Raw genomic sequence first — 56976 nt, forward strand, 5'->3', positions numbered from 1 at the left:
CGCCCGTCGAATACGAAGCCAACTACTACACCGAACTCACGAAACCCCAGGTCACAACCACAGTCTGAGATCTCCACCGAACCCGGGGCGGTTCATTCTTCGTGACCCCGGGGATCCTGTGCCTCGCAGCCGGACTCGCGACTGCCGTCGAGGAAGGCGACCACGCACACCTCGGGCTCGACCACGCTGCTGCAACTCCAGGGGCCGGCGTTGCGTGGCGGAGCACGGCAACCCGGTCGCCGCATTCATGATGGGGCGTCCTGGAGCGCGATGGAGGTGATGAGCATGCCGCAAACATGGCTGGAAGTAGTGGCCTGGTGCGCTCTGGCCAGTGGGTTCGTCAGCGCCGGGTGGCTTGCATGGGACATCTCGGTTCGGCGTTACCGGCCGGATATGGCGATCATGGGGGTGGTGTGGCCGGTTACGGCGTTGTACTTCGGTCCGCTCGCCGTCTGGGGCTATCTGCGGTTCGGCCGGCCATATACGGACCGTTGGCGTCAGCAGCACGGCCAAGCACCGCGGCGGGCACCGTGGGCTTCCGTGGCTGTTGGCGTGTCGCATTGCGGAGCCGGCTGCACCCTTGGCGACGTCATTGCGGAGTTCCTGGTCTTCGGCGCCGGGTGGACGATCGCCGGTAGGGCTCTTTGGGCTCAGTACATCTGCGACTTCCTTGCCGCTCTCGTACTCGGCATCTTCTTCCAGTACTTGGCCATTGCGGCAATGCGGGGGCCTGGCCTGAGAGCCGGGCTCAAAGCTGCCGCCAAAGCAGACGTGCTGTCCCTCTCAGCATTCGAAGTCGGTCTTTTCAGCTGGATGGCTGTCATGACGTTCGTCCTTTTTCCCGACCCTCACCTCACTCCCACGAGCCCTGTCTACTGGTTCCTGATGCAGATCGGCATGGTGATCGGATTCTTCACCGCCTGGCCGGCCAACGTATGGCTGATCAGACGGGGCATCAAACATGCGATGTAGCTTGCTCACCGTTCCTTTGGACTGAGCGGGAGTGAATCCGCTCGGCCGCACGCCCCGAACGGTCTTGGGCGCACTGCAGCTGCAACCCCCGTCGCCCCCGGGCCACGGACGGCCCGGAGCCCCCGGGAGATCGTGATGGACGGGCCTCGACCCCACGCCGGCCGGCGCATCCTCGAAGACCGCGGCCGGCCGCGCCCGGCTCGGCATCCAGCACGGCGTGCAGGTACGCCACCGAGCCGTCGTACGCCTCGACGGCCCTGTCGCGGATCAGGCGCAGCAGCCGCTCGTTCTTTGCGGCACCGGCGCCTTGCACCGTCTCCGCTGCCGCTGTGCCGTCAGGGCTGCCCTCGGACAGTTCGATGTCCCAGCATGCCGCCGGCACCAGGACGGTACTGCCGCTGCGGCGTGTCCGGGACGCCCTGCGTGCCCGGGGCGTAGTCCGTGAGGAGGACGGAGCAGCGGCAAACGGGCCAACAACGGGGCGGCGCGGCATCGCAAGGCGTATCGCCCGTGCTGGGGTTGTCGGACGGAGAGCGGCGGCGCCAGGAGGTCGGAACCATGAATGATCTGGCGGGGCTGTTCGGGTCGGACGGCTCTCCCTCGACCGCGGCCGGTCCAGTGCCGCGGAGACGTGGATGACCGCGGCCACGGAGCTGCTGGCCGAAGTACCGCCCCAGTTGCTGCCGGCCCGGCAGCTGATGGCGTTCAGCCTGGGGACGCACATCCTGCTGGTGCCCCTGGGGGTGGCGCTCCCGTTCATCACGCTGCTGATGCACTACCGGTACCTCCGCAGCGGTGACCCGGTGGCCGGTCTGCTGGCGCGCCGCTGGTCGGCCGTGATGGCCGTGCAGTTCGCGGTGGGCGTGGTCACAGGGACGGTTCTGTCGTTCGAGCTGGGCTTGTTGTGGCCCGGGCTGATGGGCCGGTGGGGCGATGTGTTCGGCCTCGGTTTCGGCGTGGAGGCGTGGGCGTTCTTCCTCGAAGCCATCCTGATTGCCGTGTACCTGCACGGCTGGCGCCGGCTGAAGCCGCGGACGCATTTCCTCATCGGTCTGCCGCTTCCCCTGGTCGCGCTGCTCGGAGCCTTCGGGATCCTCGCCGCGAACTCCTGGATGAACACCCCGCGGGGCTTCGTCCTCAACGACGACGGCCATGTGGTGGATGTGGACGTGCGGCGGGCCGTCTTCACGCCCATGTTCGGGCCCGAGTACTGGCACTTCGTCGTGGCGATGTTCATGACGGCGGCGTTCGTCGTCGCCGGCGTCTACGCGTGCGGGCTGCTGCGGGGCAGGCGGGACCGGTACCACCGGCTGGGGTTCCTCGTTCCGTTCACCGCCGCGGCCGTGCTGACCCCCGTTCAGATGGTGCTGGGCGATTTCATCGCCCGGTCGGTCTACCACCAGCAGCCGGTGAAGTTCGCGGCGATGGAACTGGTCTGGCGGACCGACACCCACGTGACGGAGTACATCTTCGGCCGGCTCAACAGCGACGGTTCGGTCTCGGGCGGCCTGGGGATTCCCTGGCTGGACTCGATTCTGGCCGGTTTCCGCCCGAGTACCGAGGTGACCGGCCTCACCGCGGTCCCCGCCACGGACCGGCCGACGCCGGAGCAGGCCACCATCGTGCACACCGCGTTCGACCTCATGGTGCTGGTCGGGAGTGGCCTGATGCTGCTGGTGCTGTGGTTCGCATGGTCCTGGTGGCGGCGCCGCGACTGGCCGAGGTCGCGTTGGTTCCTGCGCGCTGCGGCAGTGTCGGGCGTTGCGTCGGTCGTCGCGGTCGAGGCGGGCTGGGTAACCACCGAAGTCGGCAGGCAGCCGTGGATCGTCTACGGCCACATGCGGGTCTCGGAGGCCGTGACCGGCATGCCGGCCGAGACCCTGTGGGCCGTGTTCGCGATCACTGTCCTGGGATACGTGGCCGTCTTCGCGGCGTTCGTGACGGTCCTGTTGCGCATGCGCACCCGGTGGCGGCTCGAGGACGAGGCGTCCTCGGTGCGCCAAGGCACGGCCGGCACAGAAGCCCCCGGGGAGTCGCCCGAACGTCACGTGCCCTACGGCCCCCGGACCGAGCGCACACCGGAAGGACGGCCGTGACCGAGTACCTCGTGGCGTGGGTTCTGGTGCTCGCCGTCACCGCCTACGCCTGCGGTGGCGGCGCGGACTACGGCGCCGGCTTCTGGGACCTGCTGGCGGGCGGACCGGAACGCGGACGGCGTCCCCGTGCGCTGATCGACCAGGCGATGGCACCGGTGTGGGAAGTGAACAACGTCTGGTTGATCTTCGTCCTCGTGGTCATGTGGACCGGTTTCCCGGCCATGTTCCAGGCCGTGTTCTCGGCCCTTTGGATTCCGTTGCTCCTCGCGGTGGCCGGTCTGGTCCTGCGCGGTGCCGGATTCGCACTGCGCAAGCCGACCCGCCGGCTGGCCGAGCGGCGGCTGTACGGGGCGGTCTTCGCCGTGGCGTCGCTGTTGACGCCGTTCTTTCTCGGCGCGGCGGCGGGCGGGGTGGCGTCGGGCCGGGTCGCTGTCGGCGAAGCGTCGTCGTTGGAGGCGTGGACGAATCCGACGTCATTGCTGACGGGGCTGATGACGGTGGCCGCCGCCGCCTTCCTGGGCGCGGTGTTCCTGGCCGGCGACGCGCGGAGCTTCGGCGAGCCCGACCTCGTCGGCTATTTCCGGCGCCGTGCTCTGCTCAGCCTGGTCGCCCTGGCGGTGCTCGCGGTCATCGGTGTTCCGCTCACCCGGGACGACGCGGCCTACGTCCACCACGGTCTGACGCATGGCGCGGGACTCGCGCTCGTCTGTGTCGCCGCGGCGTGTGGGGCGGCAGCCGTGTGGTTGCTCATCCGGGAGGCAGCCGCCCAGATCACCAGGGCGGCTGCGGTCGGTTCGGTGGCGGCGGTGGTCCTCGCCTGGGGTCTGGCTCAGCGCCCCTATCTGCTTCCCACGACCATGACCGTGGCGGAGGGCGCCGGCGCGACGGCGACAATGCAGTGGCTGGTGATCGTCTCCGCCATCGCGGTGGTCCTGGTGGGGCCGGCTCTGGTGCTGCTGTACTGGCTGGATTCGCGCGGGGAACTCCAGTGAGGCCGCGTCACGGCGAAGTGGCCGGTTCTACGGGGCCAGGTCCGGCAGGCATCACCGGTGCGGTTCGGACAGCCCGTCGGTACCGTCCGTCCGGCCCCGGGCGTCCGGCGCGTACGGGCACACCGGCGGCGGGTCCGCCGGCAGCGGCGCCGACGCCTCCCAGAGCCGCTCGATCGCGTCGGAGCAAGGCCGGGGAACATTCGCAGCGCCGGTTCCTTGAAGCCGAGGGCGACGACGTGACGCCCCTGGCACACGCTTCAGGCGTGCGGGACCACTGCGACAGGACAGGGAGCATGGTGGATGGCGCCGTGCGTGACGGCGCCGATGTGTGCGCCCGCGCCTTCCCTCCGGCGGTTGCCGATGACCAGGAGCCCGGCCCCGGAGGCTGACGACACGAGATGGTCGGCCGCCCGGCCCGCGACGGCATCCAGCGAGACGTTCACCTGCGGAAAGCGATCTCGGAACGGCTCCACGGCAGCTGCCAGCGCCGCCTCGTGATCCTTGGCGGCCGACGTCTGCGCGTGGTGCATCGAGGGCAGGTGCCATGTGGTCACCAGGTGCAGCGAGACCCCTCGGCGCGCCGCGGCATCGAAGGCGAAACGCAACAACTCGCCGGCTTCGTGGCGTACGTCCACCCCCGCGACCACCCGCCGGCCGTCGGCAAGGCCGGCAGCGTAGCGCCTGCGCACCAGCACGACCGGGCCGGCCGTCCGGGACACCACTTCCTGGCCGACCGACCCGAGCACGAATCCCTCCCCCACGCTCAGCGCACGCGACCCGAGCACCAGGAGATCGGCATCGGACGCTGCAGCCAGCAGTACCCTGCTCGGCGCGTCCTCCACCTCTTGGAACGTGGTCCTCACACCGGCCTGCCGCTCCTTGACCCGCGCCTGAACCGCACCCAGCAGGCGCATGGCCTGCTCCTTACGCACATCGCGGGCCGGCACCACGGCCACCAGCGCGTGCTCCTGCCACAATGAGGCGTTGACCACAAGCAGGTCCGCGCCGGCGGACGCAGCCTCATCCGCGGCCCAGTCCGCCGCTGCCATGCTCTCGTCGGAATCGTCGACCCCCACCACGACTTGTCCCGGCATGCTGCGCCTCCTCCATTCGTAGGGACCCCTTGCGAGGGAAGCGTCGCGATCGTCTGCGCAAGTGGGCACTCACTCACAGACTCACTTCTCCGCGTTGGTTCCGCCACGACAGGCACCTCGAACGGAGCAAGGCGTACGGCTTGGACGATGCTGACTCTTCCGGCGGTCATCGCGGCAGGCGGGGTGCTCACGGACTCGACGGCCACCGTGATCGTGCGATGATCACCGCACTGCTGTTCCACTCCGATCACGGGCCTGTCCGGCCCGTGATGACGAAACCCTGCCCGCTTCCAGCGAGGCGGTGATCCGGTGGTCGATGCTCACGCGGACGGGCCGGAGGATGCCGTTTCCCGCCTCCGCCTCGGTCAGGGCAGGAGTCTCCGCCGCGGAGGCGGTCAACGCCTCGACCGGTTCCTCACGCGCGATCCCCCGCCGGTCCCACTCGGTCTTCGCAGCCTCCAACACCTCGGCCGGCCACGCGGCTTCCTCAGCCCGAAGGCGACGGGCAGCGTGTCCGCTGCGGTACGGCGTCACCCGCCACCGCCTGGCCGGCCTTCCGGATGGACGTGACGTGGTGTCACCCGGCCCGGCCCGTACCCGGGTCCGACACCTGCCGGTAGTCGTCGAGTCCCGGGTAGCGCTGTGGCATCTGCGTGGCCAGGAACCGGACGGGGACGTCGTGGAAGCTGCCGTGCCGGGCGGCGTAGGAGAAGAACGCCGCCCCGCGCCGGTCCGTGGACGGCAGCAGCGCGTCCGTCCTGCCGTCGAATGCGGTGGGTGCCACCCCCAGCCGCTCGCACAGCTGCCGGTGGAACATCGGCGTCGCTTTCACCCAGCGGCCGTCCAGCCACAGTTCGCTGTAGCCGTGCCAGGCGAACACGCCGGTGCCGGTGGCCGCGCGCAGCCGCCGCCCGGTGTGATGGTGGTTGACGACGTCGGCGAACGCCATCCGGGCCGGGATGTGCGACGCCCGCGCGAGCGCGGTGAGCAGCGACGCCTTGCTCACGCAGAAGCCGTGCCCCTCGGCCAGCACACTGCTGGCCCGGTAGGTCTCCACATCGCGCAGGTAGGCGCCCATGGAGATCGCCCGGCCCGGCGGGATGCTGCAGTAGCCGACCTGGTCGCGTACCTGCTCGTACAGGGCGCGGGCCTTGTCGATGCCGTGGGTGCCGGGGGCGATACGGGCCGCCGTCTCCCGTACGGCCGGGTGGGCGCTGTCCACGTAGCGGCCCGGCTCCAGATAGCGGCGTACATGCGCGGGCACGCACACTGCGGCCGGTGTCAGCGACATCGGTCCGCCCCGGGCGCCGATGTGAATTCCAGTACGGCGACGGTGCAGTTGTAGCCGCCGCCGAGGCCGGCGATCAGTACCCTGTCGCCGGCCTCGACGGCACCGGAGGTGATCAGGTCGTCGAGGGCGGCGAACTGGTCCGTGCAGCCGACGTGCCCGATCCGGCGGGCGAAGGGCCACGTCGAGCGGTCGATGCCGATGCCCAGCGGGTCCAGGCACTGCTCGTACAGGGCCTCGCGGCCCAGCGCCGGACCGGCGACCCAGCGCACATCGGCGGCGGTGATGCCGGCTTCGGCCAGGGCTGCGGCACCGGCGCGGTGCATCAGGTCCGCCATGCGCCGCTTGGCCTCGTCCAGCCCGCCGGCCAGGGTGTCGGAGAACTCCATCACCCGGTCGAAGAAGCCGATCGGATAGCCCTCAGCCGGGTCGGCGGAGAACGGCATCGCGCCGCGCTGCATGCCCTCCAGGCCGGTGTCGGCGACGGACACGGTCGCCACGACGTGGGCGAAGCCGCTCCCGCGCGCCACCACGGCGGCGCTCGCTCCGTCGCCGAAGACGAAGACGGGCGGCGCGGAGCGCCATCGGTCCCAGGCCCGGTCGCCGAACCGGTCCGCCGCGGTGATCATCGCGGCCCCGCCGGCCGGCCCCGCCGCCAGGTGCGTGCACGCCAACTCCAGTGCCCCGACAGCCGAGTTGGACAGCTGGTGGATCTCGAATGACACGCCGTGCCCGTCGAGGACATGGTGCTGAAGGTAGGAGGCGGCGTTCCAGCCGGGCAGCCCGTTGTGGGTGGCCACACCGTGCAGCAGCAGACCGAACCGGTCCGCGCCGATACCCGAGCGTTCGAGCGCGGTGCGGGCCGCCCGTATCGCCATGGCGGGCTGCGAGTCGGCGTCGTCGGCGACGGCTACCCGCTGCTGTCCGGTGGCGCGCTGGTACTCGCGGCTGTAGCGGCCGTCGGCGATCGCCTCGTCGACCGGCACCGTCTTGGGGTGCCAGGCACCGGTCGCGGCGAGATGGATGTCGTCGTGGCGCATGGAGCGGTCCTTTCGGAACGGCACGGAAACAAGGACTCAGGACACAGGGACGGGCGGTGCCGGGCAGGGGCGTCACGCGGGGGAGGGGGCCAGCTGGGTGACCAGGAACGCGGCGACGGCGGCGGCCGTGGGGTGCTTCCACACCAGCGTGGCGGGCAGCTTGAGACCCAGCCGCCGCTCCAGACCGCGCCGCAGGACCTGCGTCATCACCGAGTCGAGCCCCAGCTCGGTCAGCGGCCGGTGCACGTCCAGCCGCTCGGCGCTCAAGCCGAGTTCCGCCTCGATCTGCCGGCCGACCTCCGCCAGCAGCAGCGCGCCGAGCTCCTCCGGCGCGAGATCCTCGGGCAGCGCGGGCGCCTCACCGGGCCCGTCCGCGGGGCCCGCCTGGGGCGCGGCGATCTCGCCGAGGACGGGCAGGGCCGCGGTGCCGGTGACCGGCAGGACGGCCACATAGGGCTGGGTACCGCAGCCGGCGGCGTACTCCCAGGCGCGCAGGGCGTCGGCCGGGTCCACGCTGCCGCAGCCGCGGTCGGCGAGTTCGGCGTCCACGAAGTCGCTGACCGCCATTCCCGCCCCCCGCCACGACGTCCACGCGAAGCTGGTCGTGCCCGTGTCGCCGGCGGTCTGCCGGCGGCGGGCGAGGGCGTCGAGGCAGGCGTTGGCGGCCGCGTAGCTCGACTGCCCGGTCAGCCCCAGCTGGTAGCCGATGGAGGAGAACAGCACGAAGAAGTCGGTGCTGCCGGGCGGGAACAGCTCGTCCAGCACGAGAGCCCCGCCCGCCTTGGGCGCGAGCACCCGCTCCAGCGACGCCTCGTCGAGGTCGCCGAGCATCCGGTCGTCCAGCACACCGGCGGCGTGCACGACCCCCCGGACGGGCGGCAGACCGAGCGCGTCGGTGTCCAGCGCCGCCCGGGCGGCGGCCCCGTCGGCGATGTCGACGGCCACGCTCGTCACGCTCACGCCGAGCGCCTCCAGCCGCCGTACCGCCTCGATACGCCGCACGGTGGCAGGCTCGCTCTGCGCGGGCCACGTACGGCGCGGCGGCAGCGCGGTGCGGCCGGCGAGCAGGATGCGCCGTGCTCCTTGGCCCGCCAGCCAGGTGGCGACCTCGAGACCGAGCGCGCCGAGCCCGCCGGTGATCAGATAAGTGCCGTCCGCCCGGCAGATCGGCCCGCCCGCGCCGCCCTCGCCGGTGGCGGGCACGAGCGGGGTGAGGCGGCCGGCGCGTACCCCACCTGCGCCCACGCGGTAGACGTCCGCCTCCGGTGCGGCGCGCAGCAGCTCGGCCAGCGGACCGGACAGCACATCGGGCGGGGTGCCGGCATCGAGATCGACGGCGCGGGCGTGCAGTTCGGGGTGCTCGCCCGCGATGATGCGGACCAGGCCGAGCATCGCGCTCTGCGCGACGGCGTCGCCGTCGTCGGCCTGCCAGGCGCCTTCGGTCAGCGCCCACAGCCGGGGCGGAAGCGATCCGCAGCGGGCCAGCAGCAGTTGGGCGGTGGCGGCGAGCCGCCAGGCGGAGCGGCGGACCGCCGCACCGGCCGCAGAGCCGCTCACATCGGGCAGGACCAGCACCGCGTCCCCCTGGCCGAGGTCGTCGACCAAGAGGCCGAGCGCGTCGGTGTCCTTCGCGCGCAGACAGCGCAGGCCGGCCGCGCCGAGCGCGCGGGCCACGTCGTCGGCGAGGGCGCCGGGCGCGCTGTCACCGACCAGGGCGACGGTCCGCAGCCGCGCCCGCGGATCGGCGGCCGGTCGGGCCGCGGGCCAGGACATGGTGTGTGTCAGGCGCTGCGGGGGCAGGCCGGTACCGGTGGCGCCGTCGAGGGTGGCGAACGTGAGGCCCTCCAGGACGCCCAGGAGCCGACCGTCCCCGCCGCGGACCACCGCGTCGGTGGTGTCCGGGCCGCCGGCCGTCGACGCGGGGCGGATGTGCACGGTGACGACGTCGGGCAGCCCCAGCGGCAGCCGGACCCGGCGCACGGCGGACGGCATCCGCAGCCGGCCGTCGTCGTCGAAGGCGAGCGGGGCGACGGAGAACACGGCGTCCAGCAGCGAGGCGCGGGCGAGCCCGGGGGAGTGCGCGCCGCCGGGCACGGGCCGCACCCGGGCCCGCAACCGGCCGCCCGCAGCGCTCAGTTCGATGATCTGCCAGGGGAACCCGACATCGCCGACGCCGACCTTGCGCAGCCGCTCGCCGACCGCGTCGGGACTCAGCGTCTCCCGCGCCCCCACGGCCTCCTCCTGCTCCTCCTGCTCCTCGTCGGCGGGGATGCCGCCGCCGGGGACGAGCCGGGCCGTGGTGTGCGTGCTCCACGCCCCCGCCTGCGCCTCCTCGCCGGTGCCGGTTCCGGTTCCGGTTCCGGTGCCGGGGGCGCGGCACGAGGCGAGACTGATCCCACCCGCCTGCTCCACCACCTGCACCTCCAGCTCGCCGGCGACCGTGACCGGCACCTTGAGCGCCACGTCCTCGAGGCCGTTGGTGCGCCCGGCGGCGAGGAAGGTGTTGAGCAGCACGGCGGCGGGCACGACCTCGACGCCGTGGATGGGGTGCGCACCCGGATAGGGCCGGCAGTCCGCGTCGAGACGGGTGCGCCACAGCCGCGTCGAGGCGGCGCCCGCCAGGCTCACCTCCGCACCCAGCAGAGTGCCCGAGCCGGTGTCGTGCTCCTCGTCCACCCGCCCCTGGGGGGAGGGGCTGCGCCAGTACGGGACGTGCTGCCAGGCGCGGCGGGGAAGCGCGGTCAGCGGCCCGTCCGGTGCCTGGAGGCCCTCGGCGTCGCCGTGGCAGTGCAGCGCGCCGAGATGGGCGAGCAGAGTGGCACGCTCCGGCCGCTCACGGCGCAGCGTGGCGGTGACGAGCACGTCGTCGTGGCCGGCCGCCTCCAGCGTCTCGCCGATCGAGTGGGTGACGACGGGATGGCCGGACAGTTCGACGAAGACCCGGTGGCCGTCGTCGGCCGCCGCCCGCACCGCCGCCTCCAGCCGGACCGGGTTGCGCAGATTCGCCGCCCAGTACGCGCCGTCGCGCACGGCGGGGGAGCGCGGGTCGTCCAAGGCGGTCGAGTACAGAGGCACCCGGGGCGTACGGATCCGCAACGAACGGGCCGCAGCGGCCAGTTCAGCGAGCAGCGGATCCATCTGCGGACTGTGGAAGGCGACATCGGAGGCGACCCGCCGCACCATCACCTCCTCGGCCTCGAACGCGGCGCACAGCGCCTCCACGGCCTCGGGTGTGCCGGAGACGACGGTGGAGGCGGGGGAGGCGGCGATCGCGGCGACGACCCCGGAACGGCCTGCGACGCGCTCCTGGACCTCGGTGAAGCCGGCGCCCACCATGGCCATCGCGCCGTGGCCCATCGCGCGCCGCAGCAGGACCGAGCGGCGGCAGATCAGCCGGGCGGCGTCCGCCACGCCGAGCACCCCGGCGCTGACGGCGGCGGCGATCTCGCCGACCGAGTGCCCCACGACGGCCGCCGGGGCAAGGCCCCTGGCCCGCAGCACGGCGTCGAGGCCGACCTGCACCACGAAGATCATCGGCTGGACGAGGTCGGTGCCGCCGAGCGGCCCCTCGAGCAGCACCCGGCGCGGTGAGACGCCGAGCTCCTCGGCGAAGACGGGCTCGACCAGGTCGACGGCGGACGCGAACGCGGGCTCCGTGAGCAGCAGTTCGCGTCCCATGCCCTCCCACTGCGAGCCGTGCCCGGAGAACACCCACACGGCGCCGCCCCCGCCGCCGGCAAGGACCCGCCCCGTCGAGACGGCGGGCGCGGCGCCGCCCTCGGCGATCACCTCCAGCGCCGTGGCGAGAACACCGTGGTCCCCGGCGACGGCGGTGGCCCGGTGGGCGGCGTGGCTGCGGCGCGCCAGCAGCGTATGGGCGACGCCGTCCAGGGGCGCGTGCGCGCCGGGGCCGCGCAGCCAGCCGGCGAGCGAGGCGGCCTGCGCGCGCACGTCGCCGCCGGACGCGCCGGACAGTGCGAACAGCCACGGCCCGCCGCCGTCCGCCGCCTGCCGCCCGCCCCGGACGGGGGAGGGCCCCGGCGCGGGGGACTGTTCGGTTGCCTGCCAGGGGGCCTGTTCCAGTACGACGTGGCCCACGGTGCCGCCGTAGCCGAAGCCGGACACCCCCGCCCGCCGCACCGCGTCCTCCTTCGGCCAGGGCACCGGCAGCGTGGGCGCGGACAGCCCCGAACAGGCCCAGTCGATGTCGGGGTTGAGCTCCTGAATGTTCGCGGTCGGCGGCACGATCCCGTGCTGCAGGGCAAGGACGGCCTTGATGACCCCGGCGACCCCGGCACCCGCCTCCAGATGCCCGATGTTGGCCTTCGCCGACCCGATCATGCACGGCCGGTCCTCGGGCCGGCCGGCGCCGAACACCCGCGCCAGCGCGTTCACCTCCACCGGGTCGCCCACCCGGGTGCCGGTGCCGTGCGCCTCCACGAACGACACCGACCGCGCCTCGACGCCGCCCTGGCGCAGCGCGGCACGGACCACCTGCTCCTGCGCCGCGCCGCTGGGCGCCATGATCCCGTTCGTGCGGCCGTCCTGGGCCAGCGCGCTGCCGCGGATGACGGCCCGGACCGGGTCGCCGTCCGCGAGGGCGTCCTCGAGCCGCTTGAGGACGAGGACGCCGACGCCCTCGCCGCGGCCGTAGCCGTCGGCCGCGGCGTCGAAGGACTTGGAACGCCCGTCGCGGGAGGTGGCGCCCGCCGCGTCGAGGACCAGCGACAGGCCCGGGGCCGCCACCAGGTGCGCACCGCCGGCCAGCGCATGCGTGCACTCGCGCATCCGCAGACTCTGACAGGCCAGGTGCAGGGCGGCGAGGGAGGACGAACAGGCGGTGTCGACAACGAGACTGGGGCCGCGCAGATCCAGCGCGTACGAGAGGCGGTTGGCGATCGCGCACAGCGACGCGCCGATCCCCGACCAGGCCTCGATCGCCGCCAGGTCCTCGAGCATCTGACGCCCGTAGTCGTCGCTGCCGGCGCCCATGAACACGCCCGCGTCCGAGCCGGCCAGCGTGTGCGGGGCGATGCCCGCGTCCTCCAACGCCTCCCAGCCCACCTCCAGCGCCAGCCGCTGCTGGGGGTCCATCAGCTCGGCCTCGCGGGGAGTGATGCCGAAGAACGCGGCGTCGAAACCGGCCGCGTCGGCGAGGAACGCGCCGCGCCGCGGCGCCGAACGCAGCGCGCGGGCGGCGCCCGGCCGGCCGGCGTAGCCGTCCCAGCGCCCCTCGGGCAGATCGCCGACCGCCTCCCTGCCCTCCAGCAGGAACGTCCAGTACGCGTCCGGGGTGTCGATCCCGCCCGGCAGTCGGCAGCCGATCCCGACGACGGCGATGGCTTCGGCGGTTTCGGCGACTCCGGCGGCTTCGGCGTGCTCGTACTGCGTCATAGGCGCGGCCCTTTCGGCGTGGGGGAACGGTCCCGGCGTCCACGGGCCAGCAAAGCGCGCCGGGGGCAAGCACGGTGCAAGCCCGCCCCCCGGCGCCCGTCCGCACACTGCGCCGCCGCACCCCGCCCGCACCCCGCCCGCACCCCGCCCGCGCACCGCCTGGCGTTGCGCGGGCGTTGCGGGCACCGGCCCACGATGCGAACCGGGTGCCGCTCTCCGGGCGCCGCCGGCCGACGCCTGTTCAAGGTCAGGAGGGCTGCCTTGAATCCTCCCCCTCTGAAGGGGAGGGGGTTCCTGCCGCTTCAGGGCTGTTCGGGGATTTCTGGCTCACGCCGCCAGGCGGGACAGCGCCCCGTCCGGTCTTACGCGATCAGCACCAGCCGGGTTGAGACCAGCCCGGACCAGCATCACGCGGGCGGAGTTCACCGGCCCCACTCCGCCAGGAGGGCGGTGCGAGCGGTGGCCGACACACGCAGACGGAACGTCCACCGGGCATGCCCGGCATCCCCACCCGTCCCCGCTTGCGTCGACATGCCCCTCAACCTAACCGGAAGGTATGACAGTTGAGCATCGGTGATCGTTATGGGCTGCCCCGCCTCCGCGGCGGCCGGACGGCGAATCCCCCTGACGGCGATCCGCCGCTCCCCGCCCCGCACCGCGCGAGTCCGACTACTCCCCGGCCTGAAAGCCGGAGCATCCTCGGAGGAATCAAATGACCCGCACGCTGGACATCGGTCTCGACATCGACGGGGTGCTCTACCCGTTCGTGGACGTCGTCGCCCGCTACGCCGAGGGCGCCCTGGGCCGCCCGTGCTCGGCCAAGGCCGAATCATGGGACTGGTACGTCCACCAGTGGGGCCTGAGCGAGCAGGAGTTCTTCGCCCTGTGCGGGCGCGGCGTGCACGAGAACGTGGTGTTCACCGAGGGCGCCCCGCTGCCCGGCGCGCTCGAGGCCGCCCGCGAACTGGCATGCGCGGGCCACCGCCTGCACTACATCACCGCGCGCGCGATCACCGGGGTGCCCGCGCCGCTGGCCTGGCGCCGTACGGCCGCATGGCTGGCCGCCTGGGACTTCCCCGTCGACTCGCTGACGATCGCCACCGACAAGGCGTGCCGGTTCACCGACGTCTTCCTCGACGACTCGCCCGGCAACTGCGACGCGCTCATGGACGCCGGCCACCCGCGTCCCGTGCTCTGGTGCCACGGGCCGGTCACCGCCCACCGGGCGGAACGGGTCTTCGACTGGGAGGAGTTCCTCGCACTCGTGGACGCCGAGAGCGCAGCCCCCGCGAGCCCCGCCACCCTCGCGGCCCGCCACCCGGTAGCCTCCTGAAACGCTCCGGACGCAGTACTTCACCTGACGCGGGGTCGGTGGCGCCCGGAGAGACGCCGTCCGGAGACAACACCGGAGAAACAACACCGGAGAAAGAACAATGCGACACAACCCCCAGCGCCGCACCGCCCTGCTCGACGCGGCCATCGAAGTCCTCGCCCGCGAAGGGTCCCGCGGCCTGACCCTGCGCGCCGTCGACGCCGAAGCGGGCGTCCCCGTCGGCACCTGCTCCAACTACTTCGCCAACCGCGCCCAGCTGCTGCGCCAGATCATGCAGCGCACCCGCGAACGCCTCACTCCCGACCCCGTCGAGCTCGCCGACACCCTCACCGCCCCGCCCACCCACCACCTCGTCGCCCGGCTGCTGCGCCAGGTCCACGAGCGCATGGAGGGCGACCGCAGCAGCTACCTCGCCATGCTCGAACTGCGCCTGGAGGGGGCCCGCCGCCCCGAACTGGGCGCCGAACTCAACAAGATCCTGGCCGCGGAGCTCGAGAGCAACATCCGCTTCCACCTGGAGGCGGGCCTGCCCGGCGACCGGACCGATGTCGTCCTGCTCTACCTCGCCGTGCACGGCATGATCGTCGACGACCTCACCGTCCCCGCCGTCCTGGACGGAAAGGCCCCCGGCCTCATCGACGCCCTCACCACCCGCCTCCTCGGCCGCCCCACCACCCCCTGACCCGCGCACCACCCACCCGCCTCCTCGGCCGCCCCACCACCTCCTGACCCGCGCACCACCCACCCGCCCCACAGACCCGTCTCCCACCACCCCGGAGCGCCCCACTCAGACCCGTCTCCCACCACCCCGGAGCGGGCCCCTCCGGCTGCGCCTTGCACGCCTGTTGCGAGCCGCCCGGTTTCCTCGCAGCATGGCGAATCGCAAAGAATGGGATGCCGTCGTCGTCGGCTCCGGCATCGGCGGCCTCGTCTGCGCCGCCTACCTCGCGGTGAGCGGCCTGCGCGTCCTCGTGCTGGAGCAGCACGACGTCGCCGGCGGCAACAGCCACGTCTTCCGGCGCCGCCGCCGCTACGAGTTCGACGTGGGCATCCACTACCTCGGCGACTGCGGCCCCGGCGGCCTGCTGCCCTCCGTCTTCGGCGGCCTGGGCCTCGCGGACCGTATCTCCTACCTGCCCATGGACCAGGACGGATTCGACCGCATCGTCGTCCCCGGTCTCACCCTCGACGTGCCCGCGGGCTGGGACGGCTACCGCAAACGCCTGCGCGAGGCGTTACCCGGCGATGCCGCCGGCATCGACACCTTCACCGCGATCTGCTCGGCCGTCGGCGCCGAGGGCCGCGCCGCGCTGCTGAGCGACGAGGACCTCACCGGCGAACAGCTCGCCGCCCGCAGCCCCGCCTTCACGGCCTGGGAACAGCGCACCCTGGCCGACCTGTTCGACCACTGCGCGCTCTCCCGGCGGGCCCGTACCGTCCTCGCCGCCCACGCCCCCACCTACGGCCTGCCGCCCCACCAGTGCCCGCTGCCCACCCACGCGGCCATCATCGACCACTACCTGCACGGCGCCTACTACCCCAAGGGCGGCGGCCAGATGCTCCCCGCCGGCCTCGTCGAGGTCATCGAGTCCCACGGCGGCCAGGTCCGTACCCGCACCCGGGTGGAACGCATCCTCGTCGCATCCGGCCGCGCCACCGGCGTCGCCCTCGCCGACGGCCAGGTCGTCACCGCGCCCCTGGTCGTCTCCAACGCCGACTACACCCGCACCGTCCAGGGCCTCGTCGGCGAGGAGCACTTTGACGCCGACACCGCGGAACGCACCCGCACCTCCACCATGTCGCTGCCCTTCGCGGTGCTCTACGTCGCCCTCGACACCACCCTGGCGCAGCGCCCCAACGCCAACCTGTGGTGGTACCGGCACACCGACATCGACGACGGCTTCCGGCAACTGGCCGAGCACCGCATCGACCCGGTGCCGTTCCTGTTCGTGTCCTTCTCCTCCCTCAAGGACCCCGGCGCCCGCAACATCGCCCCCGAAGGCCACAGCAACTTCCAGGTGATGACCCTCGTGCCGCCCGACCACGCCTTCTGGGGAGCCGGAGCGAGCCCCGCCGACGGCGGCCGCTACCGCCGCAGCCCCCTGTACCGGCAGCGCAAACAGCAGCTCACCGAGGCGATGCTGAACGCCGCGGAGGAAGCACTCGGCCCCTTCCGCGGCCACATCACCCACCTCGAGGCGGCCACCCCCCTCACCCACGAGCGCTACATCCACTCCCGCGCCGGCACCCCCTACGGCCTGGCCCGATGGGGAGCGACCGGCGAGCGCCCCGACACCGCCACCGCCGTCGACGGTCTCCACGTCGTGGGCACCAGCACCTGCTACGGCTCCGGCATCGAAGGCGTCGCCACCGGCGCCATGATGTGCGCCTCGCAGATCCTCGGCCGCCGCCTCATCCCCGAGGTCACCCGCGGCGCGGTCCTCGCCGACCCGTCCCTGCTCCCGCACCGCGGCGACGACTTCGACCCGCTCGCCGTCTCCCGTGGCGCCGCCCGCCGCCACGCCCGCGGCCTCGCCCGCATCGACACCGCACCCGGTCCGGCATGAGCCGGAGCCCGACCCCGAGCCCCGAGGAGCGCCCCATGGCCCACCAGCCGCCCCCGCCCGCCCCCCAGCCGCCCCCGGCCTGCCCCCGGCGAGCCTTCGCCCTCGACCCGGCCGGCCGCGACCTGCACGGCGAAGCAGCCCGTCTGCGCGCCCTCGGCCCCGCCGTCCTCGTCGAACTCCCCGCCGGCATCCAGGCCTGGTCCATCAACACCCACGCGCTCCTCAAGACCCTGCTCACCGACCCCCGCGTCTCCAAGGACCCCCGCCGCCACTGGCCCGCCTGGCAGCGCGGCGAACACCACGACACCTGGATCCGCACCTGGGTCGGCGTCCACAACATGGACACCGCCTACGGCCCCGAACACCGGCGGCTGCGCAAACTCGTCGCCCCCGCCTTCACCGGCCGCCGCACCCAGGCCATGCTGCCCCGCATCCGCAATGCCGCAGCCCGGCTCCTCGACACCCTCGAGAACACCGCCCCCGGCGAAAGCGTCGACCTGCGCGCCGCCTACGCCCACCCGCTGCCCATGCAGGTCATCTGCGACCTGTTCGGCGTCCCGGAAACCTCCCGCCCCCGCCTCGCCCACCTCATGGCCCGCGCCATGGACACCACCCTCACCCCCGACGAGGCCGAACACACCGTCCACGACGTCCAGTCGGCCCTCGCCGCCCTCGTAGCCGACAAACGCGAACACCCCGGCGACGACCTCACCAGCGCCCTCGTCGCCGCCCGCGACGACGACGGATCGAACCTGACCGAACAGGAGCTCCTCGACACCCTCCTCCTCGTCATCGGCGCCGGCAACGAGACCACCGTCAACCTCATCGGCAACGCCGTCCACGCCCTGCTCACCCACCCCGACCAGCTCCGCCTCGTCCTCGACGGCACCGTGTCCTGGCACGACGCCATCGAGGAGACCCTGCGCTGGGCCCCCAGCGTCGCCAACGTCCCCCTGCGCTACGCCGTCGACGACATCCCGCTGCCCGGCGGTCCCACCATCCGCCGCGGCGAAGCCATCCTCACCGCCTACGCCGCAGCCGGCCGCGACCCCGGCCGACACGGCCCCACCGCCGACCGGTTCGACATCCGCCGCCCCGGCAGGGGAGAGGCCGAACACCTCGCTTTCGGACACGGTGTCCACTTCTGCCCCGGCGCGCCGCTCGCCCGCATGGAAGCCGCCATCGCCCTGCCCGCCCTCTTCGAGAGATTCCCCGCGCTGCGCCTCGCCGTCCCCGCCGACCAGCTCACCCCCACCGAGGGGTTCATCGCCTTCGGCTACCACGCCCTGCCCGTCCACCTGACCGGTCCGCCGCCGGGCCCGGCAGGAATCCTCGACTCCAACTCAAGGGCTCTGGCGCCCCGTTGAACCGCTCGGATTGACTGACGGCATGACACCCACACAGCACACCGACCCCCGCCCGACGCTCGTCACCGGCGGCACCGGCAAGACAGGACGCCGCGTCGCCGAACGGCTCCGCTTACGCGGCCGGGACGCCCGCACCGGATCCCGCTCCGGCACACCGCCCTTCGACTGGAACGACTCCGCCACCTGGGACGCAGCCCTCAAGGGCACCGGCTCCGTCTACCTCAGCTACTACCCCGACCTCGCCTTCCCCGGTGCCGCCGACACCGTCGGCGCCTTCTGCCGCACCGCCGTCGCCGCCGGCGCCCGCCGCATCGTGCTGCTGTCCGGCATCGGCGAGGAAGGCGCCCGCGCCGCGGAGGACCAGCTCAAGGCATCCGGCGCCGACTGGACCGTGGTGCGCTCCAACTGGTTCAACCAGAACTTCTCCGAGTGCTTCTTCCTCCCGCCGGTCCTCGCCGGCTGCCTCGCCGTCCCCGCCGCCGACACACTCGCCCCCTTCGTCGACGCCGACGACGTGGCCGACGTCGCCGTCACCGCCCTGACCGACCCCGCCCACACCGGCAACACCTACGAGCTGTCCGGCCCCCGCCTGCTCAGCTTCGCCGACATCGCCGACGAACTCTCCAAGGCCACGGGCCGCACCATCACCTACCGCCCCGTCACCGTCGACGAGTACCGCACCATCCTCAAGGACGCCGGTCAGGACCAGACCTACGCCGACGTCTTCGCCGTCTTCCTCGACGGCCGCAACGCCCACCTCGTCGACGGCGTCCGCCAGGTCCTCGGCCGCGCCCCACGCGACTTCACCGACTTCGCCCGCGAAACCGCCACCACCGGCGTCTGGACGCCCTGACCCGGCGCGCCGGCACCGCTGTCCGCGGCCCGGGACCCGGCCCGGGCCGCGGACAGCACCCTGCCGGCCTGAAGGCCGGCGCATCCTCCGGTCACTCGGTGATGAGATGTTATAGGGGACATTCGGGTGACAAGCAGCCCGTACTGCAACTGCCCTGGGCCCGGCCGCAGTCCTCGTCACCAGTTGCCCGACAACTGAGGAGGCACCCATGACCGGTTGGCCCGTTTCCGCCATGACCGCACCCGGCACGCCGTCCATCGCCGACCCCTACCGCTTCCCCGGCGCCCTCGACGGCCCGGCGCCCTGCGACCACGGCGACTACCTCCTGGCCGCTCCCCGTCCCGAGCATCGCGTGCCCCTGCCGCTGGAACCCTGCGACCGGCGCCGCCTGGACCTGCACGCCGCCCTGACCACCGCGGGCATCGCACCCCTGCCCGGCGACCTCGCCGCCATCGAAGCCCTGTGCGTCCTCGACGACACCACCCACGCCGCGCTCCAGCGATGGATCACCCGCACCGTTGCTTCGATCGTCAAGTGATCTCAGCAATCCCGGTGTTCCGCCGGAATGGTCCGTAACGGGTCACCAGAGCGCGAGTTGTGAGCTGGTGGCTTGTTGACGGTCTCCCGATTCCTTCCCGGCCCGGGGGCTGGGCGTTGTGCCGCCTGCCCGCCCCGTCCCCGCGCCCGGCGCCCGAGCGCCCCTAAGGTGCGTCCATGGACCCGCACGACCATCGCGACGACGACCTGGACGGCCTGAGCCGCGACGAACCCGTCGCCGAAGTGCGCAGGCTTCGCACCGCCATTCGCGTCCACCGGGACGGCTCCGGACACGACCTGTGCCGGCACCACCCGCAACTGTGGTCCCTGCTGCCCGAACCTCTGGAACCCGACGTCGCGGTGCCGCCCTGGCCGCGCTTCCTGCGCGGCCGCGTCCGCTACCGCGAAGCGCTGGACCGCGAACTGCCCGACGCACCGGTCGACGACCGCGAGTACGAGGGCCCGGGCCCCCGCCGCCCCTGAGGCACCCCGTCCCGAGGACCGCCTCTCACCCGCCGTCTACGGCAGGGATGTTCAACCGAGTTCCAGGCTGGTGACCCCGAACAGACCCGCTCGGTCGACCTCGGGCACCGGCCCGCTGTACATCCTGGCCGCCTCGAACGTGGGGGAGAGGCCGAGCTCGGCCGCCAGCTCCATGGCCGGCCTGTTGCAGTCGGGGACGTCGACCGCCACGGCCGACCCCTGCCGGTCCGCCGCGAGAGCGTGCACCAGCGCCGCCGCGACCTGCTGGTCGGCGGCGTACAGCGGCCCGATGCGTGCGGCGCCGCTGCACGGGCGCGCGACACCGAACCCGCGCATCTCACCGTCCCGCACAGCGGCCACCGCCCTGCGGCCGGGCAGCCCGACCCAGGCCGCGAGGAAGGCGTGACGGGCCTCCGGGAAGAACCTCCGGTCGTAGGCGGCCAGTCGCCCGAACGACAGGGAACGGCCGTCGACGAGCGAGACCCCCTCCGGCGGCGCCCCTGCCGCGTCGCCCGGCGCCGGCACCCCCTCGAACCGGACGTTGTTCCACGCGCGGACGAACCCCGACCTGCGGTAGTTCTCCTGCTGGTCCACCACACCGTCCAGCCCCACGGTGCGGCCCTGAAGACGGTCCATGCCCGCCCGCCACAGCCGCATCCCGTAGCCCTGGCCGCGCACAGCGGGGCGGGTGATGTAGAAGCCGATGAACCCGAAACCGGCCCCGTAGCGCACGGCCGAGATGCAGCTGACCGGCTCGCCGTCCAGACGGCCGATCAAAAAGCCCTCCGGATCGGCCACGGCGAAGGCCCAGCGGTCGGAGTCTCCCGGGTTCCATCCCTCCTCGTCGGCCCAGTCCCGCATGAGCCCGATCTCCCGGGCGCTCGCGCTCCGGATCTCGAATTCCGCCATCCCTGTCCTTCCCGCAGATCCGCCTCCCTTCCACCGGCCGGCCTCATGGTCCGGTGGTCGACATGACCGTCTCAGCACGCAGGCCCCGCCCGGAAGATCGACACCGGCCAACTCGGCACCTGCCAACTCGCCAAGGGAGCCGTTGTGTGTTCGGCCGCTACGGAATGTGCGTTCGGGATAGGGTGGCCGCGGAGGTGGTCCCGGTGTCCCAGGAGCAGGGCAAGCTGTTCGCGTCGGTCGACGCGCTGCTGGAGCAGGCCGCCGCGCAGGAGGATCTCCCGGACCCCGCCGAACGCAAACGGCTGCGTGAAGCGGGCGGCCTCAGCCAGGACCAGATTGCCCGCGCCCTGTCGGTACGGCGCGAGACCGTCACCAGCTGGGAAGCCGGCCGCACCGAGCCCCGCCCGCCCAAGCGCGCGGCCTACGTGCGCCTCCTGGAGGGCCTTGCCGCCCGCCACCCGGCACCCGCACCGCCCACCACCCCCGTCCCGCCGCCCCCGTCCCGCAGCCCCGCTGCTCGACAGCAGCCCGCCGCGCCCGAGCCGCCCACCCCCGTACCCGGGAAGCAGCCCGCCGCGCCCGAGCCGCCCACCCCCGTACCCGGGAAGCAGCCCGCCGCGCCCGAGCCGCCCACCCCCGCGCCCAGGAAGCAGCCCCCCGCCCCGCCATCCACCGCGGACGCCCGGTTCGCGGACGGCCCCCTCGGCGTACTGGACGGCGACGGACTGCTCTACTGCGCCGACGGCCTCGTACTGGACTGCCCCGCCACCGACATCCCCCAACTCGTCGAATGGACCCTGCGCGAGGCCAAACTGGGCGCCCCCCGGCTGCACCCCTTCGGCAAGGACTCCGACCCGCTGATCGTCCTCACCGCCGAGGCCGCCGAACTCCTCGGCCTGCCCGCCGCCCTGGCGGACCGGCGGGGGCTGCGCCTGCCCGACGACCACCCGGTCGTCCGCACGATCACCCGCGCGCAATGGAAACTGACCCGCCGCGGCTTCGGCCCCTGGGCCCGCATCTACCGCCCGGCACACGGCGGTCTGCGCCAGTGCGTCCAGCTCGCCGTCCTGCCCTGGGGCGCCCTGGACCCCCGTTCCTGGCAGGGCGCGGACCGGCTGCCGGCCGCCGACCTCGCCGCCACACTCGCCCTCTACGCCCGGCGGGTCATCACCCCGCGCGGCTCGACCGCCGTGTCCGGCCTGGAGACCATGACCGCCCTGCGGCCGCCGACCCGCGCCGTCAAGGACGAGAGCGGCGCCTGGGTCTCCGCCCCGATGCGCGGCTCCCTGACCGAGCCCGTCGACCCGGCCCCGCCGGAAGCACCCGACGAACACCCCGTCGCCGCCGCCCTGTTCCCGCGCGGTCACCGGCGCACCCCGGCCGAGGCCCTCGACGAGGAGGCCTGCGACTGGATCCGCGACCCCCAACTGCTCACCGACGCCGAATGCGCCCGCAGTCACGGCGTCGGCATCGACATCAACACGGCCTTCCTCGCCGCCGCCAACCGCCTGGTGGTCGGCCTCGGTGCCCCCGTCCACGCCGCCGCGCCCGCGTTCGACCCGGCCGTCCCCGGTTCGTGGCTGGTCGACCTGTCCGGCATCGAAATGGACCCGCGGCTGCCCGGCCCGTTCACCCCCGACGGCACCCGCCCCACCGGCCCCGCCTGGTACGCGACACCGACCGTCGCCTACGCCCGCGAACTCATCGACACCTTCCGCCTTCCCGCCACCATCGCCCCCGCCGAAGCATGGCTCCGCCCCGAATCCGGCCCCTACCTCGACCCCTGGTACAAGCACCTGTCCGAGGCGTACAAAGCCACGATGGCCGACCTCGGCGTCGTCACAGGGATGAGCGGCACCGACTTCCTCGCCGCCATGGACCGCCACCAGCAGGCCGACCCCGCCCTGGCCGCCGTACTGTCGGCGATCAAGTCGACCGTCAAGGGCGGCATCGGGAAACTCCGCGAACGGCCCCAGGGCGCCTCCCACACCCACGGCGAGCGGTGGCCCGCCCTCGAACGCCCGACCTGGCGCCCCGACATCCGGGCCGCCGTCATCGCCACCGCCCGCGTCAACATGCACCGCAAGATCCTCAAGACCGCCCTCGCGAGCGGGCACACCCCCGCCCCGAGCGGGCATCTGCACCTCGGCGAAGAGGCGCTGCTCCCCGTGGCGGTCCTGTCCGACTGCGCGGTCTACCTCGCCGACGGCCCCTCCCCGCTGGACTTCCTCCCGCGCACCCCCGACGGCAGGCCCGCCCCCGGCTCGTTCCGCCTCGGCGTATCGCCCGGCATGGTCAAACACGAGGGCACCCAGCCGATGCTGACCGTCGTGAAGATGCTCGACGACGGCCACAACCCCGCCCGCCACCTCAAGGGCACCGACGCCGCCGACGACGGAGAGTAGGCCGACCGCGATGGACACCGTCCAGGGCAGCCTCGAGGAGGCTGCGGCAGCCACCTTCACCAGGCCGGTCCCCAAGACCGCCCGCGCCCAGATGCGCTTCCTCGTCCACCAGGCCAAAGGCAGCACCCGCGCGGTGGCCGGGCTCCTCGGCATCTCCCAGCGCACTGTCGAGCGCTACCTCACGGGGCAGTTCAAACGCCCCCGCCCCGACCTCGCCGCCCGCCTCGCCGACGAGGTCCGCAAACGCTGGCAGCCCCGGGTCCGCGAACGCGCGAGGCAACAGGCCGCGACAGCCGGCGGCCTCGTCATCGAGACCCGCGCGCGCTTCGGCTTCACCGCCGCCCCCGGCACCACCGACGACAGCCGCATCCGCCGCATCACCCAGCACCTGCCCCCCCAGTACGCGGCCCGCCTGTTCACCGCCCAGGCCGCCGGCGCCGACGAACAACAACTGCGCGAGATCGCGGCGGAAGGCCTCCAGGACATCTACTTCAAGGACCGCGGCCGCCGCGCCGAGGGCCTGCAGGTCGAGTTCACCGACATCGACTACGTCACCATCGACTACTGACCTTCAAAAGACCGCGCCGTGTTCACTTTTCACGTGGCTGAGCGCTCCACTTGGTCACTTGGTGGTTCAGTTGGTCGGCTGAGCGCATCAACTCGGCCGTGTCCCTGCTCGGCGGCGGACCTCCGTGCGGGAAGGCAGGTCACCACAGCCCATATCGCCGCTTGGACCTTGCCGGCCGGTGTGCTCGGCAGGATCCCGAGGAGCCTGTCCAACTCTCCGCCTGTGTCTCCCCGCCGACCGGCAGCCCGCCGTTTCCCGGCCGACCGGCGGCGCACCGGCTGACGCACCCGGCCGGTGCCCCTATCTTTCGCAAGATGAACACCGACGAGCAGGACACGGACGCCACCTCTGCCAACCCCTTGGAACGCCTCTCCCTGGACCAGCTCCGCAGGCGCACCAGCATGAAGTGGCGCACCTACCCGCCGGACGTACTGCCGCTGTGGGTGGCGGAGATGGACGTACCGCTGGCCGGACCGGTTGCCGCGGCGATCACCGACGCGGTCGCCCTCGGCGACACCGGATACCCGGCCGGGTCCGCATACGCCGAAGCGCTCGCCGCTTTCGCCGCCAGGAGATGGAACTGGCACGGGCTCGCCGTGGAGCGCACGGCGATCGTCCCCGACGTGATGCTCGGCATTGTCGAGGTCCTGAAACTGCTCAGCGACCCGGGCGACGCCGTCGTCGTCAACAGCCCCGTCTACCCGCCGTTCTACCAGTTCGTCAGCCACATGGACCGGCGCGTCGTCCAGGCGCCGCTCGGAGCGGACCTGCGCATCGACCTCACCGTCCTCGAGGACACCTTCCGGCAGGTCACCACCGGCCGACGCCGCGCCGCCTACCTGCTGTGCAGCCCGCACAACCCGACCGGCACCGTCCACACCGCCGCCGAACTGGCCGCCGTCGCCGCGCTCGCCGAACAGCACGGCGTACGCGTCGTGGCGGACGAGATCCACGCCCCGGTCGTCGCCCCCGACACCCCGTTCGTGCCCTACCTGAGCGTGCCCGGCGCCGACAGCGCCTTCTCCCTCGTATCGGCCTCGAAGGCGTGGAACCTCGCCGGTCTCAAGGCCGGCCTCGCCGTCGCCGGCCCCGCCGCGGCCCAGGATCTCGCCCGTATGCCGGAAGAGGTCAGCCACGGCCCCAGCCACGTCGGCGTCATCGCCCACACCGCCGCGCTGCGCGAGGCGACCGGTTGGCTCGACGCCGTCCTGAGCGGACTCGACGCCAACCGCCGGCTGCTCGCCGGCCTCCTGGCCGAGCATCTGCCCGACATCTCCTACCGGCCCGCCGAGGCCACCTACCTGGCGTGGCTCGACTGCCGGCGCCTGGGGCTCGGCGACGACCCCGCCGCCGTCTTCCTCGAACGCGGCAAAGTGGCCCTCACCTCAGGCATCTCCTTCGGCACCGGCGGCGCGGGACACGTCCGGCTCAACCTGGCGGCCTCGTCCCGCCTGATCATGGAGGCGGTCCGGCGGATGGCCGCCGCCGTCGCATGACACCCGCCCGCCTCCAGGACCACCGCCCTCCAGGACCACCGCCCTCCAGGACCACCGCCCTCCAGGACCACCGACGCCGGGAGAGCCGACGCCGGGCGAGCCGGGCCGGCGCCCGCCGGCACGGCCGCCGGGTCACCACCGCACAGGAAGCTCCCGCACCCCCCTGATCAGCAGCCCCGGCATCCACCGCAGCGTCGCCGCGTCCGCGTCCAGCGCCAGGTCCGGGCAGCGTTCCAGCAGCGTACGCAGCGCGATCCGGACCTCCAGCCGCGCCAACGGCGCGCCCAGGCAGTAGTGCAGACCGTGACCGAAGGCGATGTGCCCGCGGGCATCGCGGCGGATGTCGAAGCGGTCCGGTTCCTTGAAGCGCTCCGGGTCACGGTCGGCGTCCGCCATGGCGATCAGCACCGTGGAGCCCGCGGGAATGGTCACCCCGCCCATCTCCACATCCTCCAGTGCCAGGCGTTCCGTGCAGGTCTCCACCGGCCCGTCGTAGCGGAGCATCTCCTCGATCGCCCCGTCGAGCAGGCCGAAGTCGGCCCGCAGATCGGCCAGTTGGTCCGGATGCGCGAACAGCGCCCGCATACCGTTGCCGATCAGGTTGACGGTGGTCTCGTGCCCGGCGATGAGCAGCAGGACGGACATGCCGATCAGCTCGTCCGGCGAGAGCCGGTCACCGCCCGCGTCGACGGTGTGGATCATCGCGCTGAGCAGGTCCTCACCCGGCTCCGCCCGCTTCGCGGCGATCAGTTCGGCGAGATACGCCGGCATCTCCTGGTAGGCCAGCGCCTCCGCCTCGGGGCTGGTGCGCGCCACCATCTCGTTGGACCAGCGCCGAAAAGCGTCCCTGTCCAGCTCCGGCACACCGAGCAGCTCGCAGATGACCGTCATGGGCAGCGGGAACGCGAACGACGCGATCAGATCGGCCTGTCGCTTCCCCGACGCCACCATCTCCTCCAGCAATTCGTCCGCGATCTGCTGGATCCGGGGGGCGAGTGCCTCGATACGGCGCGGGGTGAACTCCTTCGCCACCAGCCGCCGCAGCCGGGTGTGGTCCGGCGGGTCCGACATCAGCATGTGTGCGAGAGCGGGCTGGTCCTGTTCGGTGTTCACGATCTGGCTGATGTCCCCGGACCGTATCCAGTCCCGGCTCAGCCGCGGATCGGTGAAAGCGGCACGGCAGGCCTCGTAGCCGACGACGAGCCACAACTCCTCACCGTCGGCGTCACGCACATGGTGCACCGGCCCCTCGGCACGGAGCCCGGCGTAGACGGGATAGGGATCACGAACGAAATCCGCACCGAGCTGCTGCAGATCAACGACAGGCCGAGCCGCCATGCTGTTCCCCCAGTTCACGAGCTGAAATCGCACGCTAACCTGGCCGGCGCCGCAACGGACATCGGATTTCGGACAGTTGCACGCCACACCCGGCCCCCGACGCCCCTGGTGTGCGCTCCTGACGACTGCCGCCGTGCCCGTGCCCGCCGGCCCGTCATCGCGGTGACACCCGGCGACCCTCCACCCGTCCACGAGATTCGATGAAGATGATTTGGGCATGTCAATCGAATCGTGTGCCCCCACCGCGGTGCCGTCGGCGTGACCAGGAGGAAGCAGTGAACACCAGAGCCCGGATCCGCAAGGCCTCGCTCGTCCTCATCAGCGCCGTCGCGCTGGTGGTCGCCACTCCCGGCATTGCCCTCGCCGCCCCGCCCGCCGCCCTGCCCGCCAACGCGGACGGACTGGAGCAGACGTTCCAGCCGGCCTACGACTACGACACGGACGGCTGCTATCCCACCCCCGCCATCGGCCGCGACGGAACCATAGCCCCCGGCCTCAAGACGTCCGGCGCCGTCAACGGCAGTTGCCACGACGCATGGGACCTCGACAACACCAACGGATACGCGCGGGCCAAGTGCAACAACGGCTGGTGCGCGATCATGTACGGGCTCTACTTCGAGAAGGACCAGGCCGTGTGGGGCAGCGGCCTCGGCGGCCACCGCCACGACTGGGAGCACGTCGTGGTGTGGGTGCAGAACAACGAGGCCCGCTACGTCGCCACCTCGGCGCACGGCGACTTCAACATCCACCACCGTGACCGGATCCGCTGGGACGGAACCCACCCCAAGATCGTCTACCACAAGGACGGCTGGGGCACGCACTGCTTCCGCGCAGCGAACTCCAATGACGAGCCGCCGGAGAACCACCACCGCACATGGCAGTTCCCCGACCTCGTCGGCTGGAACGGCTACCCCGCGGGCCTGCGCGACAAGCTGAGCCAGGCCGACTTCGGCAGCGCCCACTTCGGCCTGAAGGACGGCAGCTTCGCCCACCACCTCCAAGAGGCCAAGCCTGCAGGCATCCCCTTCGATCCCAACGCCTGACACGCAGCGCCCGACAGCCGACGCCGAAGCGGCCGGCCACCGCCCGGACGACAGCCGGCGGGCCGGCCGCTTCAAGCCCGGAACTCGGTGAGATCGATGCCGTGGACGTGCAGCGGAAAGCCGTACTCGGGGTGCGCGGTCTCGCGCTCGAGCGCCATGCCCAGTTTGCGGATGACGTTCTCCGAGGCCTCGTCGCCCACCCGGCTGATGCTGACGACACGGTCGAGGCCGCGGTCCTGGAGCGCGAACTCCAGGGTGGCGTGGGCGGCTTCGGAGGCGTAGCCCTGCCCCCAGAACTGCGTGCCGAACCGCCAGCCGATCGCCACGGCGGGCGCCACCTCCGGCAGGAACGCCGGTACCGACAGCCCCGTGAATCCGGCCAGTTCGCCGGAGGCGAGCAGCTCGACGGCGAAGAGACCGAAGCCCTCCTCGTCCCACTCCTCCTCCCACTGCTCGATGTCCTCGGCCGTGCGGTCCAGGTCGAGCACCGAGCCGTCGTCGACCCACCGCATGACCCGCGGGTCGGCGTTGATGTCCGCCATCGGGGCGAGGTCGTCGTCGTGCCAGCGACGCAGGAGGAGGCGGGGAGTGCGGATCTCGGTCATGGGCGTCCATCCTGCCGGAGGCACGGGGACCACCGGTAATCGGCGCTGCCCGGCCCCCGGCCGGCAGGGGGCACTTCCCGCTGCGTCATGTCGTCGCTCATGAGCGGCTGCCGACGGCGCACGCCGTTCATGGGGGACGGCCCGCGGATCCACCCGGAACCGACCCGCAGCCACCCCGGACCGGACGCCGGCGCCCGGCCGACCGGTCCACGCCCTCCGCGCCCTCCGGGTCTCCGCGCCCTCTGCGTCTTCGTTCATTCGCTCGAATCCGCCTCGCCCAGGGCCCCTTCAGAAGTCACCCGGACGGGCTAGGCCACAGGGCAGGGCCCTTCTCGCGACTGGGGCGTGCACCCATTGGAGTTGCGTCGTCACTGAGCCCATGAGTCCTTGGAAAGCGTGTCCTGCCGGATCTCACCATCAGGAGGAGACATGGGCACTGTTCAGAACAGCCAGACGGCCGAAAGGCTGTCCGTGGTTTTCGCGGTCCGTGTGATCGAGGGCGGCGAGCAAGGATTCCTGAAGATGTACGAGCAGATGCGGAAATCCGTCGCTCGTACCCCCGGGCACATCGTCGAACGACTGGGAGAGCCGGTCGACGGCTCCCGCCAGTGGGTGATCACCAGCGAGTGGGAGACCCCCGAACACTTCTTCGCCTGGCAGCAGAGCGAGGACCACCAGGCACTGGTGGCTCCGCTCCGCAACTGGGTCGACTCGACGCAGTCCCTGCGGTTCCGGGTCGTCAAGGAGACCGTGGAGGAGAAGTCATGACGCCAACCATCAACGCTTCCGGCCCCGTCGCCGTCCTCGGTCTGGGCACGATGGGCTCCGGCCTGGCCTCACGTCTGCTCGCACAAGGTGTACAAGTGCGGGTCTGGAACCGCACCCCGGAGCGGGCCGAACCGCTCACCCGGGCCGGCGCCGTCGCCGCCGGCCGTCCCAGCGAAGCCGCCGAAGGCACCAGCGCCGTCATCTGCACGGTCGCCGACGGCGATGCCCTCGGCGCCGTGCTGCGCGGCCCGGACGGCGTCCTGGCCAGGGGCACCTACCCCGGCGCGCTGATCTGCGCCAGCACCGTCGCTCCCGAGGAGGTCGTCCGGCTCGCCGGGGACGTGCCCTCCGTCATGGACGTCGGCATGCTCGGCAACCGCGACCACGCCCGCGACGGCGAACTGCGGCTGTTCGTCGGCGGCGAGGAGCGGGTCTTCACCGCCGGCCGGCCGCTGCTGGAGATGCTGGGCAAGGAGGTCGTCCATCTGGGCGCACTCGGTTCCGGCATGCGGATGAAGCTGCTCCTCAATCTCCTCATGGGGATAGAGGTGCAGGCCATGGCCGAGGCCGCCGAACTGGCGGCCGCCTGCGGCCTCGACAAGCGGCTCGTCCTCAGGACGATCGCGGGCAGCGGCTTCGCCTCGCCGGTCATGGCGTTCAAGTCGCGGCGCCTGGCCACCGGGCGTTTCGACGAGCCGGACTTCCGGCTGCGCCTGATGGCGAAGGACCTCATGCTCGCTACGGAGCAGGCGGCCGCGGCAGGCCTGCGCCTTCCGCTCACCGCCGCAGCCGCACAGACCCACGCCCGTGCCACCGAGCAGGGGCTCGGCGACGAGGACTGTGCCGCGGTGACCCGCGCAGTCACACCGGAACCGGGAACCCACACATGATCATCGACATCCACGGACATCTGTCCCCGCCGGAGGCGGCCAGACGCTTCCCCATGCCCCCGAGTCTGACCGACGTCGACGGAATGCTCGCGGCCCGCGCCGAGGCCGGCATCGACCTCACCATCATCGGCAGCCCGGTGGGCGCCGGCGCGATGGCGCGGGTCCCGGGCGTGGACAACTACAAGCAGCCGCGCGACCGGCTGCGTGGTTTCCACGCCTGGATGTCGGGCCTGATCTCCCAGTTCCCGGACCAGTTGCGCGGGTACGTCTACGCCAACCCGTTCGGCGACGACGATCACCTGGAAGGCGTGCGGGAGACGTTGGCGGACCCCGCCTTCGTCGGCCTGATCACCACGTCCAGCGTCCACGGCGAGCTGCTCGGCTCGCCGCGGGCGGACTCCTTCTTCGCGCTGGCCGCGGAGGCGGGAGTCCCGGTCCTGGTGCACGCACCGGCCGAACCGGCGGGCACGGAGAAGGTGGACACCGTCGGCTTCGTCGAGCAGATCGGCCGGTTCGGCGACGTCACCCTGGGCATGGCCATGATCGCGTTCGCGGGATGGCTGGACAAGTACCCGGATCTGCGGCTGATCGGCGCGACCGGCGGCGGCGCGATGGCGCTGCTGCCGGAGCGCCTGCAGACGGCGGCGAGCCCCCGGCACTGGGGCGGCGGCGGCGCGCGGCCTGCCGCCGCGCCGGGCGCCGCGCCGGGGGCGACACCCGCCCGGCCGACACCCGCCGCGCCGCCCTCCCTCCCGCCGTCGGCCGACCCCGCCGCGGCCCTGCAGCGCATGTACGTCGACACCAGCCCGTTCAGCCCGGCTCACCTGAGCCTCAACGCGGAGGTCCTCGGACCCGAGCGGATGCTGTTCGGCAGCGACTCGCCGCCGTTGTCCGCGCCGCTGGAGGACCTCATCCGCATGATCGAGAAGCTGCCCGTGGACAAGGCGTCCCAGCAGCTCATCCTCGGCGGCAACGCCGAGGCCCTCTTCGACCTCAGGAGCCGTCCGTGACCACCACGCAGGACCCCGCCGTCGCAGCCGAGCAGTGCACCGCCGACTTCCGGAGCAACCCGCACCCGGTCTACGCCGCCCTCCGGGACACGGCGCCCGTCTGCCCGATGAAGCCGCCGCACGGCGTCGAAACGTACCTGATCACACGGTACGACGACGCCCGGGCCGCACTGTCCGACCCCCGGCTGAGCAAGGACATGTACGGGGCCATGGACGCCTACCGGAGAATCTTCGGCGACTCGTCGGTCTCGCTGGACGACAACATGCTCAACGCCGACGCGCCCAAACACACCCGGCTGCGCAAACTGGTCAACTCCGAGTTCACCCCGCGCCGCGTCGAGGCGCTGCGTCCGAAGATCCAGGACATCGTCGACCAACTGCTCGACGCCTGCCCCATCCGTGAACCGCTGGACCTGCTGCCCGCGTTCGCGTTCCCGCTGCCGATCACCGTGATCTGCGAACTGCTCGGCGTGCCGCCCGAGGAGCGCGCCCACATGCAGCACCTGTCCACCACGGTGGCGCAGACGGGCTTCAGCAAGGAGTCCAAGCAGGCGCAGCAGAAGGCGGAGGAGGACCTGCACGCCTACTTCACCGAGCTCATCGCGCGCAAGCGCGCGCACCCCGGCGAGGACCTGCTCAGCGCGCTCACCGAGGCCCAGGACAAGGACGGCGGCCTCACGGAGAACGAGCTGGTCTCGACGGCGTTCCTGCTGATGTTCGCGGGCCACAAGACGACCGCGTACCTCATGGGCAACGCCGTATACCACTTCCTGGCCAATCCCGCACAGCTGCGCGCCGTGCAGGAGGACCCGGATCTGGTCGGCCCCGCGGTGGAGGAGCTGGTGCGCTACGACGGCTCGGTGGAGAGCGCGACGTTCCGGTTCGCGACCGAGGATGTGGAGATCGGCGGCACACGCATCCCCAAGGGCGCCCTGGTGCAGATCGCGCTGCTGTCGGCGAATCGTGACCCGCTGAAGTTCGACTCCCCGGACGAGTTCGACGTGAGACGGCCGGGAAACGCGCAGAGCGCCCATCTGGGGTTCGGCCACGGCAGCCACTACTGCCTGGGCGCCCCGCTGGCGCGGCTGGAGATGCAGCTGGCCCTCACCAGCCTGTTCGGCCGGTTCCCGGGGATCGCGCTGGCCGCTCCCGAGGCCGGGCCGAAGTGGATGGAAGTCCCCTTCCCCGCCTTCCGCGGCCTCGCGGAACTGCCGGTCGTGCTCGCCCCAAAGCAGTGACGGCCGGCCCAGCCGGCGTACAGGTCAGCACGAGCCCGGGCTCGTCTCCCCACTCAGCGGGGGAGACGGGCCCGGGCGCTTTCACCTCCGAAAGGTCACCCCTTGGGCGTCGGCCGGGCCGCCGTGACCGGCAGGTTGAACACGTGCTCGGGGGTCACGATGCGGGTGATCGCCTGGCCGAAGAGGGTGCTGGGCTCCGTCTGGCCGTGCAGGATGTCGGTGTTGAGGAGCACCACCAACGTCGCCTGCGGTTCGGGGAGATAGATGGTCAGGGACTCGTAGCCGGGAAGCGAGCCGTTGTGGCCGATCCAGCCCTCGATGGTGAAGATGCCCAGCCCGTAGCTCGCGCCCGGAATCGGCGTCGGCTCGGTCTTGAGGCGCTGCGCCTGAGTCTCGGGGGACAGCAGGGTGCCGGTGGCGACCGTACGGGCCCAACTGCGCAGGTCCCGCATGTCGGAGATCATCGCCCCGGCCGCCCAGGCCCAGGAAGGGTCCCAGTCCGTACTGGTCTCGACTTCGCCGGACGCGGTCTGGTTGGTGTAGCCCTGGGCGTGCGGGCTGGGGAACTCGGCGCCGGTCGGGAACAGGGTGTTGCGCAACCCGGCCGGCTTCAGGACGTGTCGCTCGATGAACTCGTTCAGCGGCATACCGCCGGCCTTCTCCACCACCAGACCCAGCAGGATCAGGTTGGTGTTGCTGTACTCGAACTCCTCATTGGGCTGGAACTGCACCGGATGCTTGAAGGAGTAGTCCAGCAACTGCTGTGGTGTGTAGCGCTGTTGAGGGTCGGCGAGCAGTGCTTTGACGAAGCCCTCGTCCATGGAGTAGTTGAACAGCCCGCTGCGCATGCCCGCCAGGTTGCGCAGGGTGATCCGGTCTCCGTTGGGGACGTCGTCGATGTACTTCGCGATCGGATCGTCCAGACCCACCTTGCCCTGGTCGACCAGTTCGAGCAGGGCGGTCACCGTGAAGGTCTTGGTCTCGCTGCCGATCCGCATGAAGAGATCCCGCTCCATGGGGGCGCCGGTGGCCTTGTCGGCGATGCCGAAGGTCCGCACGTAGCTGCCCTTGCCGGGGGCCGACAGGGAGACGATCACACCGGGCACCTTCGTCTCGCGCATGACCTGCTGGATGGCGGTGTCCAGACGCTCGGCGACGGCCGGGTCCAGTTCGGGGAAGTCGGTTTCGCTGAAGGCCGATGCGGAGAGGGGAGGCCCCAGGGCCGGCGCCTGCCCGTACGCGCTCCCGGTGGACGCCGGTACGGCCAGCATCGTGGCCGCGGCCAGTCCCACGCACGCCCTGCGCCAACGCATCTGCGAGTACCTCACGGCAGACCTCCTGCCAGCCGAGGGCGTCCGGACGAGTGCATCCGGACCAGGACATCACTCCTCCCTCACCACGCTAGGCCCGCCGGGTCGCTCCCGCATGGCGGCGCAAACCGGCCCTGCCCTTGAGGCCGCCTGCCTCAGGGAAGCTCCGCATGCCGTCCGGCAGTTCCGCGGGCGTGCGGCCGCCCCGGGCCGGACGCCACCGTCAACGGCGGCCGTTGGCGCAAGCGACTCGCCCCAACCCGCCGCCCGGGCACCGACGCCCCCTCCCCCCTCACGACGGACCTGGCGCCTGCCCGCGCAGAACCGGAACTGGACTCGTGCCCGGATGAGTTGACCGTGGCTGCGACCGGCCCCCCTCACCCGCGCCGACCCCTCGCACCCCGCAGAGCGCGTCACACCGCGCCGATCCCGCCCCGCCGCCCCCGCCAGGCGTCCCCCGGCCGCGACAGATAAGACAGGCAGATCGGTGCTTACCGTATGTTTCCGGCATTGTGCTCCATGCTGGTCGTGCCACATCAGGCCCCACCCGGGGCGCCGCCCCTTGCCCGGGGCGGGACGCGCGCATGTGCGACGACGGAGGACCATGTACAGGCAGGATCACACCCGTCCGACCTCTGCCACTCGGCGTGCCGTACTCGGCGCCGGGATCGCCGCAGCGGGATCCGCGCTGCTCACCGCCTGCTCGGGCAGCGGCGCAACCCCCCCAGCCGGCGCCCGGAACGAGGGGGCCGCCGGTCCACAGGGCTCCGTCTCCGCGGACGGCAAGAAGGTCCGGCCCACATGGACACCCAGCCCCGAAGGCAAGCTCCGTGGCCTCACCTTCACCGCCACACCGGCCACGGTCGAGATCGGCGGCGGACGCACCGTCAGGACCCTCACCTACAACGGCGAACTGCCCGGCAAAGAGGTACGGATCACCGCCGGTGACACCCTCCAGCTGACGCTCGCCAACCACCTGCCCGAACCCACCACGGTCCACTGGCACGGCATCGCCCTGCGCAACGACATGGACGGCGTGCCCGACCTGACACAGCCGCCCATCAAGCCGGGCAAAACGTTCACCTACCGCTTCCGGGCGCCGCACCCCGGCACCTACTGGTTCCACCCCCACCTGGGCCTGCAGATCGACCGCGGGATGTACGCGCCGCTGATCGTGGACGACCCCAACGAGCCCCTCGCCTACGACGCGGAATGGATCGTCCTGCTGGACGACTGGATCGACGGGATCGGCGGCTCCAGCCCCGAGGACGTCTTCGACCAGCTCCGCAAGGGCAAGCCCGCCATGGGCCATGGCTCCCCGCACAAGCGCGGACACGACCGCGGCACCCGGCCGTCCAAACCCTCCGGAGGAATCGCCGCCGGCTACGGGCCGCCGGGCGCCCACGCGCCGGAGCCCGGCGAGGCGCCGGCGCGCGACGACACGTCGCCCTCACCGAAGCAGAAGAAAGGCCCCGGCCGGCTGATGACGGGCGCCAGCAGCCCGCTGCTCGGCGGCCACGCGGGCGACGTCGCCTACCCGCACTACCTCATCAACGGACGCACACCCGACGACCCGACCCAGCTCCGGGCCAAACCCGGCGACCGGATCCGGCTGCGCATCATCAACGCGGGCGCCGAGACCCCGTTCCGCGTGGCACTCGGCGGCCACCGGATGACGATCACCCACAGCGACGGCTTCCCCGTACGCCACCACCGCACCGACTCCCTGCTCCTCGGCATGGGCGAACGCTACGACGCACTGATCACCGCGAAAGACGGCGTCTTCCCGCTCACCGCACTTGCCGAAGGCAAGAACGGCGCCGCCATGGCCGTCCTGCGCACAGCGAGCGGCGCGCTCCCCGGCCCCACCGCCCGCCCCGCCGAACTGCGGCGCGCCGTCCTGCCCTCGGCGCGCCGGCTCAGGCCCCACGAATCCGTCGAACTCGACCGGCGCAGACCCGACCGGATCGTCAGACTCACCTTCACCGGCGGTATGGGGAAATACGACTGGGGCATCGACCACCGCCCCTACTCACCCGACCGGGTCCACCGCATCGAACGCGGCGAACGCGTACGACTGGTCGTCGTCAACGCCACCGACATGTGGCACCCCGTCCACCTCCACGGCCACACCTACGCCCTCGCCGGCATCGACTCCCACGGCGCCCGCAAGGACACCGCCACCGTCCTGCCCCACAACAAACTCGTCCTCGACTTCGACGCCGACAACCCCGGCGACTGGATGCTCCACTGCCACAACATCTACCACTCGGAGTCCGGCATGATGACCACCGTCACCTACGACGCATAAGCCCACGGTGTCGACCGGCACGCGGCCGTCGGTGCGTGAACCTGCCGGGTGTGCTCAGCGTGCACTCCCGCACCTCGACGTCGACGGTGACGCCGTCCCGGCCGACGGCGCCGAGATCCACGTACGCGCTGACGCTGCCCGACCCCACGTACAAGGTGCGGGTGCCCCGGATCGCGTCCGGGAGGAACGTGGCGTCCTTCTCCAGGTCCACGACGATCTGGAAGTTGCCCGCCGCTCCCTCGTAACGGTCCATGTTCTGGATGGACTTGAGGAGGGCGGGCCCCGGCCGGTCCTTCGTCTCCTCGCCGAAGACGTGGTCGAATCCGGGCAGCAGACTGAACCGTCCTGTCAGGGCGACCAGAACGAGGACCACCAGCAGGGCGATTGGCACAGACAGCCACCACGGCAGCTGCAGGCGGCGGGCGGCGCGCGGATGAGCGGTGTCCGAGAGGCAGGTGGCGTGGTGTCTTCCGTGTGCCCCGGGCCGCAGCGGGCGCGCACCGCGGGGGCGCGAGAGGTGGAACTCCGATGCTGTAGTCCAGCTTGCCGAACCGGGTGAGGACCCCGTCGAAGACCCGCTCCACCTCGGCGGCCTTCGTCAGGTCTCCCCTGGATCGCGAACGCCTCACCGGCGCCGGCGTTGATCCCGGCCGCGACGGACTCCGCCCTGGCCCGCGAGGAGTCGATGTTGCAGTGGTCGGCCGGCGGACAGCCGCCCGCCGTTGGGCCCCGGGTACCCCGCGCCTGAGCTGGCGAACCCTGGCGTCCGCCCCCGGCGGGGGCGGCGCGGGACGCTGGAGCAGCGGTTCTTCGCCGCCTCTGAGTGCGGCCTGTGGCCCGGCCGGGTCCGTGCGCCGGGCGGCGTGAGCGCGACCCGGTCAGTCGCCGGACGCCGGTGGAAACCGGTCAGGTCGTCAGCAGCCGGTCGAAGAAGGACCGGTACTGCCGCAGTGCGATCCGCAGATCCTCGGTGGCGACCTCGTTGCCCTGGTGCCATTGGCTCTCCAGGCCTTCCTTGTGTTCGGCGAAGGTCCTGGCGAGCAACTGCATCACCTCTGCGACCAGTTCGTCCGCCCCGCGTACGGCCGCCTGCGGGTCGTCGACGAAGCCCTGCTGGAGCTCGCTCCAGCGGGACCGCAAATCCTCCGCCGCACCGGAGTCGAGAAGCGGAACGGCCTCGTCCTCGCGGGCCGGGGCCGCCTCCCGGGCCTGCGGCCGCTCGTGCGCGGCGACCGGGCCGGGGGGCTCACCGGTGCGTTCCGGCGGCTCCTTCCCGGGCGCCTGTGCCATCTCCTCGTCCCGGGGCGGCACCGGCTCCTCCGCCGCCGGGGCAGAGGGGGCCGTGGGCGCCGCCGCGGGGGCCGCAGGCTCCGCGGGCCGCGCCGACCCGGTCCCCTCCGTGTCCGTCCGGGCTATGTCCTCGGTGGACAGCTTTTCCTCACCGGGTGCGAAACGCCCGGTCTCTTCCCGCCCGAATCCGCCTTCTCGCTGCATGTCGCTCTCCTTGACCTACGACTGTCGGCCGCCGTCGTCGGACGCAGTGGTCCCGTCCTTCAACAGCTCCTCGAACAGCGCCCGGTAGTGGACCATCGCGCTCCGTAGCTCCTCCGTGGAGGTGTCCCTTCCGCCGGCACGACTGTTGATCTCGTGAGCGATGCGGTAGTGCTCCAACGTGCGGGAGTGTTCGACCGACAGATCGCGCATCTGCTGCTCGTGCCCTTCGGTCGGGTATCCGCGCTCGCTCATCAGTGCGGTCACCAGCCGGTCCGCCTCGTCCACCGCCAGGTCGGGATCGTCCACGAAGCGTTCCTGCACCCCGTTCCAGTCCCGTGCGTACCGGTCCCGGACCGTCGGCGGAAGCGCCCGGATCTGCAGGTCCTCATGGCGCTGCTCCCGTGCGGCGAGATCGCGCTCGGCCTGCCGACGGCTCGCCCCCTGCTCGACCGTGCGCTCGTACTCCGGGCCGAAACGCTCTTGCAGGCGCCGACGGCGCGCCGTCCGCTGCATGGTCAGGGCCAGCAGCGCGACGACGATCACAGCAACCACGATGATGACGATCATCCACGTCGTATCCATGGCACTCTCCGCTCACGGGCAGCCGGAGGCCGCCTCACCAGGCGAGTTCCACGAGCGGGGCGCAGCATGCGCAATTGATCTGATTATTGTGCAAATCATCCCGCCTGTGGGTGCAGCGCCGCCTCCCGGCCCACGCCCCTGCCAGGAACCGGCCGGACCCAACAGCGAGGCCAGGCCCCCGCGAACTGCTGACGCCGGGCAGCCGGCCGACCGGCGAAACCCGCTCCTGACGAGGAGCGATGCCGGGCATGCGACCGGAGTGCCCATAAGGTGACCTTCATGCCTGCCACGTTGAGTTCCACGAGAACCCGCGCCGCGCTCCGAACAACGGCGCGTGTCTCCGTCGAGTTGCTACTGGTCCTCGTGACAGCCGCCGTCGCCCTGTGGCTACTTGGCCGGATGTGGTCGGTCGTCTGGCCGCTCATCGTGGGCCTGCTCCTCACCACACTGACCTGGCCCCTGGCCCGTTTCCTGCGCCGGTGCGGCTGGCCCCCCGCCCTGGCCGCGTCGGTGGTGACCGTGACGTTCCTCCTCGTGGCCGCGGGCATTGTGGCGCTGATCGCGGTGCCGGTGACCTCCCAGTCCGGCGAACTGGCCGACGGCGTGGTCGAAGGCATCCAGCGGCTGCGCGAGTGGGCCGCCGGGCCGCCGCTGAACATCGGCAACGACCAGATCACCAGCGCCTCCGACGCCGCGGTCGCCCGCATGCAGGACAGCGTCGGCAGCATGGTCACCGCTGTCTTCACGGGCGTGAGCACCGTGGTCAACGGCGTGGTCACCGCCGTCCTCGCCCTCTTCCTGATGTTCTTCTTCCTCAAGGACGGCCCGCGGTTCCTGCCGTGGCTCTCCCGCCAGCTCCCCGGCCGGCTCGCCACCGACGTCCCGACCGTGGCCGCACGCAGCTGGGACACCCTGAGCGCATTCGTGCGATCCCAGGCATTCGTCGGCCTGCTCGACGCCGTCTTCATCGGCCTCGGCCTGTGGATCCTGGGCGTGCCCCTGGTGCTCCCACTGGCGGTGCTGACGTTCGTGTCCGCGTTCGTGCCCATCGTGGGCGCCCTGTTCGCCGGTCTGGTCGCGGTGCTCATCGCGTTGGTGTCGAACGGGCCGACGGACGCGCTGATCGTGCTGGCGATCATCGTCGTGGTGCAGCAGCTCGAGGGCAATGTGTTCCAGCCCATGATCCAGAGCCGCGGGCTCGGACTCCATGCGGCGATGGTCCTGCTGGCGGTGACACTGGGCGGCAGCCTGGCCGGCATCGTGGGCAGCCTGCTCGCCGTACCGGCCGCCGCGCTGCTCGCGGTGGTCTGGAACTATCTGCGCGAGCAGCTCGGCGATTCGTCGCAGGAGCCGGCGGCCGACGAGTCGCCCGCCGGTGCCGACGTCCCGCCGCAGCACCTCGTCCCGACCGCGACGCAACCGAGCGGAACGGCGTAACCGCCTTTGGTCCCCGGGCGGTTCGGGCCGTGCTCGTCCCGATCGACCGCCAGGGCCAGAGGCCAGAGGTCCGGGGCCGGGTCGCTCTCGCAGCGCGGGTCCGGAACCGGCCGCAGTCGCGGCCTGCCCGGACCCCAGGCTCGGCACCGTCGCACCGCCCCTCGGCGGTAGTCGTTCTCCTTCAGCTGAAGCGCCTGGGCGGTGTTCGCGAACGACGACCGGGGTGACGCTCCGTCACGAGACCGGACCGGACCGGCCGTCGGTGCCGGGGACGTCGGCCCTGCTCGGCTTGGGGCAGCACCCGCGGAGGCCTGGCCTGCAGGTGGACGCATCCCCGAGGTGTGTCATCTTTGTGCCGGGGCACGCCCGGGGTGTCTTCTATTGCCGGGTGCCACCCACCTTTCGAATCCCAGAGGAGCAGAGCAATGAGCCAGAACGTCTTCTTCGAGGTGACCGCCAACGGCGAGCCGCTCGGGCGCATCGAGTTCAAGCTGTACGACGACGTCGTCCCGAAGACGGCACGGAACTTCCGTGAGCTGGCCACCGGAGAGAACGGTTTCGGTTACAAGGGCTCGCCGTTCCACCGGGTCATCCCGGACTTCATGCTCCAGGGCGGCGACTTCACCAACCAGAACGGCACGGGGGGCAGGAGCATCTACGGCGACAAGTTCGCCGACGAGAACTTCCAGCTCAAGCACACCAAGCCGGGCCTGCTGTCGATGGCCAACTCGGGCCCGAACAGCAACGGCTCGCAGTTCTTCGTCACCACGATCGTCACCGACTGGCTGGACGGCAAGCACGTCGTCTTCGGCGAGGTCGTCGAGGGGATGGACGTCGTGAAGGCGATCGAGGCGCTCGGCAGCCGGTCCGGCTCCACCGCCAAGAAGATCGTCATCTCGGACTGCGGCACGGTCTGAGTCGACCTGCCCCCGCCGAGGCGGACAGCCGGCCACCGGCCCGGGGGAGGCCGAGGCCCGCTGTCCGCAACGGCGATTCGCGCTGCCGAACCTGCCGGCGGGGACAGATTGACAAGCCTCGGCTCAAGTTTTTTCAAAAGGTGACGTGAACGCGTCGCTATGGCGATCTTCAGCCCGGGAGGGGCTCCCTGGCTGCCTGCAGCCAGGGAGCCCCTCCGCTCGCGCCCAGGCCGCGTGACGGGTGTTGCGCAACCCCTGCTGCCTTCGTATGCACCGCCCCTGATGGCCCGAGCCGGTCCGGCGGCGCCCACCCGCCGTCGGGCAGCCACCGCCTTGACTTAGGTCGACTCAAGTTTTATGCATGAGGGAGCAGGGGGATTGCGATGGCGGCCGGATCAAGGAGGCGGCGATGACAAGGGCAGTCGGAATCGACCTGGGAACGACCAACTCCGTGGTGGCCGTGCTCGAAGGCGGAGAGCCGGCGGTCATCGCGAACACCGAGGGTGCCAGGACGACGCCGTCCGTCGTCGCCTTCGCGAAGAACGGTGAGGTGCTGGTCGGCGAGCTCGCCAAACGGCAGGCGGTGACGAACGTCGACCGCACCGCCCGGTCGGTCAAGCGGCACATGGGCGACGCGCAGTGGCGCTTCCCGGACACCGGGGACATCGACGGCAAGCACTACACCACGCAGGAGATCTCGGCGCGGGTGCTGCAGAAGCTCAAGCGCGACGCGGAGGCGTATCTCGGTGAGGACGTCACCGACGCGGTGATCACCGTCCCGGCGTACTTCAACGACAGCCAGCGCACCGCCACCAAGGAAGCCGGTGAGATCGCCGGTCTGAAGGTGCTGCGGATCATCAACGAGCCGACCGCGGCGGCCCTGGCCTACGGCCTGGACAAGGAGAGCGAGCAGACGATCCTCGTCTTCGACCTCGGTGGCGGCACCTTCGACGTCTCGCTGCTGGAGATCGGGGAGGGCCTGGTCGAGGTGAAGGCCACCAACGGTGACACGCACCTCGGTGGTGACGACTGGGACCAGCGGATCGTCGATCACCTGGTGAAGCAGTTCAAGAACAACTACGGCGTGGACCTGGCCAAGGACAAGATGGCTCTGCAGCGTCTGCGCGAGGCCGCGGAGAAGGCGAAGATCGAGCTGTCGTCCTCGACCGAGACGACGATCAACCTCCCGTACATCACGGCGTCGGCCGAGGGCCCGCTGCACCTGGACGAGAAGCTCACACGCGCCCAGTTCCAGCAGCTGACCTCCGACCTGCTCGAGCGCTGCAAGACCCCGTTCCACAACGCGATCAAGGACGCCGGAATCAAGGTGGCGGACATCGACCACGTGATCCTGGTGGGCGGCTCGACCCGGATGCCGGCAGTGACCGACCTGGTCAAGGAGCTGACAGGGAAGGACCCGCACAAGGGTGTGAACCCGGACGAGGTCGTCGCGATCGGCGCCTCGCTCCAGGCCGGTGTCCTCAAGGGTGAGGTCAAGGACGTCCTGCTCCTCGACGTGACCCCGCTGTCCCTCGGTATCGAGACCAAGGGCGGCATCATGACCAAGCTCATCGAGCGCAACACCACGATCCCGACCAAGCGGTCTGAGACCTTCACCACGGCCGAGGACAACCAGCCGTCCGTGCAGATCCAGGTCTACCAGGGCGAGCGCGAGATCGCGGCGTACAACAAGAAGCTCGGGATGTTCGAGCTGACCGGTCTGCCCCCGGCCCCGCGCGGGGTCCCGCAGATCGAGGTCTCCTTCGACATCGACGCCAACGGCATCATGCACGTGACCGCGAAGGACCTGGGCACGGGCAAGGAGCAGAAGATGACCGTCACCGGCGGCTCCTCGCTGCCGAAGCAGGACATCGACCGCATGGTCCGTGAGGCCGAGCAGCACGCGGAGGAGGACCGCCGCCGCAAGGAGGCCGCGGAGATCCGCAACCAGGCGGAGAGCAGCGTCTACCAGACCGAGAAACTGCTGCAGGACAACCGCGACAAGATCCCCGAGGACGTGCGGTCCGAGACCGAGACCGCGCTCACCGAGCTGAAGGAGAAGCTCAAGGGCGAGGACACCGGCGCGATCCGGTCTGCCGCGGAAAAGCTCACGGCGGCCGCGCAACGGATCGGCTCGGCCCTCTACGCCCAGGCGCAGCGCGACGACACCGGTGCGGGTGCGGCCGGCTCCGGATCCGGCTCCGACCGGGAACCCGGCGACGAGGTCGTCGACGCGGAGATCGTCGACGACGAGGAGAAGGGAGGCGCCGGATGAGCCAGGAACCCAACGTCAGGAACACCCCGGACCGGCGGCCACCCGTCGTCATCCGCGACCGGCGCAGGATCGACCCGGTCACCCTCCAGCCCCGCCGCCCCAAGGGACCGGCCGACCCCTCGCCGAAGTCGAACGGGCCCGCCGCAAAGCCGCCAGCCGCCGAATCGCGACGTGCGCCGGCCGAGGCCGCCGAACGGCATGCGCCGGCCGAGACTGCCGAGGTGGGGTACGCGCCGGCCGAGGCCGCCGAACGGCATGCGCCGGCCGAGACCGCCGAGGTGGGGTACGCGCAGGCCGACGCCGCCGAACTGCGGCGTGCGCAGGCCCGGATGGCCGAGCTGCGCGACAGGAACGCGGAACTGACGGCTGATCTCCAGCGTCTGAAGGCCGAGTACGACAACTACCGCAAACGCGTGCGCCGGGACCGCCTGGCGATCCGCGAGATCGCCGTCGCCAACGTCCTGGCCGGCCTGCTGCCCGTGCTCGACGCCTTCGAGGGGGCGCGCAAGCGGGGGGCCGACGCCGGAACCGGCGCGGTGGCCGAGGTGCTCGACGCACAGCTGGCGGCGCTCGGCCTGCAAACCGTCGGCGCACCGGGGGAGACCTTCGACCCCACGGTCCACGAGGCACTCACCTCCCACTCGTCGGACCAGGCGACGCAAGTCGTCTGCACGGAGGTACTGCGGCAGGGCTACCGCGTCGGGGAGCATCTCCTGCGCCCCGCCCAGGTATCCGTGACCGGCCCGCCCGCCGGCAGCCCGGCGGCCGATGGGCAGAGCACGGCCTTGGACAGGGTCCCGGCCCCCGAACCCGGAGAGATCCCGCCCGCCGGGTGAAGGACGCCCGACACACGCCGGGTCGGGCCCTGCAGCGCCCGCGCCCGGCCCGCTCGCGCCAGGGCCGGGCCGCCCGCGCCCGGCCGGACGAACCCTGCGCCCCACTGTCCCGGAGCCCCCGTGCGCGCATGCGCGCCACCACGGGCCCGGCTGTGGCGCACCTCACATTCCCCTGCGTACCTACTGGTCGGTATGGTCGGGTCCACGGACGACAGGAGGCTTCATGTCTGCGACCAACCGCCAGATCCGTCTGGCCGCCCGCCCCGTGGGTGACGTGAAACCCGAGGACTGGGAACACGTCTCCGCCCCCGTCGAGGCGCCCGGCCCCGGCCGGTTCGCGGGCAGGACACGCGTCATATCGCTGGACCCCGCGATGCGCGGCTGGCTCGACGACCGCCCCTCCTACCTCCCGCCCGTCGGGCTCGGCGAGGTGATGCGCGCGGGATCGGTCATCGAGGTGACCGACTCCAACCACCCCGGCTTCCAGCCCGGTGACCACGTCGTGGGCACCTTCGGCGTCCAGGAGCACGTCGTGTCCGACGGCAAGGGCGCCCTGAAGATCGACACCTCCCTCGCGCCGCCCTCGACCTACCTGGGCGCCCTCGGCATGCCCGGCATGACCGCGTACTTCGGACTGCTGGACGTCGGTGCCCTCAAGGACGGCGAGACCGTCGTCGTCTCCGGCGCGGCCGGTGCGGTCGGCACCATGGTCGGCCAGATCGCCAAGGTGAAGGGCTGCCGCGTCATCGGCATCGCCGGAGGACCCGAGAAGTGCGCGCTGCTCACCGACGAGCTGGGATTCGACGCGGCGATCGACTACCGGGCCGGCGACGTCAAGCGCGCCTTGCGCGAGCAGACCCCTGACGGCATCGACGTCTACTTCGACAACGTGGGCGGTGACATCCTCGACGCCGCGCTCACCCGGCTGGCCATGAACGCCCGCGTGGTGATCTGCGGCGCGATCAGCCAGTACAACAACGCGACACCGGTCACGGGCCCGTCGAACTACCTGTCCCTGCTCGTGCGCCGCGCCCGCATGGAAGGCTTCGTGGTCTTCGACTACGCCAAGCGCTACGCGCAGGCCGCCCAGGAGATCGCCGGCTGGATCGGCGACGGCCGGCTCAAGGTCAAGGAACATGTGGTGAAGGGGGCGGTGGACGACTTCCCCGAGACCCTGCAGATGCTCTTCCGCGGCGACAACGTCGGCAAGCTCGTCCTGGAGCTGGCATGAGCGCCGAGAACCAGGCCGCCGAGAACACGCAAGGACCGGCACCGCTGCGCGGCAAGGTCGCGATCGTCACGGGCGGCGCCGGCGGACTGGGCCGGGCCACGGCACTGGCACTCGCCGGCGCGGGCGCCGAAGTGGTCGTCGGCGACCTCGACGCGGTGGGCGGCCGGGAGGTGGCCGACCTCGTCGGCGGCCACTTCCGGGCATGCGACGTCTCCGACCTCGAGGCGAACCGTGCTCTGGTCGACTTCGCCACCGAGCGCTGCGGCGGCGTCGACATCGCCTTCCTCAACGCGGGTGTGGCCACGGGCTGCGGTGTCGGCGACGACTTCGACCTGGCGCGCTACCGCCGCGCCATGGGCGCCAACCTCGACGGCGTCGTCTTCGGCACCCACGCGGTCCTGCCGGCGCTGCGGGCCCGCGGCGGCGGCTCGATCGTGGCGACCTCGTCCCTGGCCGGCCTGGCCTCGGTACCGCTCGACCCCCTGTACGGGGCGAACAAGCATGCCGTGGTCGGTCTCGCACGCTCACTGGGACCGGCGTTGGCGCCCGACGGCATCCGGTTCAACGCGGTCTGCCCCGGCTTCGCCGAGTCCCGGATCATCGACCCGCTGCGCGGCATGCTCGCCGAGCAGGGCATGCCGGTCATCCCGGCGGAGACTGTCGCCGACACGGTGCTGAACATCGTCACCGGCGACGGCACCGGCGAATGCTGGTTCATCCAGCCCGGCCGCACCCCGGAGCCGTTCCGCTTCCGCAACGTCCCGGCCCCGGGACGGCCCGCGTACTCCTGAACCGCACGCCCGCACGCCCGCACGCCCGCACGGCCCCCGCACTTCGAGGCGCCACACCTCGACCTCGAAGTCCGGTGGGCCGTGACATCGTGGAGGCTGCCCGGGCACCACCGGCTTGCCGCCGTCAGGAGGACCTCGTTCCCGGTTCCTCCGCGAGCCGCTCCTTCTCGGCCTTGAGCTTGCGCCACACCGTGCCGAGGGCCTCGAGGTCCTGCTCGTCGAGGAGGTCCGTGAAGACCGGCGCCAGGGCCTCGCGGCGGGTGGCGTCGGCCTCGGCGAAGACCCGGCGGCCCTCGGCGGTGAGCTGGACCTCGACCGACCGCGCGTCGCGCACGGAGGGGGGCGTGTGCCGTAAGCCCTGTAGCGGCTGAGGCAGGCGCCGGCCGGGGCAGGTGTTCGACGGCACGCACCGGCAACGCCGGCACCGGGCCCGTGCCGGAGCCGCACGATGGACGGCGGCCCCGGTCTTCCCGGCTGCGGCCCCGGCACCCGCCCGTCGGCCGGTGCCGCGGCCGGCCCGCGCGTTACGGGACGCCGGGCGTCTCACACTGCACAGCCTCGTCGAAGTCGTTGCCGTCACCCCCGAGCAGGAGGTCGTCGCCGCTGCCGACGGCGTTGCCGCTCGAGCGGCGGACGTCGCCGATCAGGAAGTCCTCGCCGGTGCCGCCGTCGATCTGGTCGTCGCCGCGCCCGCCCTGGACCGGTGTCGTTCCCGCCCAGGCCGCAGATGCGGTCGTCGCCGCCCCGGCCGTCGATGACGTCGGTGCCGCAGGAGGCGGCAATGACGTCGTCACCGTAGGTTCCGGTGATGGTGCCCGCACGCACCGTCCCTCAGGCGCTTGGAGCGGGGGGAGCGGGGAAGCTGCCTACTCCGCCGGGTCCTCTTCCGCGTTCCTGACAGCCTTCCTGGCGGCCTTCCTCACATCGTCCCGGCTCTGCCCGGTCTCCTCGGCGTGTTCCGTCACCGCAGCCTCGAACTTGTCGGTCGCCTCGCGCCAGCGCTTCCACTGCGCCTCGCGCTCCTCCTCGTCCAGGCCGGCGAGCTTCGCCCGCTCTTCCTCGGCGGCGCGTTCCAGCTCGATCAGTTCATCCGGGATGTCTGCCACGACGAGGACCCTAGGCCGCCTCGGTGGCGCCGCCACGTAGCAGCCGTGACCTCGCTGATCACGCCCCCTGGATGGCCTACGGGCCGGGGCAGGCAGTGCTGAGCCGGCCCACTGGGCGGCGGGCGGGGGAGCGGAGGGCCTCACGGACGTCATAGGAACTCCTTCGTGGATACCCCCGGCTTCGGACGGCGCACCGCCCTGGTGCCGATGCCGACGCCTGCCCTTACCGCTGGAGAAAACCGGTGCCCTTGTGCGCAGCGGGAGCAGTACGGTGTCGGCGCGGCAAAGTCCGCGCGGGGAGCGGGCCTTTCAGCGGCACGCCGCCGGACCGCCGTCGTGCGGTGAGATGCGGTGGCCTTGTGGCGGACACAGGAAGAGAAGGAAACGGATGACGGCGACCGCGGTATTGCGTGGGGTGACCCTGGACTGCGCTGATCCGAAGGGTCTGGCCCGGTTCTACGGTGAACTGACCGGCATGGGGGTGTCCTTCGAGGCGGACGGGTTCGTCGCTCTGAGCGGTGGCACCGGCTGCGACCTCGGGTTCCAGCGCGCTGACGGGTACCGTGCTCCGCGGTGGCCGGGCCAGGGCGTGCCGCAGCAGCTCCACCTCGACTTCCGCGTGGACGACGTCGACGCGGCCGAGAGGCGGGCGGTCGCGCTCGGCGCGGTGAAGCCGGACCATCAGCCCGGTGGAGAGCGGTGGCGGGTTCTGCTGGACCCGTCCGGTCATCCCTTCTGCCTGACGTCCTGACCGCCCCGTCGGCCGGGGGCATGCGGACCGTCCCCCGTCGGGGGCCGGCCGTCGGGTGCTCGTGGGACAAGTACGTTCAGCGACGGCGCCTGCCGGCGGTGGGACTCACCGGGTCCGCTGCCGCCGGGTGGACTGCCTCCGCGACTTCGAACGCGCCGTCGCCGAACTGGCCCTGCCGTGTGTGCTCAAGCACCGGCGCGGAGCCGGCGGGTGCGGCGTGACCTTCCTCCACGAGCCGCAGGACGTGGAGCACCAGCGGGCGGAACGGACCAACTGTCCGGCCTGACCCTGGAGACCGGCCTGCCGCAGGGTGTTCATCCGGTGCGGCCCGGCTGGCTCGCCGACTTCGTCTCCGTGGAGACGGTGAGCAGCGGCGACACCCACGAGACGGTCGCCGTGTTCGCCAAGTCGCCGGCCGATGTCGTCCGGCACGGCGCTCCGGACCGCGCCGACGCCGCCAGCGTGACCGGCGCGTCCTGCCGTCCCACCCGCCCGGGAAACGCCCGGCGACGAGGCGACGCACCCGGCGAGCGGGCCCGCGGCACCGAGGGCCGTTCGGCCGACCGAACGGCGTCACAGCCCACCGACGCCTTTCGCCACCAGCATGATCCCGATCAAGCCGATCACGAGGGCGACGATGGCGGTGTTGTGGACCTTCAGCCAGTCCTTGGCCCGCCCCAGCGGTGGCAGGATCCGCTCCCCGACGAGGAGGCGCAGCAGCGGCGGAAGGACGACGCCCGCGGAGGCGATGAGCGTGAAAAGGGCGATCGAGCCCGCCCTGCCCGCAGCCGTCAGCTGGGCCGAACCGATCGCGACGCCACCGGCGGCGACCAGGACCAGGATCTTCGGGTTGGCGGCCGAGAGCAGCAGGCCCAGCCGCAGCGCACTCGGCCAGGTGGCGGTCTCCAGCGCCCGTATCCACGCCGGATCCGCCCTCGTCCTCCTGCGCCTCCACAGCCCCGCGCCCACGAGCAGCAGGAGGCCGCCCAGGCCGATCCGCCCCCATGAGGCCCAGGCGGGCGGCTCGCCGGCGATCTCGACGACGGAGGTCAGCAGGGTGAACAGGACGGCTGCACCGGCGACTCCGGCCGTCCAGCCGACGATGAAGGCACTGCTGTTCTCCCGCGCCCGCGCAGTGAGCAGCAGGAGAATCGCAGGGACCACCGGGAACGGTGACAGGGCGATCCCCAGCGCAGGGGCCACGAACTCGGCGATCACCGCACCCACCCCCGGATCCTCGTCCTCGTCCCGCCCGGCGGCCCGTTCGTACCTGGCGGTCCGTTCGTACCTGGCGGTCCGTTCGTACCTGGCGGTCCGTTCGTACGCGGCGGTCTGTGGGTGAGGCGGATCGTCCCGCGCGGGGCGCGCGGGACGGCAGGCGGTGTCGGGCCACGGCGGGCGGAAGGCACCGTCATCGCTCCTCCCGCGCGTCGGGCGGCGCGAGGGGAAGCTCCACGAGTGCCGTGGTCCCGGTCGGCTCGCGCGGTTCCGGGCAGAGGCGTCCTCCCGCCGTCCCGACCCTGACACGCAGGGAGGCCAGCTCGATGTGCCCGCCGCGGACGGGCCGCCAACTGGGTGGTCACGTTCACCTTTCCGGTGCTCGCGGAGTGGAACCTTTCCGCGACGTACGGGATCCACGCCTTCTTCGCCCTGGAGTCCGTGCCGGTCGTCGTGGTGTGGGTCGGGGAGGCCCGGGGCCGCACCCTGGAGTCCATGGGAGGAGGCCGGCCGTGCTCCAACGGGGCCAGGACCCTGGGGTGGTCGACGAGCCGGTCGCAGCAGCGGGTCTTGTTGAGCAGACTGTAGGCGCGCTGTGTCCGGTGGCCCTCGAAGGCGTTGCGGCCGGTCCTGTCGAGCAGCGGCGTCACCGCGTGCCGGATCCCGGCGCACTCCGGAGGGGTGAGCAGTTCGGGGAGAATCACGTAGCCGTCGCGCTCGACGGCGGCGAGGTCGCCCTCGACGGTGGCGCGGTCGACGCGTGCGCCTGCGCTGGGGGCACGCGGGTATGTGGCAGCCAGGTCTCCGGCGAGGTCTTCCAGCGTCTTGACGCGTTTGCCGCCTGCGCGACGGCGGGCATCGGGGGTCGGGGGCACGGCGTGCGTCCTCTCAGGCGGCGGTGCCGGGCAGTTTCACCGCGCCGCCGATGAACGGCCCACACGTGGGCGGTCACCTCCTCGGCGGCCGGGCGCGGAGTGCGGGTGAGAGCCACCGAGACCATGGCGGCGGGCCCGGGCGAAGGCGCCGCGGCTACGCCGACGCAGAGTCCTCGTGCGGCTCCACTCCCTCGCGCGCGGCCGGCCCTGGGATATCCCCCTTGCACTTCTGCCGAGACTCCGAAGCGGCCCATTGGAAGATGCCCCTGGCCATCAAAGACGCCTCCTTGTCCGCTCTGGCCTCGTAGACCTCCGCCCGTACACGGTGCAGGGGCACGCTGTCGGGCTCGGCGAGCACGGCCAGCTCCGCGAGGTGCCCGGCCAGCCGGAACTCGCCGGCGCCGGCGTGCCGCCGTGCAGCTTCGGCCAGCACATCCGCCCCGCCGGCGAGTTGGGCGAGCTCGGCGGCCAGCCGGGCGTCGGGAGCGGGCTTCAGCCGGGCCGGGTTGCCGTCGTACCAACCGCCGTACTGGCGCCACAGGTTGCGCACCACGAACTCGGGCTCGTCGTAAGCGGCCCGCAGGTACGGCCGGTCCGCCAGATGGACCGGCGGACTGACCGTGTGCAGGAGGTCGTCCAGCCGTGCACCGGCGTTGAGGCCTGCCAGGGTCTGCTCCACCAGGCTTTCCAGCCATTCCGCCGTCTCCTGCAGTGCCTGGCGGACGCGGTCGGCGCCGAAGACCGGTGCGCCGTGCGAGGGAAGCATGATCTCCGCGTCCAGGGCGGCCATGCGGCGCAGCGCGAGGGCCCACTCCCGCGGATAGCGCTGCACCTTCTGGGGGTTGCCGCAGTTCGGGGCGAGCCAGATGAACATGTCACCGGCGCACAGGATGCGCCGCTGGGGGAACCAGGCCACGGTCGCGTCGTCGGTCTCGCCGCGGACGTGGAAGAGCTCGCAGGTCAGCCCGCCGGTCGTGAGGGTCATGCCGTCCCGGTAGGTGACGTCCGGGCGGCGGTACTCGGTGGGCCAGGTCAGGTCCGGAAGCTGGAACTGCCGTTGGTTGATCACCGCGTTGTAGCCGTTGGTGAGGAGATACCGGTCGAAGCGCGTCCCGGTCAGCTCGTGCGCGACGACGGTGAGCGCCGGGCCTTCCTCGGCGTCGAACGGGCCGGTCCCGCCCACGTGGTCGACATGGCCGTGCGAGAAGACCGCGGTGGTGAGCGGTGCCCTGCTCCACCGGCGCAGGTCCTGGTGGAGGCCGGAGGCGTCATAGGGATTCCCCGTGTCGAACAGGAGCAGCTCGCCGGCCGCGCGGAACGCGAAGACGTTGCCGAATCCCGGGCGCCATCCGACGCCGTCGACGACGTCGATCACTCCGGCGCCGCTCTTCGGGGTGCACACGATGCTGTCGTCGATCTCGCCGTTCCAGACGCGGTCGGCGTACTCGGTGACGGAGAAAGCCATCTCACTCCTTGGTCGAGGGACCGGACGGCGGGGCCCCGGGGGGATCGGCGTGCGCCGGTACGGTCGCCTCCCGTGCGCCGCCTCGGAACTCGCCGACGAGCGACGGCCGCAGGGGCCGCCCCGGGGAGCCCGCTGGTTCGTCCGGACATCACTTACCGAACGGCTCGTGAACTGTCCAGGCGTGGCAGTGCAGTTGGCCCGTACAGGTGGACCACGGCCACGGCGCACGACCCGAACCGGCCCCCTCTTTTGTCTCGTTCTCGGCGTGCCCACCGGGCTTACCCGCCCGTAGAGGCCGGCACAGCACATGTGCCTGACACTCGCCTCCGCCAGGGGCGAGCTGCGCCTGCACCCGTGCGACGGCTCGGCGCAGCAGCGCCTCGCCTGAGTCCGCGGCAGGCCCGCGCCCGGCGTCACGCCGACAGGCCGACCGGGTGGGACAGGAGGTGATCCGGTCCCACCCCCGGCAGACCGGACCCCCGCCGCGCCCGGCGATTCGCGCAGCCGGCCGCAGGCCATCATCCTGGTGGTGGAGCCGGCAGAAGGACTGCCCTCGCTCTCCGCGTCGTCGACCGCTCGGCGCAGGGGGCACGGACGGTGGGTCGGCCCGCTCCACCCGTCGTGGACGGGACAGCCGTCGCCCAGGTGCCGGCAATCGGCACGGTCGTCATGGGCACCCCACGGCTCGCCCTCTCGCGGAGCCGCCAGGCGGGCGCTTCACGCCCCGCGGCCACGAACCGTACGACCGCCTCCCCGTTGTTTCTCTCGGCGCGGTACGCCGACGGGCCCGGCACCGGCCCGTGAGGGACTTCCAAGGACTCGTCATGACACACCCGCTGATCCGGCAGATCCTCGACTACGACAACCGCGCGAACCCCTACCCCCCTGTACGCGGAGCTCCGCAGGACGCCGGTGCTCCACGACGGGGACGGCACCTACGTCGTCAGCACCTACTGGAAGATCCTGAGCCTCCTGCACGACCCACGGATCAGTTCCGACCGGCGCAGGCGCACCGTGCGGGACACCTACGACCTGTCCGAGGAAGGGGACGAGGCCTCGACCCTGCCGCCGCCGTTCCTGCGGCTGGACCCTCCGGAGCACGACCGGCTGCGCACCATCACCAACCGCTCGTTCGGGCCGCCGCACTCGCCCCGGCGCGTCCACGACATGCGCGGTGAACTCCAAGCGATCGTCGACGGTCTCATCGACGGCATCGAGGACACGGAACGGATCGACCTCGTCGAACAGTTCTCGTACCCGTTCCCCGTCACCGCGATCTGCCGCCTCCTGGGCGTCCCCCGCGAGGACGAGTCACGCTTCCACACATGGGCGGACACTCTCGCGGCCAGCCTGGACCCCATGCCCGGGCAGGACCCGACGGAACGCAACCGACGGACCCGTGACGCCCAGCTGGAGCTGGGCGGGTATCTCGCCGGACTCCTCGAGGAGCGCCGCCGCAAGCCGGGCGACGACATGCTCTCCGAGCTCGCGACCGGCTCCGGGGCGGGTGACACGCTGTCGACGATGGAGGCCATCACCACTGCGGCCCTGCTGCTGATCGCCGGCCACGAGACCACGGTCAACCTGATCACCAACGGGATGCTCACCCTGCTGCGCAACCCGCAGGTCCTCCAGCGGCTGAGTGACGACCCCCCGGTGGCCGCGCGCCTCGTGGAGGAGCTGCTGCGCTACGAACCGCCGGTGCAACTCATGCCGAACCGCACCGCCGTCGCGGACATCGACATCGGTGGCATCACCATCCCCAGGGGTGCCGCGCTGTGGCTGGTGCCGGGCTCCGGCAACCGGGACCCCCAGCGCTTCGCGGACCCCGACCGGTTCGACCCCGACCGCAAGGACGTCCAGCACCTGGGCTTCGGCAGCGGGATCCACATCTGCTTCGGCGCGCCACTCGCCCGCCAGGAGACGCAGCTCGCGTTGAGCCATCTGGCGCGCAGGCTGCACAACCCCCGGCTGCTGGAGGACCCGCCGCCGTACCGCCAGAACGCGGTCCTGCGCGGCCCCCGGCATCTGTACATCGCCTGCGACGACATCCGGCCCTGACTAAAGGGCCGCCTCCCGGACCGCAGCGGGCTCTTCCTCGCCGCCGGCAACCCCCTCGCGCTCCACGCCCCACCCCCACGACGCTGGCGGGGACGCGCCGCACAGGGGCGCACCGCCGGAGCGGCACGTCCACCGGGGGACCGGGGCCTGTCCCCCCGGATGGCCGATCGGCTTGGTGAAGTCCTCGAACATGACCACGCTGTCGAGGAAGGGCCGTGAAGCGCATCGACATGGCGATCATGCCGCTCGCCCCGACCGGTAGGGGCCAGGCTCGCTGGACCATGTGCTGGAGGATCGCCCTGAACGCCTTCGACGTCACCTTCGACGGCCTACTCTCCGCAGCCCGTCAGCAGCCCCAACCACCCTCGCTACACGTTCGGTTGACAGACCCCGGCCCGAGCGTCCTGGCCGCCCGGTGCGTGATGACCCGGTCACAAGGTGATGACGATCTTGCCCCGCGTGCGTCCCCCTTCCATCCGGCGGATGGCCTCGGGGACCTCGCTGAGCGCATACGTGTCGCCGATCACCGGTGTCACCCGGCCGGTCTCGATGAGCTCCGTCACAGACACCAGGTCAGCCGTCTTCGGCGCCACCGTGAAGGCCGTCATCCGCTGGCTCACGAACGGTGACACGGCGAGTGCCTTGGCGATGCGGCCGACGGCTCCGACCCAGCGGCCCTTGGCGTCCCCGCTGATGACGACGAGGGTGCCCTGCGGGGTGAGGGCCCGGCGGCAGGCCCACGGCGTCTGCGTCCCCGCAAGGAACAGCACCACGTCGTAGCGCCCACCCAGCGTGGTGAAGTCCTCGTGGGTGTAGTCAATGACGTGATCGGCGCCGATCGACCGGACCATATCGGTGTTCCGTGTGCTGCACACCCCGGTGACGTCGGCGCCAAGGGCCTTGGCGATCTGCACCGCGAAGGTGCCCACGCCGCCCGACGCCCCGACGATCAGGACCCGCTGACCCGGTTCGGTCCGTCCGTGGTCGCGCAGCGCTTGCAGGGCGGTCTGCGCGGCGAGGGGGACGGCCGCCGCCTGGTCGAAGGTGAGGTTCCGCGGCTTGCGGGCCAGTTGGTTCTCCGGAACGGACGCATACTCGGCGAAGGCGCCCAGGCCGCTCCCGAACGGTGATCCGTACACTTCGTCGCCGGGCCGCACGGTGGTCACGCGGCTGCCGACGGCTTCGACCCGTCCGGCGAGATCGCAGCCCGGGACCCGGTCCTTGGGCCCGCGCAGGCCCAGCTGGAGGCGCGCCACATAGGGCTCGCCTCTCACCAGGTGCCAGTCGGCCGGATTGCAGGCGGCGGCGTGTACGCGCACCAGCACCTCGCCGTCGTCGATCGCCGGCTGCTCGATCTCCTCGAGCCGCAGGACTTCGGCGGGCGGCCCGTATCTGCGGTGGACGAACGCTCTCATGGGGTGGTTGAGGTTTCCGGGGTTCATGGGATTCATCGGGTCTTTTCTCCCCTTCGGGTATCGAGCTGGTGGGTTCGGCCGGAGGGAAGGGCGACCTCCCGGTCCTCCTGCCGTCCGGTCTCGCCGTCGCCGTGTGTGCCGCCGTCGATGTCGAGGGACGGCAGGAGACGGTCGAGCCAGGCCGGGAGCCACCAGCAGGCGTCGCCCAGCAGCTTCATCGTGGCGGGGACGAGCACCATGCGGACGACCGTCGCGTCCACGGCGATGGCGGTCGCCAGGCCGAGCCCCATCATCTTGGTGGTCGGATCCTCACCGAGGACGAACCCGAGGAACACCGACACCATGATGAGCGCGGCCGAGGTGATCACCCGGGCGGTTCCGGCGAGGCCGCGCACCACCGAGTCGTCGTTGTCGCCGGTCGCGAGATAGTGCTCGCGCACCCGGGAGAGCAGAAACACCTCGTAGTCCATCGACAGGCCGAACACGATGGCGAACATGAACATCGGGATGAACGACACGATCGGCACGGAGGATTCGAGGCCGATCAGCGAGGCCCCCCACCCCCACTGAAACACCATCACCAGGACGCCGTAGGCGGCGCCTATGCTCAGCAGGTTCAGCAGCGCGGCCTTGAGCGGCACCAGGACCGACCGGAACACCACCATCAGCAGCAGGAACGACAGCACGACCACGGCGGCGACGAAGAGGAGCAGCCGGTCCTTCACCCGGTCACCGAGGTCGGCGAAAGCGGCCGTCTGCCCGCCGACATGGGCGCTGGCCTCGCTGCCGTCGAGCACCGCGGGAAAGACCTCGGAGCGCAGCCGCTCAACCGTTGCCCGCGTCGCGTCGTCCTGGGGTGCGGTGGTCGCCACAGCCAGCAGCACGGCCACGCCGGCGTCGGTGTCGATCCGCGGCGGTGCCACCGAGGCGATCCCCGGGTCCTCGGTGACGGCGTCGTACAGCGGCGCGACCACCGAGGTGTCGTCGGCGAGGTCGACGACGATGGCGAGCGGGCCGTTGGCGCCCGGCCCGAAGCCCTCGGCGACCAGGTCGTAGGCCTGTCGTTCGGTCCGGGAGCCCGGAAGTGTGCCCTCGTCGGGAAAGCCCAGACGCAGCGCGAGGACGGGCGCGGCCAGTGCGAGCAGCAGCAGCGTGGCACCGACGGCGTACGCGACGGCGTGGCGGCCGATGTGCACGCCCCAGCGCTGCCAGCGGCGCCGGGTGCGGGGCTCGTGCCCGTCCCGCGCCGCGCGGCGCCGAGGCAGGCCGAACCGGTCGATCGAGTACCCGGCGAGTCCGAGGAACGCGGGCAGCAGGGTGATCGAGGCCGCGACCATGATGAGCACCACGGAAGCGATGGCGATGCCGGCCGCGGTGATGAAGGGGATGCCGGCGACGGCGAGCCCCAGGATCGAGACGACCACGGTGCCGCCGGCGAAGACGACGGCCTGGCCGGCGGTCGCGACGGCGCGTCCGATCGACTCCTCGACACCCATTCCGGCAGCCAGTTGCTCGCGATGGCGGGTGACGAGGAAGAGCGCGTAGTCGATGCCGGCCCCGAGGCCGACCATCGAGGCGATCACCGGTGCCCAGCTCGGTATCTCGACCAGATAGGTGACAAGTGGCATCGCGCTCACGCCCAGCGCCAGGCCGAAGAGCGCCATGCCGATCGGCAGGCCCATGGCGATCAGCGATCCGAAGGCGATGAGCAGGATGACGACCGCAGCCAGCAGCCCGATCATCTCCCCGGTGCCGGTCTCCGGTTCCTCGAACGAGATGAACAGATCGCCGCCTGCCTCCACCCGTACGACGGTGTCGTTCCGGTGGGCGGCGACGACCTTCTTCAGATCCTTCAGGTCACCGGCTTCGAGCTCTTCGACCACCGGATACCGCAGGGTCACCAGCGCCACGCGCCCGTCCGGCGAGACAGCGCCGCCGGCCACGGCCGCCTTCACTCCGGCGCGCAGACCGCCGGCCGGGTCGGAGGCCGCCAGCACCGCCGGCAGCTCGGAGAGTTCGGCCTGGACCCCGGCCAGAGCCCGGCGGGCGGCGGGGCTGTCGAAGAAGGTCTCGGAGGCGTCGCGCGGGCTCACCGCGACGCGGGCGGTCAGACCCGCGTCGCCCGAACCGGCGGCCGACAGCAGCTCGACCGCGCGCTGCGAGTCGAGCCCGGGCGCGTCGAAGGTGTCCTCGAGGTCGCGGCCGACCGCGGCCGAGGCGGTGATGACGACGACGGCGGCCAGGACCCAGGCGCCGATCGCCCGCCAGGGGTGCCTGGCGGCGAACCGGCCGAGCCGGAACAGCAGGGACGACACGTCAGTGCTCCTTGGTGAATCGGTGTACCCAACGCCGGTGTGCACGCCGGGCTTCGTCATGGTGCCGGTCCGCCATGTCCGTGCACCTCGGCGTTCGGGCCGGGAACCGTCGCCGAAAGCACGAAGTCGGCACCGTACTTTCGGCTGATCCGGCGGTGCGCGGGCGCCTCTACGATGGGTCGCGTGCGACACCTCATCCGCGCTCTGTGGGGCGAGCCCAGAGCGCCGGACCCGCCCCGCCCCGGCTGGCGCGACTGGGCCCTGACCGGGGTGCTCGTCCCCGTCGCCGTGCTGGAGGGG

The 56976-nt window shown here is 71.9% G+C and carries 47 protein-coding genes and 4 pseudogenes (1 of these 51 only partly in view); 31 read left to right on the plus strand and 20 right to left on the minus strand.

What is annotated here, in order from left to right:
• The first annotated feature begins 270 nt into the window (after window positions 1-270).
• The 3 genes from ACZ4SA_RS29035 (at window position 271) to ACZ4SA_RS29045 (ending at window position 4060) form a co-directional block, all read left to right on the plus strand.
• A complete protein-coding gene (locus ACZ4SA_RS29035; RefSeq protein ID WP_468280412.1) occupies window positions 271-972 on the plus strand; it encodes a DUF4396 domain-containing protein in 702 nt (233 codons plus the stop codon).
• Window positions 973-1607: 635 nt separating this feature from the next.
• Complete coding sequence (locus tag ACZ4SA_RS29040; protein WP_468280413.1) at window positions 1608-3068, plus strand: cytochrome ubiquinol oxidase subunit I; 1461 nt, start codon at window positions 1608-1610, stop codon at window positions 3066-3068.
• The gene (locus tag ACZ4SA_RS29045; RefSeq protein ID WP_468280416.1) at window positions 3065-4060 is read left to right on the plus strand and encodes a cytochrome d ubiquinol oxidase subunit II; all 996 of its coding nucleotides are present in this window, start codon (window positions 3065-3067) and stop codon (window positions 4058-4060) included. The genes ACZ4SA_RS29040 and ACZ4SA_RS29045 overlap by 4 nt, the downstream gene beginning before the upstream one ends.
• 257 nt (window positions 4061-4317) lie before the next feature.
• On the opposite strand, the gene ACZ4SA_RS29050 is transcribed toward ACZ4SA_RS29045, so the two are convergent.
• The 5 genes and pseudogenes from ACZ4SA_RS29050 to ACZ4SA_RS29070 form a co-directional block, all read right to left on the minus strand.
• Window positions 4318-5154 carry a universal stress protein gene (locus ACZ4SA_RS29050; RefSeq protein WP_468280419.1) on the minus strand — a complete coding sequence of 279 codons (837 nt, stop codon included), beginning with the start codon at window positions 5152-5154 and terminating at the stop codon, window positions 4318-4320.
• 577 nt (window positions 5155-5731) lie between these two features.
• On the minus strand, window positions 5732-6445 hold the full coding sequence (locus tag ACZ4SA_RS29055) for a transglutaminase-like domain-containing protein (RefSeq protein ID WP_468280422.1): 714 nt from the start codon (window positions 6443-6445) through the stop codon (window positions 5732-5734).
• A complete protein-coding gene (locus tag ACZ4SA_RS29060) occupies window positions 6436-7482 on the minus strand; it encodes a ketoacyl-ACP synthase III family protein (protein WP_468280424.1) in 1047 nt (348 codons plus the stop codon). The genes ACZ4SA_RS29055 and ACZ4SA_RS29060 overlap by 10 nt, the downstream gene beginning before the upstream one ends.
• A 72-nt stretch (window positions 7483-7554) precedes the next feature.
• Window positions 7555-12876: a type I polyketide synthase gene (locus ACZ4SA_RS29065; protein WP_468280426.1), complete on the minus strand. Its 5322-nt coding sequence runs from the start codon at window positions 12874-12876 to the stop codon at window positions 7555-7557.
• A 327-nt stretch (window positions 12877-13203) separates the two neighbouring features.
• Window positions 13204-13305: pseudogene (locus ACZ4SA_RS29070) on the minus strand (RNA-guided endonuclease TnpB family protein); the annotation flags it as partial.
• A gap of 283 nt (window positions 13306-13588) precedes the next feature.
• Between ACZ4SA_RS29070 and ACZ4SA_RS29075 the strand changes: the two are divergent.
• The 7 genes from ACZ4SA_RS29075 (at window position 13589) to ACZ4SA_RS29105 (ending at window position 20016) form a co-directional block, all read left to right on the plus strand.
• Window positions 13589-14209 (plus strand): 5' nucleotidase, NT5C type, encoded by a 621-nt coding sequence (locus ACZ4SA_RS29075; RefSeq protein WP_468280429.1) that lies wholly within the window; start codon window positions 13589-13591, stop codon window positions 14207-14209.
• A 100-nt stretch (window positions 14210-14309) separates the two neighbouring features.
• Window positions 14310-14891 (plus strand): TetR/AcrR family transcriptional regulator, encoded by a 582-nt coding sequence (locus ACZ4SA_RS29080; protein WP_468280432.1) that lies wholly within the window; start codon window positions 14310-14312, stop codon window positions 14889-14891.
• A 190-nt stretch (window positions 14892-15081) separates the two neighbouring features.
• The gene (locus ACZ4SA_RS29085; RefSeq protein WP_468280435.1) at window positions 15082-16776 is read left to right on the plus strand and encodes a phytoene desaturase family protein; all 1695 of its coding nucleotides are present in this window, start codon (window positions 15082-15084) and stop codon (window positions 16774-16776) included.
• A 35-nt stretch (window positions 16777-16811) separates the two neighbouring features.
• Window positions 16812-18143, plus strand: coding sequence for a cytochrome P450 family protein (locus ACZ4SA_RS29090; protein ID WP_468280438.1), 1332 nt, complete (start codon window positions 16812-16814; stop codon window positions 18141-18143).
• A 22-nt stretch (window positions 18144-18165) separates the two neighbouring features.
• Entirely contained in the window at window positions 18166-18996 is an 831-nt protein-coding gene (locus ACZ4SA_RS29095) for an NmrA family NAD(P)-binding protein (protein WP_468280441.1), read from the plus strand.
• 208 nt (window positions 18997-19204) lie between these two features.
• On the plus strand, window positions 19205-19534 hold the full coding sequence (locus ACZ4SA_RS29100; RefSeq protein WP_468280443.1) for a hypothetical protein: 330 nt from the start codon (window positions 19205-19207) through the stop codon (window positions 19532-19534).
• A gap of 176 nt (window positions 19535-19710) precedes the next feature.
• Complete coding sequence (locus ACZ4SA_RS29105; RefSeq protein WP_468280445.1) at window positions 19711-20016, plus strand: hypothetical protein; 306 nt, start codon at window positions 19711-19713, stop codon at window positions 20014-20016.
• A 51-nt stretch (window positions 20017-20067) separates the two neighbouring features.
• Here ACZ4SA_RS29105 and ACZ4SA_RS29110 read toward each other — a convergent pair whose 3' ends face one another.
• Complete coding sequence (locus ACZ4SA_RS29110; RefSeq protein WP_468280447.1) at window positions 20068-20925, minus strand: GNAT family N-acetyltransferase; 858 nt, start codon at window positions 20923-20925, stop codon at window positions 20068-20070.
• Between the two features lie 203 nt (window positions 20926-21128).
• Between ACZ4SA_RS29110 and tap the strand changes: the two genes are divergently transcribed.
• From tap to ACZ4SA_RS29125, 3 genes are all read left to right on the plus strand, one after another.
• Window positions 21129-23330 (plus strand): telomere-associated protein Tap, encoded by a 2202-nt coding sequence (gene tap, locus ACZ4SA_RS29115; protein ID WP_468280449.1) that lies wholly within the window; start codon window positions 21129-21131, stop codon window positions 23328-23330.
• A gap of 10 nt (window positions 23331-23340) precedes the next feature.
• The gene (gene tpg / locus ACZ4SA_RS29120; RefSeq protein ID WP_468280450.1) at window positions 23341-23898 is read left to right on the plus strand and encodes a telomere-protecting terminal protein Tpg; all 558 of its coding nucleotides are present in this window, start codon (window positions 23341-23343) and stop codon (window positions 23896-23898) included.
• 314 nt (window positions 23899-24212) lie between these two features.
• Entirely contained in the window at window positions 24213-25394 is a 1182-nt protein-coding gene (locus ACZ4SA_RS29125) for a MalY/PatB family protein (RefSeq protein WP_468280452.1), read from the plus strand.
• A gap of 132 nt (window positions 25395-25526) precedes the next feature.
• On the opposite strand, the gene ACZ4SA_RS29130 is transcribed toward ACZ4SA_RS29125, so the two are convergent.
• Window positions 25527-26732 (minus strand): cytochrome P450 family protein, encoded by a 1206-nt coding sequence (locus ACZ4SA_RS29130; protein ID WP_468280454.1) that lies wholly within the window; start codon window positions 26730-26732, stop codon window positions 25527-25529.
• A gap of 275 nt (window positions 26733-27007) precedes the next feature.
• On the opposite strand from ACZ4SA_RS29130, the gene ACZ4SA_RS29135 reads away from it, so the two are divergent.
• The gene (locus tag ACZ4SA_RS29135) at window positions 27008-27775 is read left to right on the plus strand and encodes an NPP1 family protein (protein ID WP_468280456.1); all 768 of its coding nucleotides are present in this window, start codon (window positions 27008-27010) and stop codon (window positions 27773-27775) included.
• 71 nt (window positions 27776-27846) lie between these two features.
• Here ACZ4SA_RS29135 and ACZ4SA_RS29140 read toward each other — a convergent pair whose 3' ends face one another.
• Window positions 27847-28380, minus strand: coding sequence for a GNAT family N-acetyltransferase (locus tag ACZ4SA_RS29140; protein WP_468280458.1), 534 nt, complete (start codon window positions 28378-28380; stop codon window positions 27847-27849).
• Between the two features lie 429 nt (window positions 28381-28809).
• On the opposite strand from ACZ4SA_RS29140, the gene ACZ4SA_RS29145 reads away from it, so the two are divergent.
• From ACZ4SA_RS29145 to ACZ4SA_RS29160, 4 genes are read left to right on the plus strand one after another with little or no spacing between them, the layout of a single operon-like run.
• On the plus strand, window positions 28810-29148 hold the full coding sequence (locus ACZ4SA_RS29145) for an antibiotic biosynthesis monooxygenase family protein (protein WP_468280460.1): 339 nt from the start codon (window positions 28810-28812) through the stop codon (window positions 29146-29148).
• Complete coding sequence (locus ACZ4SA_RS29150; RefSeq protein WP_468280462.1) at window positions 29145-30038, plus strand: NAD(P)-dependent oxidoreductase; 894 nt, start codon at window positions 29145-29147, stop codon at window positions 30036-30038. Before ACZ4SA_RS29145 ends, ACZ4SA_RS29150 begins: the two co-directional genes overlap by 4 nt.
• Window positions 30035-31048 carry an amidohydrolase family protein gene (locus ACZ4SA_RS29155; protein WP_468280464.1) on the plus strand — a complete coding sequence of 338 codons (1014 nt, stop codon included), beginning with the start codon at window positions 30035-30037 and terminating at the stop codon, window positions 31046-31048. The genes ACZ4SA_RS29150 and ACZ4SA_RS29155 overlap by 4 nt, the downstream gene beginning before the upstream one ends.
• Window positions 31045-32286, plus strand: a complete 1242-nt coding sequence (locus ACZ4SA_RS29160) for a cytochrome P450 family protein (protein WP_468280466.1) — start codon at window positions 31045-31047, stop codon at window positions 32284-32286. The genes ACZ4SA_RS29155 and ACZ4SA_RS29160 overlap by 4 nt, the downstream gene beginning before the upstream one ends.
• A gap of 95 nt (window positions 32287-32381) precedes the next feature.
• On the opposite strand, the gene ACZ4SA_RS29165 is transcribed toward ACZ4SA_RS29160, so the two are convergent.
• Complete coding sequence (locus tag ACZ4SA_RS29165; protein WP_468280528.1) at window positions 32382-33599, minus strand: serine hydrolase domain-containing protein; 1218 nt, start codon at window positions 33597-33599, stop codon at window positions 32382-32384.
• Window positions 33600-34200: 601 nt separating this feature from the next.
• On the opposite strand from ACZ4SA_RS29165, the gene ACZ4SA_RS29170 reads away from it, so the two are divergent.
• Window positions 34201-35907, plus strand: a complete 1707-nt coding sequence (locus ACZ4SA_RS29170; RefSeq protein WP_468280468.1) for a multicopper oxidase family protein — start codon at window positions 34201-34203, stop codon at window positions 35905-35907.
• On the opposite strand, the gene ACZ4SA_RS29175 is transcribed toward ACZ4SA_RS29170, so the two are convergent.
• From ACZ4SA_RS29175 to ACZ4SA_RS29185, 3 genes are all read right to left on the minus strand, one after another.
• Window positions 35891-36298 (minus strand): DUF4230 domain-containing protein, encoded by a 408-nt coding sequence (locus tag ACZ4SA_RS29175; protein WP_468280469.1) that lies wholly within the window; start codon window positions 36296-36298, stop codon window positions 35891-35893. The genes ACZ4SA_RS29170 and ACZ4SA_RS29175 overlap by 17 nt on opposite strands.
• A 515-nt stretch (window positions 36299-36813) precedes the next feature.
• On the minus strand, window positions 36814-37401 hold the full coding sequence (locus ACZ4SA_RS29180; RefSeq protein ID WP_468280471.1) for a hypothetical protein: 588 nt from the start codon (window positions 37399-37401) through the stop codon (window positions 36814-36816).
• A 15-nt stretch (window positions 37402-37416) separates the two neighbouring features.
• Window positions 37417-37983 carry a hypothetical protein gene (locus ACZ4SA_RS29185; RefSeq protein ID WP_468280473.1) on the minus strand — a complete coding sequence of 189 codons (567 nt, stop codon included), beginning with the start codon at window positions 37981-37983 and terminating at the stop codon, window positions 37417-37419.
• Window positions 37984-38262: 279 nt separating this feature from the next.
• Between ACZ4SA_RS29185 and ACZ4SA_RS29190 the strand changes: the two genes are divergently transcribed.
• From ACZ4SA_RS29190 to ACZ4SA_RS29215, 6 genes are all read left to right on the plus strand, one after another.
• Window positions 38263-39420 (plus strand): AI-2E family transporter, encoded by a 1158-nt coding sequence (locus ACZ4SA_RS29190; protein ID WP_468280475.1) that lies wholly within the window; start codon window positions 38263-38265, stop codon window positions 39418-39420.
• A 425-nt stretch (window positions 39421-39845) separates the two neighbouring features.
• The gene (locus ACZ4SA_RS29195; RefSeq protein WP_468280477.1) at window positions 39846-40337 is read left to right on the plus strand and encodes a peptidylprolyl isomerase; all 492 of its coding nucleotides are present in this window, start codon (window positions 39846-39848) and stop codon (window positions 40335-40337) included.
• Between the two features lie 409 nt (window positions 40338-40746).
• Complete coding sequence (dnaK, locus tag ACZ4SA_RS29200; protein WP_468280479.1) at window positions 40747-42612, plus strand: molecular chaperone DnaK; 1866 nt, start codon at window positions 40747-40749, stop codon at window positions 42610-42612.
• Window positions 42609-43448, plus strand: a complete 840-nt coding sequence (gene grpE, locus ACZ4SA_RS29205) for a nucleotide exchange factor GrpE (RefSeq protein WP_468280481.1) — start codon at window positions 42609-42611, stop codon at window positions 43446-43448. The genes dnaK and grpE overlap by 4 nt, the downstream gene beginning before the upstream one ends.
• Window positions 43449-43671: 223 nt before the next feature.
• Window positions 43672-44679, plus strand: coding sequence for an NADP-dependent oxidoreductase (locus tag ACZ4SA_RS29210; RefSeq protein ID WP_468280483.1), 1008 nt, complete (start codon window positions 43672-43674; stop codon window positions 44677-44679).
• Entirely contained in the window at window positions 44676-45470 is a 795-nt protein-coding gene (locus ACZ4SA_RS29215; protein ID WP_468280485.1) for an SDR family NAD(P)-dependent oxidoreductase, read from the plus strand. The genes ACZ4SA_RS29210 and ACZ4SA_RS29215 overlap by 4 nt, the downstream gene beginning before the upstream one ends.
• A 124-nt stretch (window positions 45471-45594) precedes the next feature.
• On the opposite strand, the gene ACZ4SA_RS29220 is transcribed toward ACZ4SA_RS29215, so the two are convergent.
• The 4 genes and pseudogenes from ACZ4SA_RS29220 to ACZ4SA_RS29235 all read right to left on the minus strand — a co-directional run bounded on the left by ACZ4SA_RS29220 (window position 45595) and on the right by ACZ4SA_RS29235 (window position 46576).
• The gene (locus tag ACZ4SA_RS29220; RefSeq protein ID WP_468280487.1) at window positions 45595-45804 is read right to left on the minus strand and encodes a hypothetical protein; all 210 of its coding nucleotides are present in this window, start codon (window positions 45802-45804) and stop codon (window positions 45595-45597) included.
• A gap of 190 nt (window positions 45805-45994) precedes the next feature.
• On the minus strand, window positions 45995-46252 hold the full coding sequence (locus tag ACZ4SA_RS29225; protein WP_468280489.1) for a hypothetical protein: 258 nt from the start codon (window positions 46250-46252) through the stop codon (window positions 45995-45997).
• Window positions 46221-46295: pseudogene (locus ACZ4SA_RS29230) on the minus strand (hypothetical protein); the annotation flags it as partial. The gene ACZ4SA_RS29225 and the pseudogene ACZ4SA_RS29230, both read right to left, overlap by 32 nt.
• 41 nt (window positions 46296-46336) lie before the next feature.
• Window positions 46337-46576 carry a hypothetical protein gene (locus ACZ4SA_RS29235; RefSeq protein ID WP_468280491.1) on the minus strand — a complete coding sequence of 80 codons (240 nt, stop codon included), beginning with the start codon at window positions 46574-46576 and terminating at the stop codon, window positions 46337-46339.
• Window positions 46577-46964: 388 nt separating this feature from the next.
• Here ACZ4SA_RS29235 and ACZ4SA_RS29240 point away from each other — a divergent pair, with 388 nt between their 5' ends.
• Window positions 46965-47327, plus strand: coding sequence for a VOC family protein (locus ACZ4SA_RS29240; protein WP_468280493.1), 363 nt, complete (start codon window positions 46965-46967; stop codon window positions 47325-47327).
• 127 nt (window positions 47328-47454) lie between these two features.
• Window positions 47455-47613, plus strand: coding sequence for a hypothetical protein (locus ACZ4SA_RS29245; RefSeq protein ID WP_468280495.1), 159 nt, complete (start codon window positions 47455-47457; stop codon window positions 47611-47613).
• 287 nt (window positions 47614-47900) lie between these two features.
• Here ACZ4SA_RS29245 and ACZ4SA_RS29250 read toward each other — a convergent pair whose 3' ends face one another.
• Complete coding sequence (locus ACZ4SA_RS29250) at window positions 47901-48554, minus strand: GAP family protein (protein WP_468280497.1); 654 nt, start codon at window positions 48552-48554, stop codon at window positions 47901-47903.
• 348 nt (window positions 48555-48902) lie between these two features.
• Between ACZ4SA_RS29250 and ACZ4SA_RS29255 the strand changes: the two genes are divergently transcribed.
• The gene (locus ACZ4SA_RS29255) at window positions 48903-49133 is read left to right on the plus strand and encodes a hypothetical protein (protein WP_468280499.1); all 231 of its coding nucleotides are present in this window, start codon (window positions 48903-48905) and stop codon (window positions 49131-49133) included.
• Between the two features lie 441 nt (window positions 49134-49574).
• Here ACZ4SA_RS29255 and ACZ4SA_RS29260 read toward each other — a convergent pair whose 3' ends face one another.
• Entirely contained in the window at window positions 49575-50885 is a 1311-nt protein-coding gene (locus ACZ4SA_RS29260) for an alkyl sulfatase dimerization domain-containing protein (RefSeq protein WP_468280500.1), read from the minus strand.
• Between the two features lie 824 nt (window positions 50886-51709).
• On the opposite strand from ACZ4SA_RS29260, the pseudogene ACZ4SA_RS29265 reads away from it, so the two are divergent.
• Both ACZ4SA_RS29265 and ACZ4SA_RS29270 read left to right on the plus strand, forming a co-directional pair.
• A pseudogene (locus ACZ4SA_RS29265) lies at window positions 51710-52946 on the plus strand (cytochrome P450).
• A 212-nt stretch (window positions 52947-53158) separates the two neighbouring features.
• A pseudogene (locus ACZ4SA_RS29270) lies at window positions 53159-53296 on the plus strand (IS256 family transposase); the annotation flags it as partial.
• An 81-nt stretch (window positions 53297-53377) separates the two neighbouring features.
• On the opposite strand, the gene ACZ4SA_RS29275 reads toward ACZ4SA_RS29270, so the two are convergent.
• Complete coding sequence (locus ACZ4SA_RS29275; RefSeq protein ID WP_468280502.1) at window positions 53378-54397, minus strand: NAD(P)-dependent alcohol dehydrogenase; 1020 nt, start codon at window positions 54395-54397, stop codon at window positions 53378-53380.
• On the minus strand, window positions 54394-56676 hold the full coding sequence (locus tag ACZ4SA_RS29280; protein ID WP_468280504.1) for an MMPL family transporter: 2283 nt from the start codon (window positions 56674-56676) through the stop codon (window positions 54394-54396). Before ACZ4SA_RS29280 ends, ACZ4SA_RS29275 begins: the two co-directional genes overlap by 4 nt.
• A 183-nt stretch (window positions 56677-56859) precedes the next feature.
• Between ACZ4SA_RS29280 and ACZ4SA_RS29285 the strand changes: the two genes are divergently transcribed.
• Window positions 56860-56976, plus strand: the 5' portion of a protein-coding gene (locus tag ACZ4SA_RS29285) for a sensor histidine kinase (protein ID WP_468280506.1). 1032 nt of this gene lie beyond the right edge of the window; the window shows 117 of its 1149 coding nt (coding positions 1-117); it begins with the start codon at window positions 56860-56862; the stop codon falls past the right edge of the window.

The organism is Streptomyces sp. NPDC027962 (assembly GCF_055566095.1).

What these genes read in the sequence shown, in the direction of transcription:
- ACZ4SA_RS29110 (WP_468280447.1), bottom strand. Translation starts at nt 20,925, where the DNA reads ATGGCGGAATTCGAGATCCGGAGCGCGAGCGCCCGGGAGATCGGGCTC.
- ACZ4SA_RS29215 (WP_468280485.1), top strand. Translation starts at nt 44,676, where the DNA reads ATGAGCGCCGAGAACCAGGCCGCCGAGAACACGCAAGGACCGGCACCG.
- ACZ4SA_RS29260 (WP_468280500.1), bottom strand. Translation starts at nt 50,885, where the DNA reads ATGGCTTTCTCCGTCACCGAGTACGCCGACCGCGTCTGGAACGGCGAG.
- dnaK (WP_468280479.1), top strand. Translation starts at nt 40,747, where the DNA reads ATGACAAGGGCAGTCGGAATCGACCTGGGAACGACCAACTCCGTGGTG.
- ACZ4SA_RS29140 (WP_468280458.1), bottom strand. Translation starts at nt 28,380, where the DNA reads ATGACCGAGATCCGCACTCCCCGCCTCCTCCTGCGTCGCTGGCACGAC.
- ACZ4SA_RS29185 (WP_468280473.1), bottom strand. Translation starts at nt 37,983, where the DNA reads ATGGATACGACGTGGATGATCGTCATCATCGTGGTTGCTGTGATCGTC.
- ACZ4SA_RS29060 (WP_468280424.1), bottom strand. Translation starts at nt 7,482, where the DNA reads ATGCGCCACGACGACATCCATCTCGCCGCGACCGGTGCCTGGCACCCC.
- ACZ4SA_RS29130 (WP_468280454.1), bottom strand. Translation starts at nt 26,732, where the DNA reads ATGGCGGCTCGGCCTGTCGTTGATCTGCAGCAGCTCGGTGCGGATTTC.
- ACZ4SA_RS29085 (WP_468280435.1), top strand. Translation starts at nt 15,082, where the DNA reads ATGGCGAATCGCAAAGAATGGGATGCCGTCGTCGTCGGCTCCGGCATC.
- ACZ4SA_RS29055 (WP_468280422.1), bottom strand. Translation starts at nt 6,445, where the DNA reads ATGTCGCTGACACCGGCCGCAGTGTGCGTGCCCGCGCATGTACGCCGC.
- ACZ4SA_RS29155 (WP_468280464.1), top strand. Translation starts at nt 30,035, where the DNA reads ATGATCATCGACATCCACGGACATCTGTCCCCGCCGGAGGCGGCCAGA.
- ACZ4SA_RS29065 (WP_468280426.1), bottom strand. Translation starts at nt 12,876, where the DNA reads ATGACGCAGTACGAGCACGCCGAAGCCGCCGGAGTCGCCGAAACCGCC.
- ACZ4SA_RS29165 (WP_468280528.1), bottom strand. Translation starts at nt 33,599, where the DNA reads ATGCGTTGGCGCAGGGCGTGCGTGGGACTGGCCGCGGCCACGATGCTG.
- ACZ4SA_RS29100 (WP_468280443.1), top strand. Translation starts at nt 19,205, where the DNA reads ATGACCGGTTGGCCCGTTTCCGCCATGACCGCACCCGGCACGCCGTCC.
- ACZ4SA_RS29050 (WP_468280419.1), bottom strand. Translation starts at nt 5,154, where the DNA reads ATGCCGGGACAAGTCGTGGTGGGGGTCGACGATTCCGACGAGAGCATG.
- tpg (WP_468280450.1), top strand. Translation starts at nt 23,341, where the DNA reads ATGGACACCGTCCAGGGCAGCCTCGAGGAGGCTGCGGCAGCCACCTTC.
- grpE (WP_468280481.1), top strand. Translation starts at nt 42,609, where the DNA reads ATGAGCCAGGAACCCAACGTCAGGAACACCCCGGACCGGCGGCCACCC.
- ACZ4SA_RS29080 (WP_468280432.1), top strand. Translation starts at nt 14,310, where the DNA reads ATGCGACACAACCCCCAGCGCCGCACCGCCCTGCTCGACGCGGCCATC.
- ACZ4SA_RS29275 (WP_468280502.1), bottom strand. Translation starts at nt 54,397, where the DNA reads ATGAATCCCATGAACCCCGGAAACCTCAACCACCCCATGAGAGCGTTC.
- ACZ4SA_RS29125 (WP_468280452.1), top strand. Translation starts at nt 24,213, where the DNA reads ATGAACACCGACGAGCAGGACACGGACGCCACCTCTGCCAACCCCTTG.
- ACZ4SA_RS29150 (WP_468280462.1), top strand. Translation starts at nt 29,145, where the DNA reads ATGACGCCAACCATCAACGCTTCCGGCCCCGTCGCCGTCCTCGGTCTG.
- ACZ4SA_RS29180 (WP_468280471.1), bottom strand. Translation starts at nt 37,401, where the DNA reads ATGCAGCGAGAAGGCGGATTCGGGCGGGAAGAGACCGGGCGTTTCGCA.
- ACZ4SA_RS29035 (WP_468280412.1), top strand. Translation starts at nt 271, where the DNA reads ATGGAGGTGATGAGCATGCCGCAAACATGGCTGGAAGTAGTGGCCTGG.
- ACZ4SA_RS29145 (WP_468280460.1), top strand. Translation starts at nt 28,810, where the DNA reads ATGGGCACTGTTCAGAACAGCCAGACGGCCGAAAGGCTGTCCGTGGTT.
- ACZ4SA_RS29105 (WP_468280445.1), top strand. Translation starts at nt 19,711, where the DNA reads ATGGACCCGCACGACCATCGCGACGACGACCTGGACGGCCTGAGCCGC.
- ACZ4SA_RS29095 (WP_468280441.1), top strand. Translation starts at nt 18,166, where the DNA reads ATGACACCCACACAGCACACCGACCCCCGCCCGACGCTCGTCACCGGC.
- ACZ4SA_RS29040 (WP_468280413.1), top strand. Translation starts at nt 1,608, where the DNA reads ATGACCGCGGCCACGGAGCTGCTGGCCGAAGTACCGCCCCAGTTGCTG.
- ACZ4SA_RS29240 (WP_468280493.1), top strand. Translation starts at nt 46,965, where the DNA reads ATGACGGCGACCGCGGTATTGCGTGGGGTGACCCTGGACTGCGCTGAT.
- ACZ4SA_RS29075 (WP_468280429.1), top strand. Translation starts at nt 13,589, where the DNA reads ATGACCCGCACGCTGGACATCGGTCTCGACATCGACGGGGTGCTCTAC.
- ACZ4SA_RS29190 (WP_468280475.1), top strand. Translation starts at nt 38,263, where the DNA reads ATGCCTGCCACGTTGAGTTCCACGAGAACCCGCGCCGCGCTCCGAACA.
- ACZ4SA_RS29170 (WP_468280468.1), top strand. Translation starts at nt 34,201, where the DNA reads ATGTACAGGCAGGATCACACCCGTCCGACCTCTGCCACTCGGCGTGCC.
- ACZ4SA_RS29090 (WP_468280438.1), top strand. Translation starts at nt 16,812, where the DNA reads ATGGCCCACCAGCCGCCCCCGCCCGCCCCCCAGCCGCCCCCGGCCTGC.
- ACZ4SA_RS29195 (WP_468280477.1), top strand. Translation starts at nt 39,846, where the DNA reads ATGAGCCAGAACGTCTTCTTCGAGGTGACCGCCAACGGCGAGCCGCTC.
- ACZ4SA_RS29210 (WP_468280483.1), top strand. Translation starts at nt 43,672, where the DNA reads ATGTCTGCGACCAACCGCCAGATCCGTCTGGCCGCCCGCCCCGTGGGT.